This is a genomic window from Ruegeria arenilitoris (assembly GCF_013032445.1).
In the GTDB taxonomy this organism is placed as follows: Bacteria; Pseudomonadota; Alphaproteobacteria; order Rhodobacterales; family Rhodobacteraceae; genus Ruegeria; species Ruegeria arenilitoris_F.
The window spans coordinates 1-55,705 of sequence record NZ_WQCA01000019.1 but is presented as its reverse complement, the minus strand read 5'-3'; the positions used below and the strand labels follow the sequence as shown (position 1 = coordinate 55,705).

54 protein-coding genes and 3 tRNA genes (1 of these 57 cut by a window edge) are annotated in these 55,705 nt (G+C 59.1%); 24 read left to right on the top strand and 33 right to left on the bottom strand.

Annotation, left to right across the window (positions count from 1 at the left end; all coding sequences use genetic code 11):
- Positions 1-545 carry the 5' portion of an MBL fold metallo-hydrolase gene (locus GOW98_RS21170; RefSeq protein WP_170335783.1) on the bottom strand. The gene continues 370 nt to the left of window position 1, outside the view, so the window shows 545 of its 915 coding nt (coding positions 1-545); it begins with the start codon at positions 543-545; its stop codon lies beyond the left edge, outside the window.
- Between the two features lie 44 nt (positions 546-589).
- Between GOW98_RS21170 and GOW98_RS21165 the strand changes: the two genes are divergently transcribed.
- Positions 590-1,909 (top strand): ATP-binding protein, encoded by a 1,320-nt coding sequence (locus GOW98_RS21165; protein ID WP_170335781.1) that lies wholly within the window; start codon positions 590-592, stop codon positions 1,907-1,909.
- Between the two features lie 11 nt (positions 1,910-1,920).
- On the opposite strand, the gene GOW98_RS21160 is transcribed toward GOW98_RS21165, so the two are convergent.
- The 8 genes from GOW98_RS21160 to GOW98_RS21125 all read right to left on the bottom strand — a co-directional run bounded on the left by GOW98_RS21160 (position 1,921) and on the right by GOW98_RS21125 (position 9,832).
- Entirely contained in the window at positions 1,921-2,847 is a 927-nt protein-coding gene (locus GOW98_RS21160) for a 3-hydroxyacyl-CoA dehydrogenase NAD-binding domain-containing protein (protein ID WP_170335780.1), read from the bottom strand.
- On the bottom strand, positions 2,847-3,587 hold the full coding sequence (locus GOW98_RS21155; RefSeq protein ID WP_170335778.1) for an SDR family NAD(P)-dependent oxidoreductase: 741 nt from the start codon (positions 3,585-3,587) through the stop codon (positions 2,847-2,849). The genes GOW98_RS21160 and GOW98_RS21155 overlap by 1 nt, the downstream gene beginning before the upstream one ends.
- Positions 3,587-5,005 (bottom strand): gamma-aminobutyraldehyde dehydrogenase, encoded by a 1,419-nt coding sequence (locus GOW98_RS21150; RefSeq protein WP_170335775.1) that lies wholly within the window; start codon positions 5,003-5,005, stop codon positions 3,587-3,589. The genes GOW98_RS21155 and GOW98_RS21150 overlap by 1 nt, the downstream gene beginning before the upstream one ends.
- Positions 5,006-5,030: 25 nt before the next feature.
- A complete protein-coding gene (locus GOW98_RS21145) occupies positions 5,031-5,819 on the bottom strand; it encodes an SDR family NAD(P)-dependent oxidoreductase (RefSeq protein WP_254438102.1) in 789 nt (262 codons plus the stop codon).
- Positions 5,819-7,354, bottom strand: coding sequence for a choline-sulfatase (gene betC, locus GOW98_RS21140; protein WP_170335771.1), 1,536 nt, complete (start codon positions 7,352-7,354; stop codon positions 5,819-5,821). Before betC ends, GOW98_RS21145 begins: the two co-directional genes overlap by 1 nt.
- Positions 7,351-8,490 carry an aromatic ring-hydroxylating oxygenase subunit alpha gene (locus tag GOW98_RS21135; RefSeq protein ID WP_170335769.1) on the bottom strand — a complete coding sequence of 380 codons (1,140 nt, stop codon included), beginning with the start codon at positions 8,488-8,490 and terminating at the stop codon, positions 7,351-7,353. The genes betC and GOW98_RS21135 overlap by 4 nt, the downstream gene beginning before the upstream one ends.
- A gap of 131 nt (positions 8,491-8,621) precedes the next feature.
- The gene (locus GOW98_RS21130) at positions 8,622-9,638 is read right to left on the bottom strand and encodes a GlxA family transcriptional regulator (protein ID WP_170335766.1); all 1,017 of its coding nucleotides are present in this window, start codon (positions 9,636-9,638) and stop codon (positions 8,622-8,624) included.
- A gap of 117 nt (positions 9,639-9,755) precedes the next feature.
- Positions 9,756-9,832, bottom strand: a tRNA-Ile gene (locus GOW98_RS21125).
- A 107-nt stretch (positions 9,833-9,939) separates the two neighbouring features.
- Here GOW98_RS21125 and purM point away from each other — a divergent pair.
- The 3 genes from purM (at position 9,940) to rnd (ending at position 12,848) form a co-directional block, all read left to right on the top strand.
- On the top strand, positions 9,940-10,986 hold the full coding sequence (gene purM / locus GOW98_RS21120) for a phosphoribosylformylglycinamidine cyclo-ligase (RefSeq protein WP_170335764.1): 1,047 nt from the start codon (positions 9,940-9,942) through the stop codon (positions 10,984-10,986).
- Positions 10,983-11,579 (top strand): phosphoribosylglycinamide formyltransferase, encoded by a 597-nt coding sequence (purN, locus tag GOW98_RS21115; protein WP_170335762.1) that lies wholly within the window; start codon positions 10,983-10,985, stop codon positions 11,577-11,579. Before purM ends, purN begins: the two co-directional genes overlap by 4 nt.
- A 111-nt stretch (positions 11,580-11,690) precedes the next feature.
- A complete protein-coding gene (gene rnd, locus GOW98_RS21110; RefSeq protein WP_170335760.1) occupies positions 11,691-12,848 on the top strand; it encodes a ribonuclease D in 1,158 nt (385 codons plus the stop codon).
- Positions 12,849-12,854: 6 nt separating this feature from the next.
- On the opposite strand, the gene GOW98_RS21105 is transcribed toward rnd, so the two are convergent.
- Positions 12,855-13,382 (bottom strand): hypothetical protein, encoded by a 528-nt coding sequence (locus GOW98_RS21105; protein ID WP_170335758.1) that lies wholly within the window; start codon positions 13,380-13,382, stop codon positions 12,855-12,857.
- A 139-nt stretch (positions 13,383-13,521) separates the two neighbouring features.
- On the opposite strand from GOW98_RS21105, the gene GOW98_RS21100 reads away from it, so the two are divergent.
- Complete coding sequence (locus tag GOW98_RS21100) at positions 13,522-13,932, top strand: SufE family protein (protein WP_170335756.1); 411 nt, start codon at positions 13,522-13,524, stop codon at positions 13,930-13,932.
- Between the two features lie 6 nt (positions 13,933-13,938).
- On the opposite strand, the gene GOW98_RS21095 is transcribed toward GOW98_RS21100, so the two are convergent.
- Both GOW98_RS21095 and GOW98_RS21090 read right to left on the bottom strand, forming a co-directional pair.
- Positions 13,939-14,604, bottom strand: coding sequence for a DUF1638 domain-containing protein (locus GOW98_RS21095; RefSeq protein WP_170335754.1), 666 nt, complete (start codon positions 14,602-14,604; stop codon positions 13,939-13,941).
- 101 nt (positions 14,605-14,705) lie between these two features.
- On the bottom strand, positions 14,706-15,404 hold the full coding sequence (locus GOW98_RS21090) for a corrinoid protein (RefSeq protein WP_170335752.1): 699 nt from the start codon (positions 15,402-15,404) through the stop codon (positions 14,706-14,708).
- Between the two features lie 301 nt (positions 15,405-15,705).
- On the opposite strand from GOW98_RS21090, the gene GOW98_RS21085 reads away from it, so the two are divergent.
- On the top strand, positions 15,706-16,770 hold the full coding sequence (locus GOW98_RS21085; RefSeq protein ID WP_170335750.1) for a PA0069 family radical SAM protein: 1,065 nt from the start codon (positions 15,706-15,708) through the stop codon (positions 16,768-16,770).
- A 50-nt stretch (positions 16,771-16,820) separates the two neighbouring features.
- Here the strand turns inward: GOW98_RS21085 and gltA are convergent, their stop codons facing one another.
- Complete coding sequence (gene gltA / locus GOW98_RS21080) at positions 16,821-18,113, bottom strand: citrate synthase (protein ID WP_170335748.1); 1,293 nt, start codon at positions 18,111-18,113, stop codon at positions 16,821-16,823.
- Positions 18,114-18,234: 121 nt separating this feature from the next.
- A complete protein-coding gene (gene gltX / locus GOW98_RS21075; protein ID WP_170335745.1) occupies positions 18,235-19,635 on the bottom strand; it encodes a glutamate--tRNA ligase in 1,401 nt (466 codons plus the stop codon).
- A gap of 78 nt (positions 19,636-19,713) precedes the next feature.
- Between gltX and GOW98_RS21070 the strand changes: the two genes are divergently transcribed.
- Entirely contained in the window at positions 19,714-21,765 is a 2,052-nt protein-coding gene (locus GOW98_RS21070; protein ID WP_170335743.1) for a ComEC/Rec2 family competence protein, read from the top strand.
- Here the strand turns inward: GOW98_RS21070 and lexA are convergent.
- The 6 genes from lexA to GOW98_RS21040 form a co-directional block, all read right to left on the bottom strand.
- The gene (gene lexA, locus GOW98_RS21065; protein ID WP_170335740.1) at positions 21,759-22,457 is read right to left on the bottom strand and encodes a transcriptional repressor LexA; all 699 of its coding nucleotides are present in this window, start codon (positions 22,455-22,457) and stop codon (positions 21,759-21,761) included. The genes GOW98_RS21070 and lexA overlap by 7 nt on opposite strands.
- A gap of 78 nt (positions 22,458-22,535) precedes the next feature.
- On the bottom strand, positions 22,536-23,708 hold the full coding sequence (locus GOW98_RS21060; RefSeq protein WP_170335738.1) for a molybdopterin molybdotransferase MoeA: 1,173 nt from the start codon (positions 23,706-23,708) through the stop codon (positions 22,536-22,538).
- Positions 23,705-24,178: a cyclic pyranopterin monophosphate synthase MoaC gene (gene moaC / locus GOW98_RS21055; protein ID WP_170335736.1), complete on the bottom strand. Its 474-nt coding sequence runs from the start codon at positions 24,176-24,178 to the stop codon at positions 23,705-23,707. Before moaC ends, GOW98_RS21060 begins: the two co-directional genes overlap by 4 nt.
- On the bottom strand, positions 24,178-24,990 hold the full coding sequence (gene trpC / locus GOW98_RS21050) for an indole-3-glycerol phosphate synthase TrpC (protein WP_170335734.1): 813 nt from the start codon (positions 24,988-24,990) through the stop codon (positions 24,178-24,180). Before trpC ends, moaC begins: the two co-directional genes overlap by 1 nt.
- Positions 24,987-26,006: an anthranilate phosphoribosyltransferase gene (trpD, locus tag GOW98_RS21045; protein WP_170335731.1), complete on the bottom strand. Its 1,020-nt coding sequence runs from the start codon at positions 26,004-26,006 to the stop codon at positions 24,987-24,989. Before trpD ends, trpC begins: the two co-directional genes overlap by 4 nt.
- The gene (locus GOW98_RS21040) at positions 26,003-26,584 is read right to left on the bottom strand and encodes an anthranilate synthase component II (protein ID WP_170335729.1); all 582 of its coding nucleotides are present in this window, start codon (positions 26,582-26,584) and stop codon (positions 26,003-26,005) included. The genes trpD and GOW98_RS21040 overlap by 4 nt, the downstream gene beginning before the upstream one ends.
- 159 nt (positions 26,585-26,743) lie before the next feature.
- Between GOW98_RS21040 and GOW98_RS21035 the strand changes: the two genes are divergently transcribed.
- Entirely contained in the window at positions 26,744-28,234 is a 1,491-nt protein-coding gene (locus tag GOW98_RS21035; RefSeq protein WP_367646879.1) for a divergent polysaccharide deacetylase family protein, read from the top strand.
- A 46-nt stretch (positions 28,235-28,280) separates the two neighbouring features.
- Here GOW98_RS21035 and trpE read toward each other — a convergent pair whose 3' ends face one another.
- From trpE to fabI, 5 genes are all read right to left on the bottom strand, one after another.
- Positions 28,281-29,792, bottom strand: a complete 1,512-nt coding sequence (gene trpE / locus GOW98_RS21030; protein WP_170335727.1) for an anthranilate synthase component I — start codon at positions 29,790-29,792, stop codon at positions 28,281-28,283.
- A 12-nt stretch (positions 29,793-29,804) separates the two neighbouring features.
- The gene (locus tag GOW98_RS21025; RefSeq protein WP_170335725.1) at positions 29,805-31,646 is read right to left on the bottom strand and encodes a peptidyl-prolyl cis-trans isomerase; all 1,842 of its coding nucleotides are present in this window, start codon (positions 31,644-31,646) and stop codon (positions 29,805-29,807) included.
- Between the two features lie 80 nt (positions 31,647-31,726).
- Complete coding sequence (locus tag GOW98_RS21020) at positions 31,727-32,902, bottom strand: aminotransferase (RefSeq protein WP_170335723.1); 1,176 nt, start codon at positions 32,900-32,902, stop codon at positions 31,727-31,729.
- A 27-nt stretch (positions 32,903-32,929) separates the two neighbouring features.
- On the bottom strand, positions 32,930-33,439 hold the full coding sequence (gpt, locus tag GOW98_RS21015; protein WP_170335721.1) for a xanthine phosphoribosyltransferase: 510 nt from the start codon (positions 33,437-33,439) through the stop codon (positions 32,930-32,932).
- A 4-nt stretch (positions 33,440-33,443) separates the two neighbouring features.
- Positions 33,444-34,250, bottom strand: coding sequence for an enoyl-ACP reductase FabI (fabI, locus tag GOW98_RS21010; protein WP_170325040.1), 807 nt, complete (start codon positions 34,248-34,250; stop codon positions 33,444-33,446).
- A gap of 135 nt (positions 34,251-34,385) precedes the next feature.
- On the opposite strand from fabI, the gene pdxH reads away from it, so the two are divergent.
- The 4 genes from pdxH to GOW98_RS20990 all read left to right on the top strand — a co-directional run bounded on the left by pdxH (position 34,386) and on the right by GOW98_RS20990 (position 36,234).
- The gene (gene pdxH, locus GOW98_RS21005; RefSeq protein ID WP_170335787.1) at positions 34,386-34,991 is read left to right on the top strand and encodes a pyridoxamine 5'-phosphate oxidase; all 606 of its coding nucleotides are present in this window, start codon (positions 34,386-34,388) and stop codon (positions 34,989-34,991) included.
- A gap of 142 nt (positions 34,992-35,133) precedes the next feature.
- Positions 35,134-35,640: a cold-shock protein gene (locus GOW98_RS21000; protein ID WP_217359677.1), complete on the top strand. Its 507-nt coding sequence runs from the start codon at positions 35,134-35,136 to the stop codon at positions 35,638-35,640.
- A 6-nt stretch (positions 35,641-35,646) separates the two neighbouring features.
- Positions 35,647-36,114: a DUF192 domain-containing protein gene (locus GOW98_RS20995; RefSeq protein ID WP_170335717.1), complete on the top strand. Its 468-nt coding sequence runs from the start codon at positions 35,647-35,649 to the stop codon at positions 36,112-36,114.
- Positions 36,115-36,157: 43 nt separating this feature from the next.
- A tRNA-Pro gene (locus GOW98_RS20990) sits at positions 36,158-36,234 on the top strand.
- A gap of 10 nt (positions 36,235-36,244) precedes the next feature.
- Here GOW98_RS20990 and GOW98_RS20985 read toward each other — a convergent pair.
- On the bottom strand, positions 36,245-36,679 hold the full coding sequence (locus GOW98_RS20985) for a hypothetical protein (RefSeq protein ID WP_170335715.1): 435 nt from the start codon (positions 36,677-36,679) through the stop codon (positions 36,245-36,247).
- A 532-nt stretch (positions 36,680-37,211) separates the two neighbouring features.
- Between GOW98_RS20985 and GOW98_RS20980 the strand changes: the two genes are divergently transcribed.
- Both GOW98_RS20980 and GOW98_RS20975 read left to right on the top strand, forming a co-directional pair.
- The gene (locus GOW98_RS20980; RefSeq protein ID WP_170335712.1) at positions 37,212-40,832 is read left to right on the top strand and encodes a vitamin B12-dependent ribonucleotide reductase; all 3,621 of its coding nucleotides are present in this window, start codon (positions 37,212-37,214) and stop codon (positions 40,830-40,832) included.
- A gap of 544 nt (positions 40,833-41,376) precedes the next feature.
- Positions 41,377-41,622: a hypothetical protein gene (locus GOW98_RS20975; RefSeq protein WP_170335710.1), complete on the top strand. Its 246-nt coding sequence runs from the start codon at positions 41,377-41,379 to the stop codon at positions 41,620-41,622.
- Between the two features lie 49 nt (positions 41,623-41,671).
- On the opposite strand, the gene GOW98_RS20970 is transcribed toward GOW98_RS20975, so the two are convergent.
- A complete protein-coding gene (locus GOW98_RS20970) occupies positions 41,672-43,216 on the bottom strand; it encodes a trimethylamine methyltransferase family protein (protein ID WP_170335708.1) in 1,545 nt (514 codons plus the stop codon).
- 416 nt (positions 43,217-43,632) lie between these two features.
- On the opposite strand from GOW98_RS20970, the gene GOW98_RS20965 reads away from it, so the two are divergent.
- Positions 43,633-44,151 carry an outer membrane protein gene (locus GOW98_RS20965; protein WP_170335706.1) on the top strand — a complete coding sequence of 173 codons (519 nt, stop codon included), beginning with the start codon at positions 43,633-43,635 and terminating at the stop codon, positions 44,149-44,151.
- Between the two features lie 6 nt (positions 44,152-44,157).
- Here the strand turns inward: GOW98_RS20965 and GOW98_RS20960 are convergent, their stop codons facing one another.
- Positions 44,158-45,348 (bottom strand): pyridoxal phosphate-dependent aminotransferase, encoded by a 1,191-nt coding sequence (locus tag GOW98_RS20960; protein ID WP_170335704.1) that lies wholly within the window; start codon positions 45,346-45,348, stop codon positions 44,158-44,160.
- A 61-nt stretch (positions 45,349-45,409) separates the two neighbouring features.
- Between GOW98_RS20960 and GOW98_RS25585 the strand changes: the two genes are divergently transcribed.
- Genes GOW98_RS25585 through GOW98_RS20945 form a run of 4 tightly spaced genes read left to right on the top strand, consistent with a single transcriptional unit; the run spans position 45,410 to position 49,423 of the window.
- Positions 45,410-45,616, top strand: coding sequence for a hypothetical protein (locus GOW98_RS25585; RefSeq protein ID WP_217359673.1), 207 nt, complete (start codon positions 45,410-45,412; stop codon positions 45,614-45,616).
- The gene (gene cysS / locus GOW98_RS20955; protein WP_170335702.1) at positions 45,613-47,010 is read left to right on the top strand and encodes a cysteine--tRNA ligase; all 1,398 of its coding nucleotides are present in this window, start codon (positions 45,613-45,615) and stop codon (positions 47,008-47,010) included. Before GOW98_RS25585 ends, cysS begins: the two co-directional genes overlap by 4 nt.
- On the top strand, positions 47,010-48,644 hold the full coding sequence (gene cimA, locus GOW98_RS20950) for a citramalate synthase (RefSeq protein ID WP_170335700.1): 1,635 nt from the start codon (positions 47,010-47,012) through the stop codon (positions 48,642-48,644). The genes cysS and cimA overlap by 1 nt, the downstream gene beginning before the upstream one ends.
- Positions 48,641-49,423 carry a squalene/phytoene synthase family protein gene (locus tag GOW98_RS20945; RefSeq protein WP_170335699.1) on the top strand — a complete coding sequence of 261 codons (783 nt, stop codon included), beginning with the start codon at positions 48,641-48,643 and terminating at the stop codon, positions 49,421-49,423. The genes cimA and GOW98_RS20945 overlap by 4 nt, the downstream gene beginning before the upstream one ends.
- Positions 49,424-49,426: 3 nt before the next feature.
- Here the strand turns inward: GOW98_RS20945 and GOW98_RS20940 are convergent, their stop codons facing one another.
- A complete protein-coding gene (locus GOW98_RS20940; RefSeq protein ID WP_170335696.1) occupies positions 49,427-50,653 on the bottom strand; it encodes an MFS transporter in 1,227 nt (408 codons plus the stop codon).
- Between the two features lie 96 nt (positions 50,654-50,749).
- Here GOW98_RS20940 and GOW98_RS20935 point away from each other — a divergent pair, with 96 nt between their 5' ends.
- From GOW98_RS20935 to GOW98_RS20925, 3 genes are read left to right on the top strand one after another with little or no spacing between them, the layout of a single operon-like run.
- Entirely contained in the window at positions 50,750-51,382 is a 633-nt protein-coding gene (locus GOW98_RS20935; RefSeq protein WP_170335694.1) for a DNA-3-methyladenine glycosylase family protein, read from the top strand.
- The gene (locus tag GOW98_RS20930; protein WP_170335692.1) at positions 51,379-52,044 is read left to right on the top strand and encodes an alpha/beta hydrolase; all 666 of its coding nucleotides are present in this window, start codon (positions 51,379-51,381) and stop codon (positions 52,042-52,044) included. The genes GOW98_RS20935 and GOW98_RS20930 overlap by 4 nt, the downstream gene beginning before the upstream one ends.
- 2 nt (positions 52,045-52,046) lie before the next feature.
- Positions 52,047-52,550 carry a GNAT family N-acetyltransferase gene (locus tag GOW98_RS20925; RefSeq protein ID WP_170335690.1) on the top strand — a complete coding sequence of 168 codons (504 nt, stop codon included), beginning with the start codon at positions 52,047-52,049 and terminating at the stop codon, positions 52,548-52,550.
- 23 nt (positions 52,551-52,573) lie between these two features.
- Here GOW98_RS20925 and GOW98_RS20920 read toward each other — a convergent pair whose 3' ends face one another.
- Both GOW98_RS20920 and GOW98_RS20915 read right to left on the bottom strand, forming a co-directional pair.
- Complete coding sequence (locus GOW98_RS20920; protein ID WP_170335687.1) at positions 52,574-52,999, bottom strand: VOC family protein; 426 nt, start codon at positions 52,997-52,999, stop codon at positions 52,574-52,576.
- 31 nt (positions 53,000-53,030) lie between these two features.
- Positions 53,031-53,636, bottom strand: a complete 606-nt coding sequence (locus GOW98_RS20915) for an rRNA large subunit pseudouridine synthase E (protein ID WP_170335685.1) — start codon at positions 53,634-53,636, stop codon at positions 53,031-53,033.
- 213 nt (positions 53,637-53,849) lie between these two features.
- On the opposite strand from GOW98_RS20915, the gene GOW98_RS20910 reads away from it, so the two are divergent.
- Entirely contained in the window at positions 53,850-54,437 is a 588-nt protein-coding gene (locus GOW98_RS20910) for an HNH endonuclease (protein ID WP_170335684.1), read from the top strand.
- Here GOW98_RS20910 and GOW98_RS20905 read toward each other — a convergent pair.
- The gene (locus tag GOW98_RS20905) at positions 54,434-54,901 is read right to left on the bottom strand and encodes a disulfide bond formation protein B (RefSeq protein WP_170335682.1); all 468 of its coding nucleotides are present in this window, start codon (positions 54,899-54,901) and stop codon (positions 54,434-54,436) included. The genes GOW98_RS20910 and GOW98_RS20905 overlap by 4 nt on opposite strands.
- Positions 54,898-55,476 carry a YqaA family protein gene (locus tag GOW98_RS20900; RefSeq protein ID WP_170335680.1) on the bottom strand — a complete coding sequence of 193 codons (579 nt, stop codon included), beginning with the start codon at positions 55,474-55,476 and terminating at the stop codon, positions 54,898-54,900. The genes GOW98_RS20905 and GOW98_RS20900 overlap by 4 nt, the downstream gene beginning before the upstream one ends.
- Positions 55,477-55,621: 145 nt before the next feature.
- On the opposite strand from GOW98_RS20900, the gene GOW98_RS20895 reads away from it, so the two are divergent.
- Positions 55,622-55,704: transfer RNA gene (locus tag GOW98_RS20895), tRNA-Leu, on the top strand.
- Position 55,705: the final 1 nt, after the last annotated feature.

The window sequence follows — 55,705 nt, the reverse complement described above, 5'->3', positions numbered from 1 at the left end:
CATCCCATGACGTGATCGCCGGTGAAACAAACCTCGCCCCAGCCCAAAGCGATGTGATTGCCAAGATGTCCGGGGGTGTGAATCACTTCAAGCTGCCAGCTACCGCCGTCAATTATCGCACCGTCGGGTAGTTCAATATCCGGACGAAATGCGGTGTCGATGCCTTCGCCACCACCCACCAATCCGCCTTGCGCCAGTTCGGTCATCACCGCGCTGCGCCCCGCTTCGGGGCCACCAAAAGCCAAGACAGGTGCGCCTGTACGCTCGGCTAGAGGGCGCGCTAAAGGAGAATGGTCCAGATGGCTGTGCGTGACGATAATATGACTGATGCGCTGGTTTGGTTGGACTGCGTCCAGAATCGCCTCCAGATGCACGCCATTAAGCGGCCCTGGATCAATGACAGCCAGATCATCGGTTCCCAACAGGTAAGTATTTGTGCCGCGATATGTCATGGGCGAAGGATTCGGGGCCAGAATACGACGCAGATCCGGTTGTAGCTCAATGGCGGGACCGGCGGGCGGGTTGAAATCGTCAGGAGCCTGCATTCTGTGCTCTTTCTCTTGTCGTAACAGCCCGTTAGGTTTAGCGCATGTCGACGCAATGGCTCAAACCCTATATGCCGCGCAGCCTTTATGCCCGTGCTGCGCTGATACTGGTTCTACCAGTCGTCGTCCTGTTGTTGGTGGTTGGTGTCGCGTTCCTGCAGAAACATTTGGAGGACGTTACCGCGCAAATGACGCGGGCGGCGTCACGCGAAGTAATGCTTGTGGTTGATGCTGTGAACGCAACTGAAACGCAACAACAGGCGCTGACGGCGGTTCAACCTGATTTGCAGGCACTGGAAATGACGGCGCGGTTTCTCGGTGTACACGAAGAGCCCGTGATCGGGCACCGCCGCTGGTACGATTTCATCGCGCCGCAGGTCGAAAACGATCTGCAGGCTCAGTTACCGGACTTGGAAACAGTGGCATTACCCAGCGGACAAGAGGCCCGTGTTTACATGCAGACTGACCTGGGCATGTTGCAGTTGACATTTGATCGCCGCCGACTGTCGCCGGTAGCTCCGCATCAGTTGATCGTGACGATGCTTTTTTTCGCGGTCATAATGACCACTATTTCGTTTCTCTACATGCGCAATCAATTGCGTCCGATCACCCGTTTGGCCGAGGCGGCGCAGGCCTTTGGGCGGGGCCGGGTAGTGCCGTATTCGCCGGGCGGGGCCATTGAGGTGCGTGCGGCGGGTAGCGCCTTTCTGGACATGCGCGCCCGGATTGAGCGCCAGATGGAGCAGCGCACAATGATGTTGTCGGGGGTGAGCCACGATCTCAGAACCCCTTTGACGCGCCTGAAGTTGGGCCTTTCGATGCTGCCCGAGGATGAAGCCGCGCCCCTGCAACAAGACGTTGACGAGATGCAGTTGCTGTTGGACGCTTTCCTTGAATTCTCGCGAGGTGCGGCCGAAGGAGCCCCGGAAACCGTTGAGCCTAAGGCTTTGCTGCAACAGATAGTCAAGGATGCGCGTCGAGCCGGGTATGAGGCCGATTTGATCTCGGTTGAAGGCGAGGGGACGGCCATGCTTCGGCCCACCGCCATTCGGCGCGCGGTGGAGAATCTGATCGGAAACGCGGTGCGATACGGCAAGCGTGCTGATGTCAGCCTGTCGATCACGCCCAAATCCGTTCGTTTTCGGGTCGAGGATGACGGGCCGGGCATTCCACCGGAACAACGATCCGAGGCGGTGAAACCCTTTTCGCGCCTCGATCCGGCGCGCAATCAGAATCAGGGCACCGGTGTCGGGCTGGGCCTTGCCATCGTTTCGGATATCGCGCGCGCGCACGGCGGTGTGCTGCGACTGAGCAAGAGCGAGCGTCTGGGTGGGCTCTGCGCGGATATCATCATCGGGCGCTGATGCTGCGGCGATTACCGCAATCCTGCAACCGACTTTTGCATGGCGACAATCAGGGCGTCCCGCGACCGGGCCAGTTCGGCCGGGGATTTTCCTGCGGCTTCGGCCTCGACCCCCTGCGTAAGAACGCGGGTGACCTCGTCGGTCAGATGAACCTGGCCCAGATCGTCCCACCAGCCGTTGAATGTGTCCGTAAAATGGTCGCAGAAAGCCTGCAGCCCGCCTTCACCTGCGCCAAGGTTAAACAGCATGGTCGGTCCCATGGCCGCCCAGCGCAGGCCGGGTCCGGCCCAGACGGCCTTGTCCACATCCTCGACTGAGGCGACGCCCGAAACAACGAGGCTGATCGCCTCGCGCCAGATCGCGGCCTGAAGGCGGTTGGCGACATGGCCCGGGACCTCTTTGTGCAGGCGGATCGTTGTTTTGCCAACCGCCTGATAGAAACGTTCAGCCGCGTCAACTACGCCATCGGCGGTGCGCGCGTTGCCCAGAACCTCGACCAGAGGGATCAGGTGCGGAGGGTTGAACGGGTGGCCCAGAACGAACCGCGCAGGGTCGTTCCACCCCGGCTGCATCTGGCTGAGGGTCAGCCCCGAGGCAGAGCTGGCAACAATGGCATCGGGGGCTAAAGCTGGCTCAATCTCGGCAAAGGTGGCGTGTTTGATCGGCAGGCGTTCGGGGACGTTTTCCTGCACGAAGGCCGCTCCTTCGACCGCTTGGGCCGCGCTGCTGTGAAACGTGATGGCGTCGGGGGCGCCCTGCGCGGTCAGCCCGAGCTCGGTCATCGTGGGCCAAGCGGTTTCGATATAAGCCCGCACCTTACCTTCAACGTCCGGGTCTGGATCGAACACTGCCACCGAACGCCCCGAGGCGAGAAACAGTGCTGCCCAACTGGCACCAATGGTGCCGCCGCCTAGGCAGGCGGTGTGTGAGAACTCCATCAGAATAACCCCGGACTGAGAGGAGAGGCCGCCGTCAGGCCGCCATCCACGGTGAACAATTGACCGGTGGCAAATCCGGCCTCGTCCGAAGCCAGCCAGACCGCCATGCTGGCGATATCCTCGGGTCTTCCAAAGCGGCGCGTGGCGTGGCGGGCCAGAGCGTCCTGCCGCGCGGCCTTGGGGTCGGTTGCCAGATCGAAACCGGCGTCCAGCATTCCCGTTTCGATCCAGCCGGGGCAGATCGCGTTGCAGCGAATTTGTGGGCCATGATCCACCGCAATCGACCGGGTCAACCCATGTAAAAACGCCTTTGACGCGTTGTACAACGCCATCGAAGGGTCGGCGACCTGACCCGAGATTGAGCCGATATTGATGATTGATCCGCCTTCGGGCATCCTTGGGATGTAGGCGCGGCACATGTTGAAAACGCCCCGGCAATTGGTGCCGATCACCGCGTCCCAATCGGCGTCGGTGCTGTCGGCCACCGTCTTTTCAACCTGAACGCCTGCGTTGTTAACCAGAATGTCTGTCCCGTCGGTCGCAATCGCCAGTTCCTCGACAGCGGCGGCGTCGGTGACATCCAGCGGAAACCAAATCACGCTGTCCGTCAGCCCATCCGGGCGTGGGCCCCGCCCGCAGGTCGTGACGGTTGCACCTTCGCGCAGGAAGGCCTCGGCAATACCGCGCCCGATACCTTGGCGGCCACCGGTCACCAGTGCTCGTTTCCCAGCCAATCGCATCAGTGTGCCACCATCACATGCCGCACTGAGGTATAGGCATCCAGCGCATAGACCGACATGTCACAGCCGGTGCCGGAACCCTTCATTGCGGCCCAAGGCATTTCCGCTGCAGGCATCCCATGCGTGTTCACCCAGGTCATCCCATACCGTAGCTGAGCGGTCATTTTCATCGCGGTCGAGATGTCTTTTGTCCAGACCGACGAGGCCAGACCATAGCGTCCGGCATTGGCGATCCTCAGGGCGTCTTCGGCTTCGGAGAAACGCGACAAGGTGACGACCGGGCCAAAGATTTCACTGCACGCGATCTCGGCATCGTTGTCGACATTGGCCACAACGGTCGGCTGGTAGAAAAATCCTGGACCATCTTCGATCTGTCCGCCTACGGCGATCTCACAACTGATACGTGCGCGGTCGACGAAGCCTGAGACGCGATCCCTTTGGGGGGCCGATACGATAGGGCCCATTTCGGCGCCCTCGGCCCTGGGCGCGCCGATCCTGATCTGGCTGACCTGATCCGAGACGGCGGTAACAAGCTTGTCGTACACACCGTCTTGCACCATCACCCGGCAGGGCTGGGCGCAGTCCTGACCCGCATTGAAAAATGATCCGTAGCGGATTGTTTCCGCCACCGCCTCGATGTCTGCATCGTTGAAAACGATAACCGGGGCTTTGCCTCCAAGCTCCAGATGCACGTGGCGAATCTGGTTCGAGGCCGCCCGCATCGCTGCCATCCCGGTGGCGGGCGAGCCGGTGATCGAAATCCCCTCGATCCGCGGGTCGTTGATCAGTGTGTCGCCAACCGAGGCACCTTGGCCATGCACCACATTCAGCACGCCCTTGGGCAGCACATCGGCCAGCAGTTCCGCCAGCCGCAACGTCGCCAGAGGTGTGATCTCGGAAGGTTTCATCACGATGGTGCAGCCCGCCGCCAACGGGGCTGCGATCTTCCATGCCGCCATCATCAGCGGATAGTTCCACGGTGCAATTGAGGCGACAGGCCCAATTGGATCTTTGCGGATCATCGAGGTATGGCCCGCCGCGTATTCCCCGGCGACCGATCCGGTCATGGTACGCGCGGCACCAGCCATGAAACGGAACGTGTCGATGGTCAGCGGCATTTCCTCATCCTGGGCCATGGGCCAGGGTTTGCCGACGTCCAGCGTCTCCAGTTCGGCCAGTTCCTCGATGTTGTCTTCGATCACTTCGGCAATTGCGTTGAGATACACGGCCCGTTCAGAGGGCGTGCTCAGGCGATAGGTTTCAAACGCCTCATGCGCCGCGCGCGTCGCAGCCTCGACCTGTTCAGGCGTGGCTTCGGGCATCTGCGCTACGGTTTCACCCGTGGCCGGGTCCAAAACCGGCAGTGCCTCGCCATTGCCGGCGACCATCTCTCCTTTGATCAGCATCTTTGTCTGCATGTCTTCCCCCGTCGGCCCGGAATTCTCACAGCTTCATCTGCTGAACCTGCGCGCTCAGCCCGCCGTCCAGAACCCATAGCTGCCCGCTGGCATACCGCGCCTCGTCCGAGGCTAGCCAGTTGACCAGATTGGCGATGTCGTCCGGCGTTCCATAGGTGCGCATCGGGTGCACATCGCGCACGGCCTGCTGCAACTGATCGATAGTTTTACCGCCACCGCCTGAGCCATCACCGGTGAAAAAGCTCTGCAACATAGGGGTGTCGACATAGCCGGGGCAGATGGCGTTCACGCGGATACCTTCGGGACCATGATCGCAGGCCATCGCTTTGGTCAGCGCATGAACCGCGCCTTTTGTGGCGCAATAAGTGGCGAGACCGGGATCTGCGATAAACCCGTCATAGCTGCCGAAATTGATGATCGACGCCGTGCTGTTGTTCGCTGCCTTCCGCATCAGCGGCAGCGCATGTTTCGAGGTCAGAAAGGTGCCGGTGACGTTGACCGCGAAGCACAGGTTCCATTCCTCTAGTGTTGTTTCCTCGATGGTCTTTTCGATCTCTATCCCTGCGGCGTTGACCAGAATGTCCAACCGGCCCGTGTCCTGTGCGACTTGTTCCATAGCCGCAATGGCGTCCGCTTCCTGTGTCACGTTCAGTTTGACAAAGATGCTGCCGTCGTCGTCATGCGCGGCCAGAGACCCTTCGGGGGTCAGGTCGGCGGCATAGACCCGCGCTCCCTCGCGCAGAAACCGGGCCACGATAGCGCGCCCAATCCCTCCTCGCCCGCCGGTTACAAGCGCGGTTTTGCCTTTCAGCATCATTCGTTGACTTCCTTCAATGGTGGATAGCGATAGCGTTTGGCCGCAACAGTCCAGTCCACGTGATTGCGCACATAGTCCTGAGAGGCATCACGTGGCGGGTTGTAGTCCCAGCTTTCCCCCGGATTGGCCTCCATTGCGACATGCAGGGCGCGGCGGGATTTTTGCGTCGCGATGATGTCCGAGCGTAGCTTCTCACTGTCCCAGCGCTGTGAAACGCGGGTCGCGAAGTGTGAGGCATGATCCGCGTAGTCTGGGTCCGTCGCGCGGTTCCTTTTTTCCAGTGGATCAATGGACAGATCATACAGCTGGGGCGGGTCAGGGTCGCAGTGGATGTATTTCAATGGCCCGCTGCGGATCATGAAGACAGGGTAGGGTGTCATCTCAGCGCAATACTCGCCAATGGCTTCGTCCACAGGATCAACCTCTCCGCGCGCCAACGGCATCAGAGAGCGGCCGTCCACGGGTTCTCCGAACATCGCCTTGCTGCCCCCAGCGATTTCCACGAATGTCGGCAACAGATCGAGCAGTGAGCAGGCGTTTGATGCGGCGCCGTGTGCGACGCCAGGTCCAGTCATGATCAGCGGCACGCGGGCGGAGTGCTCAAAGAAGTTCATCTTGTACCACAGCCCACGCTCGCCTAGCATGTCGCCATGATCGGCGGTGACGATGACGATGGTGTTGTCCAGCTCTCCGATCTCATCAAGGGTTTTGACCATCGCGCCCAGTTTTCTGTCGAAGTAACTGACATTGGCCAGATAGGCGCGGCGGGCGCGGCGGACCTCCTGTTCGGTCAGAGGGACATAACTTGCCTCGATCCCGTCCATCACGCGGCGCGAGAACGGGTCCTGTTCCTCGGGCGTCAGGGTGAATTCTGGCATCGGAACGTCGTCGTCCGAATAAAGGTTCCACCATTCCGGTTTGGCGACATACGGATCATGCGGGTGAATGAAACTGGCGACCAGACAGAACGGAGCCTCATCGCCCGCAGCCCGGTCGCGCCCACGGTCAATCAGCCAGCGGCGGGTAGCAAATTCGACCTCATCATCGTAATCGGTCTGGAAGGTGGCGATGGCCTCGCCGCTTTCCTTGACCGTCTGCATGTTGTGATACCACTTGTCGATGCGCTCGTCCGGGGCCTCCCAATCTGGGGTCCAGGCGAAGTCCGAAGGGTAGATGTCTGTGGTCACCCGGTCCTGAAACCCGTGTTTCTGGTCGGGGCCGATGAAATGCATCTTGCCCGACAGGCAGGTGCGGTAACCCAAGGCCTGCAGGTAATGCGCAAAAGTGGGCACCGAGGCGCGAAACTCGCTTGCATTGTCATAGGCTGCGATCCGACTGATCAATTGCCCGGACATGAAGGCAAAGCGCGAGGGTGCGCAGAGCGGCGAATTGCAATACGCTGCATCAAACCGCATCCCGCGCGCGGCCAGTGCGTCCATGTGGGGCGTTTTCACCGTTGGATGGCCGTAAGCACCGCAGAAATGCGGCGCCAGTTGGTCAGCCATGACCACAACGATATTCGGCCGCCTCACGGCGCTGCCTGCGCGTAGGCGTCCAGCACCAGCCCGTGGAAGTGATGCACCGCGTGTTCGGATTTGCCCGAGCCGTTCGGGTCATGCACGATGCGGCCTTGCGTAAAAGCAGGTGTACTCATGCCACGCTGCACGCTTTCGACGATGTCGATATCCTCGCGCTGCAGCACCTCGTCGAGATAGCGGATCGCTTCCAGTTCTGCCTCGTCCGGTTCAGGGGTTTCTAGGAAGAAATCATAAGTCTCCAGAGTCCGGTCTGGTCCAATTGGGATGATGTTCAGCACGATCATCGACGACCGCCCCGGATAACGCATCAGGCAGGTTGTGGGCCACAGCCACCACACGGCATGGGTTCGCACGGTCGCGTTCGACACGTCATAGGCGGTGTTCGCGCCTTTGCCTGCCTCGGCCATGTGGCTGGAATAGATGCCATAGGTGGTCACTTTGTAGGTATCCATGTCGACCAGATCGCAGAAGTCCTTATGGGCGGTCGGGCAGTGGTAGCATTCGAGGAAATTGTCGACGACGTTCTTCCAGTTCGACTTGATGTCATAGGTCAAGCGGTGGCCAAAGGTCAGGTTTTCGATGTCTGGTGCCCAGTGGCGAATCTCAGTCTCCAGATTGCCGGAAAGTTCTCGCAGAGGCCGCGCGTCCGGATCAAGATTGACATAAATGAAGCCCGCGAACTCCTCCACCTGCACCTGATCCAGGCAGATCTCCTTGGTGCTGAAGTTGGTCAGGCTTTCAGTCTCCGGCGCGCGAACCAACTGGCCGTCCAGCTTGTAGACCCAGGCGTGGTAGGGGCACATGATGCGAGTTGTTTCGCCCTCGCCAGACAACAGGTGATGGGCGCGGTGTTTGCAGACGTTGTAGAAGGCGCGCAGCGCGCCTTCGCGGTCGCGCACCACTGCAATCGGGCGGTTGGCAATCTCTACCGTCACATAAGACCCGGGCGCGCGGAGCTTTTCGACATGGCACACCCATTGCCACGTTTTGGCGAGTATTCCGTTCAAATCCACCTGATGCCACGCCGGATCTACATAGGCCTCGGCCTTCAGGGATTGGGTGTTGGACGGGTCAGGGCTGAACCCGTCGGAAATCCGGTCGAATTGCTCTTTGGAGGGTAGCGCGCTCATTTCGGGGCTCCACATGACGCGTCCGGGTTTGGCCCGGAGTGTTGGCTTGCTGGAGGTATGATCCCCGGAAACGTGCTGAGACGCTAAACTTTTTACGCCAGCAGTTTAACTATTTGCGCCATGCAGTAGGCTCACGTTTTTGGTTTCCGATGCATTGGCCAGGCGCGGTATTCGAACGGCACGCGGCCCTCTGTCCGGTCCTGACTAGGCGGTAATCCGAAGCGATCCTTGTAGGACCGGCTGAAATGAACCTGACTGGCAAACCCCGACGCGATAGCGACCTCAGCAATTGGTAGATCGGTCTGCGTGACTAAACCACGGGCGCGATCTAGCCGGATGTCGCGATAATAGAGAGCAGGGGTTTTCTTGATGTAAATTGCGAATAGCCGGTCGAGTTGACGATGTGAGATCCCGACGTGTTGGCAGATTTCAGGGATGGGCAAGGGGTTTTCCAGATGGGCTTCCATTACCTGAATGGCCGTTTTCAAAGTGGCCGGTACCAAAGTTCCCAGCGGTTCACTGCCTTCGGGTTGCTGCATTGAGACGGGCCCGCGGAGGCGGTCATGGAAGATATACCGCGCTGCCGCATTGGCCAGCGCGCTGCCATGTATTCCCTGCAATATCTGCAGCGCAAAATCTACCGAGGCCTCGCCACCGCAACAGGTGATTCGGTTGCCATCCAGCGCATAGAGGTTCTCGACCACTTCGATATCCGGATAAAGCTCCTGAAAGGCGTCGATATGTTCATAGTGAACAGTCGCGCGCCGACCTTTCAGCAATCCAGCCTGCGCCAGTACAAACGCGCCTGTGTCCAAGGCACCTAATGTCGCGCCTGATCGTGCCCATTGGCGCAACGTACCGCCCAGCCTGTCGGTCAGGTGTTTTTCGGGATTCCAACTGGTCGAGACGATTGCGATGTCGGGCCGCTCGGGGCTGAGGTCAGTCAGCGCCTTGGTCTCAATTCCTGCACCGTTGCTGGATATACAGAGACCACCAGATTCAGATACGAACTCCCATTTGAAATAGGCGCGGCCATCCAAGTAGTTGGCGGCCCGAAACGGATCGATAAAGCCCATAGTAGCCGACATGTTGAAGCTGGGCGCAACGATCACGGCTATGCGGGTTGTGGGCCGGATCGTCTCAACCATGTCCTGTTGCCCTTGTTTGCATTTCCTTCAGATCAAAAAGGAAAGCGATTTGGGGAGATGACGCAAGCACCGAAGCGATTTCGCGGATCGGTAAGACCGTCACAAAAGGCGAGGATTTGGTAGGCCCGGCAGGACTTGAACCCGCAACCAAAGCGTTATGAGCGCTCTGCTCTAACCAATTGAGCTACAGGCCCGCCTGAGCGCTTTGAGTACCACGGTGAACGCCCGCGTCAAGCCTGACCGTTGCAACAAGGCGCACAATCGACTAACCCGCGCGGGAACCATTCATGAGGGGCTGGCCATGACGACGGGCAAGAACGGAATCACCTATGCCGATGCGGGTGTTGATATTGATGCGGGAAACGCTCTGGTCGACCGGATCAAGCCTGCGGCCAAGCGAACCAACCGCTCGGGCGTGATGAGCGGGCTGGGCGGATTTGGTGCCCTGTTCGATCTGAAAGATGCCGGGTATCAGGATCCGATTCTGGTGGGCGCGACTGATGGCGTGGGCACCAAACTGCGGATCGCCATTGATACCGGTGTAGTGGACGGTGTGGGCATTGATCTGGTGGCGATGTGTGTCAATGACCTGATCTGTCAGGGCGCCGAACCGCTGTTCTTTTTGGATTATTTTGCCACCGGCAAGCTGGATACCGACACCGCAGCGCGGATCATCGAAGGCATTGCCGAGGGCTGTGTGCAGTCCGGCTGCGCCCTGATCGGTGGTGAAACCGCCGAGATGCCCGGCATGTACCCCGATGGTGATTTTGATCTGGCCGGGTTCTCTGTTGGCGCAATGGAACGTGGCGCGCATCTGCCTGCAGACGTCCAGCAGGGTGATGTTCTGCTGGGGCTGGCTTCGAACGGGGTGCATTCCAACGGCTATTCGCTGGTGCGCAAACTGGTTGAGATTTCGGGTCTTGGCTGGGATGCGGCGTCTCCGTTTAGCGACGGTTCTTTGGGCGAGGCGTTGCTGACCCCGACTCGGTTGTACGTCAAACCTGCACTGCAGGCGATCCGGGCAGGGGGCGTGCATGCGCTGGCCCACATCACTGGCGGCGGCTTGACGGAAAACCTGCCGCGCGTACTGCCCGAGGGGCTGGGCGCCGAGATCGACCTGAATGCCTGGGACCTGCCGCCCGTATTCCGCTGGATGGCTGAAACCGGTGGGATTGCCGAGGCCGAGATGTTGAAGACTTTCAACTGTGGCATCGGCATGATTGTTGTCTGCGCCGAAGACCGCGCCGACGAACTGGGCGCACTGCTGTCTGAGGCTGGTGAGACGGTTTCACGTCTTGGTACCGTCACTGACGCCCCCGTTATGGCCTATTCGGGCCAGCTGCTGTGAGCCACAAGCGCGTCGCGATTTTGATTTCGGGCGGTGGGTCCAACATGGTGTCGCTGGTCGACAGCATGGTCGGAGACCACCCGGCGCGTCCCTGCTTGGTTCTGTCGAATGACGCTGAGGCGGGTGGGTTAAAAAAGGCCGCCGCGCGCGGCATTCCGACGGCCTCGGTGGACCATCGCCCGTTTAAGGGCGACCGTGCGGCGTTTGAAGCTGAATTGCTGAAACCACTGGAACGGGCGCAACCGGATATCGTCTGCCTTGCCGGATTCATGCGGGTTCTGACCGGCGAGTTCGTTTCACATTTTCAGGGGCGGATGCTGAACATCCACCCTTCGCTTTTACCGAAATACAAAGGCCTCAACACCCACGCCCGCGCTATCGAGGCCGGGGATGCGGAACACGGATGTTCTGTTCATGAGGTGACGGCGGCGCTGGATGATGGCCCGATCCTTGGACAGGCGCGCGTGAACATCGAACCCGGTGATACGCCGGAAGAACTGGCCGCGCGCGTATTGGTGTGGGAGCATAAACTATACCCCGCAGTGTTGCGCCGTTACGCCAATGGTGATCGGACTCCAGTGCTGCTGCCCTGATCCTCGCAGGGTGATTTACACACGCGTCATATTCGGCCTATGGTCCGCATTACGGCTAGGTACGGAACCTACGAACAGCCGAAGAAAACAAGAGCAAGAATAGCACCGCGCATGAAAACCCTGACAACGACGCAAGAGCTGGCCGATTTCTGCAAGGCCGCGGCGGAATACGACTATGTCACCGTAGATACTGAGTTTCTGCGTGAACGAACTTATTATTCTAAGCTTTGCCTGGTGCAACTTGCAGTTCCGTCCGAAGGTGAAGACAGCGCGGTTTTAGTCGATCCTCTGGCCGATGGCTTGTCTTTGGACCCTTTGTATGAGTTGTTCGGCAACGAAAACGTGGTCAAAGTGTTCCACGCCGCCCGTCAGGATTTAGAGATTTTCTGGGTCGAGGCAGGTGTATTTCCTAATCCGCTGTTCGACACACAAGTCGCTGCGATGGTTTGTGGGTTTGGCGAACAAGTGGGGTATGAAACGCTGGTGCGCAAAATTTGTAAGCAGGGTGTCGACAAGACCTCGCGCTTTACCGACTGGTCCCGGCGGCCATTATCCGACGCGCAAAAGACCTATGCGTTGGCCGATGTGACCCATCTGCGCCAGATCTACGAACATCTTGCTGCACAGCTGAAAAAGTCACAGCGCAGCCATTGGGTCGCTGAAGAACTGCAGATTCTGACCCAACCGACGACGTATGACGTTCGCCCCGAGGATGCGTGGAAGCGGGTAAAGACCCGGACGAATTCCGCCAAATTCCTGGCCGTGGTGCGCGAACTGGCGCAGTTCCGCGAGGCCTATGCGCAGGAAAACAATGTCCCGCGAAGCCGGGTGTTCAAGGATGACGCGCTGATCGAATTGGCCTCGACCAAGCCCAAATCGCCGTCCGATCTGGGTGGCTCGCGCCTGCTTTTGCGCGAGGCGCGGAAGGGCGCGATTGCTGAGGGCATTCTGACCGCCGTGAAGAAAGGCGTGAACTGCCCGGCGGACCAGTTGCCGCGCGTTGATAACAGTCGTGACAAGCTGAAGGTAAATCCAGCGTTGGCGGATTTGTTGCGCGTGCTGCTTAAATCTAAAACCGAAAGCTCGGGCGTCGCGGCAAAGTTGATCGCCACAAGTTCGGAACTGGATCAAATCGCTGCGGGTGAGCGGGAACTTCCTGCAATGTCGGGTTGGCGCTTTGAGGTGTTCGGCGAGGACGCACTGAAACTGTGCGAAGGTAAAATTGCACTGGCCGCTAAGGGTCAGAGCGTCAAGGTTGTATCCCTATAAGCGCGGTTAGCGGCGCCGGGATTCCAGTGCGTTCTGTTGCCCCACGACCCGAACCAGTCGGGTGTTCTTCAGATCTTTCCGGCTGACGTTGATGGCATCAGAAACCATGCGTGAACGCTCGGTTCCCTGATTGGTTGGCTTTTCGGGATAGTCTACGCGGAACGTGAATTCCAGAACGCCGTTTTTTTGGTTCTCTTCGCTGTCCACTCGTACGAGCCGAGCGTTATAGGCCCCTTGCCGGGCGGCCGTACCGGCGGCGTAGACTATCGCCCCGTTGGCGGTCGGATCGATCCTCAGCTCATCAATTTTCGCGATTGGAACGCTTATATCCTCGGGCTCTGGGCGAGAGAACAGCCCGCCGCCTTCTCTCCTGTCCGGTACCAGAGCATCCGCATCATTTATCGCCGTTTCAGCCGGATCAACCGACGTGCTTGACCCGAACCAGTTGGACGGGTTCGCCCGAGAGTCCCTCCAACTGCTGCAGGCAGAGAGGGTCAGGGCGGCGACCAGAAGAACAGTAAACGATTTTTGCATGATGCAGACGTCCAGAGCAGTAATTCCTGCAATGGGTTATCGCAAAATCCTCTGTTTGAAAAGCCACGCTTGGGGGTGGACAGGCGCAGGTTGGAGGCATAGGTCACAGATGTGATCGCAACAAAAGGACCGCCGCAACATGGCCACGCCTGCCTTTGAAGAAATCGTCGAGGATTTCGAGTTTCTGGAGGACTGGGAAGACCGGTACCGCCACGTCATTGATCAGGGCAAGGCGATGGAGCCGCTAGATGACGCGCTCAAGGTACCAGCCACCAAGGTTCATGGCTGCGCCAGTCAAGTCTGGCTGCACCCGATCATCGAAGGCGGTGTCTTTCGTTTCGATGGTGACAGCGACGCATTGATCGTGCGGGGGCTGATCGCGGTTTTGCGGTCGCTGTATAACGGCCTGCCGGTCGCCGAGGTTCCCACGGTGGACGCAGGGGGTGAACTGGCGCGGTTGGGCCTGAACGATCACTTTTCGGCGCAGCGCTCGAACGGGTTGCGGGCGATGATCGAACGCATCCGAGACGTCGCGCAGGAAAACGCCTGACGCGGATCAATCCGCCGGTTTGCGGGTTGCCCAATCAGTCAGGGTGGATTCCAGATCGCCATAACCGGTAAAGCGGCGTTCGAACTCCAACCCCATCCGCTCGGCGCATTCACGAGCGCGTTCGGTCAGGTCCGGATCGTCGATCTGTGCCTGATAGACCAGCTTGGTGTAATTGCCAAAATACATGTCACGCAGTTCAGGGTGCCGGTCGAGTCCCAAGGGTTTCCAGACAAAGGCATCGAACTGCCGTGCCAGAAAATCGGTCAGGTAAAAGGCGGTGGTCTCATCCTCGCCCCGGGCCTCAAAGGCCTGATTTCCTTCGAAGAAGGAATAGCAGTGGGGACCTTTGACCATCTCGACGCCCAATTCCGCGCAGGCTTTTTCCAGCAGACCGCCGGTGCCGCAGTCGGCGTAAACGACAAAAATCTGGTCGTACTGATCGCGATGCTTGGCGACCGCGTCCTGAACCGCTTGAGTAATCCTTTCCGGGTGCACATGCAGAATCGCCGGCAGGCAGGTCAGGGCTATGTGATCCCAGCCGTTTCGTCGCTTCAGATCCAGAATCTCACGCGCAAGCGCGCCGCAGGCCAACAGCAGAATCTGCCCCTGCGTGTCAGAAGCGTAGCCCTTGGTCGTCAGGCTGGCATCGTCCGGCAATTTGTCCTGCTGCATTGGGTGCCCCTCGGAAGATATGCGACAGATAGTGTGGCTTGCAGAAACAAAAAAGGGCCGCCCGATAACCGGACGGCCCCTGAACAGTCTAACGTGTCCGATCAGCCGGCCAGTTGGTTGTGTTTGCGCGAAACGAAGTCCTTGGCCATTTCCACGGCCACGGCTGCGTCACGGCAGTAACCGTCTGCACCGATCGCTTTGCCGAACTCTTCGTTCAGCGGCGCGCCGCCAACCAGAACGATGTACTCTTCGCGCAGGCCTTGCTCGACCAGGGTGTCGATCACGACCTTCATGTAGGGCATGGTCGTGGTCAGCAAGGCCGACATGCCCAGAATGTCGGGCTTTTCGGTTTCCAGCGCTTCCAGATAGTTTTCGACGGGGTTGTTGATGCCGATGTCGACAACCTCGAAACCGGCGCCTTCCATCATCATCGAAACAAGGTTCTTGCCGATGTCGTGGATGTCGCCCTTCACGGTGCCAATGACCATCTTACCAACGCGCGGTGCGCCGGTTTCGGCCAGCAGCGGCTTGAGGATAGCCATGCCGCCCTTCATTGCGTTCGCGGCCAGCAGAACTTCGGGGACGAACAGGATGCCGTCGCGGAAGTCGTGGCCAACAACGGTCATACCGCCAACCAGAGCTTTGGTCAGGATGTCATAGGGGGTCCATCCGCGCTCCAGCAGGATGTTCACACCTTCTTCGATTTCTTCTTTCAGACCGTCGTAAAGATCGTCGAACATCTGTTCGACAAGTTCTTCGTCGTTGAGTTCGGACAGGACGATGTCTTCTTCGTCGGACATGGGGCGCTTCCCTGAGCTGTGCGGACCATCGGCCCGTGGTGGCATTTTTGCCGTTTTGGCCAAATCGCCGCAGTTTGACTGTGACGATTGCGACCTCAGTGGTTTCGAGACCGACCTATACGTCAGATTTTTGCACGGCTCGACAGAATTTTCTGCAAGATCATCCTGCATCCTGTTCATTTTCCGTTGCCGCCTGTCTTGCCGGGACCAAGTGGCTGAATTCTACGCGAAACTGTAAGGCCTGCTTGTCGGATCACGCAATGGTATGTATATCTTGAGCGAGAACATAACGGGAACGAGCATGTCTGCACCGCATATCCGGGGCCGGGGGGCCGTCACAAACACAGCAGGCCGGTTCGAGCAATTCGACACCGTGCCCTGCGATGACGGTTGGGAGATTGAAGAGGATACCCCGCCATTGCGAACCGATGTCAGGGATGAGGTCGCACGCAGCCTGATCACCTATAACCGCTCGCCGGCCCTGCCATTTGATCGATCCATCAACCCGTATCGCGGGTGCGAACATGGTTGCGTGTATTGCTTTGCGCGCCCGACTCACGCCTACCTCGGACTGTCGCCGGGTTTAGATTTCGAAACCCGCCTGATCGCTCGCCCGAACGCGGCTGATATCCTGCGCAGAGAGCTTTCGTCCAAAGGCTACAAAGTGGCGACTATCGCTTTAGGAACCAATACGGACCCTTATCAGCCGGTTGAGAAAAACCGCAAGATAACAAGAGATTGCCTTTCGATTTTACAAGAGTTCCGACATCCGGTCGGCATTGTTACCAAGGGAGCTTTGATCGAGCGGGATCTGGATATTCTGGCACCTATGGCGGCCGAAGGATTGGTCCGAGTGGGGATTTCACTGACCACGCTGGATGCGGATCTGTCCCGCCGGATGGAGCCACGCGCGCCGTCGCCTCGACGGCGGTTGGGCGTCATTCGCCGCCTGACCGAAGCGGGAGTGCCGGTGCGGGTCATGACTTCCCCCGTGATCCCGGGGCTCACGGATCATGAACTGGAGCATCTGCTAGAGGCGGGCAGGGACGCAGGCGCCGATGCCGCCAGTTGGATCATGTTGCGTCTGCCGCGCGAAGTGTCGGACCTGTGGCAGGACTGGCTGAAGGATCACGAGCCCGCGCGAGCCGAAAAGATCATGTCCAAGCTGCGCGAAATGCACGGCGGCCGCGACTATGATCCGCGCTGGGGTCACCGGATGCGCGGCGAAGGTGAGTATGCGGGGCTGATTGCCAAGCGGTTCGCGCTGGCGGTCAAACGTCTGGGATTGGCGACGCGCACACCGCCATTGCAATGCGATCTGTTTGCCCGCCCAGCCCAAATTGGCGATCAGTTGAGCCTGCTGTAACAAAAAAGCCCCGGACGTAGGTCCGGGGCTTTGGCATTCAATCGCAGCGATCAGCGGTTTTCGATGTCCACATAGTCGCGCATGGTCTCGCCCAGATACAGCTGACGCGGACGACCGATCTTGTTCTGAGGATCGGCAATCATTTCTTTCCACTGGCTGACCCAGCCAACAGTGCGCGACAGGGCAAAGATCGGGGTGAACATCGAGGTCGGGAAGCCCATCGCCTCGAGGATGATGCCCGAGTAGAAGTCCACGTTCGGGAACAGTTTCTTTTCGGCGAAATACGGATCTTCCAGCGCTTCACGCTCAAGTTCCTTGGCGACCTGCAGTTTCGGGTTGTCTTCGACGCCCAGCAGATCCAGCACTTCGTCGGCCGATTGCTTCATTACCTTGGCGCGCGGGTCGAAGTTCTTGTAGACGCGGTGGCCAAAGCCCATCAGGCGGAACGGATCGTCCTTGTCCTTGGCGCGGGCGATGTATTCGGGGATACGATCCACCGAGCCGATTTCCTCCAGCATTTCCAGACATGCCTGGTTAGCGCCACCGTGCGCCGGTCCCCACAGACAGGCGATGCCAGCTGCGATGCAAGCGAACGGGTTTGCACCCGAGGACGACGCCAGACGCACGGTTGAGGTCGAGGCGTTCTGCTCGTGATCGGCGTGCAGGGTAAAGATGCGGTCCATTGCACGGCTGAGGATCGGGTTGACCTCATATTCTTCAGCCGGAACGCTGAAGCACATGCGCAGGAAGTTCGACGCATAGTCCAGGTCGTTGCGCGGATACACGAAGGGCTGACCGGTGTGATACTTGTAGGCCCAAGCCGCAATGGTCGGCATCTTGGCGATCAGACGGTGCGAGGCGATCTCGCGCTGGCGCGGGTCTGAAATATCGGTCGAGTCGTGGTAGAAGGCCGACATCGCGCCGACAACACCCACCATGATTGCCATCGGGTGCGCGTCACGACGGAAGCCGCGATAGAAATACTGCATCTGCTCGTGCAGCATGGTGTGCTTGGTGATCGTGGTTTCGAACTTTTCCAGATCCTTGGCGACAGGCAGCTCTCCGTACAGCAGCAGGTAGCAAACCTCGAGGAAGTGAGATTTCTCGGCCAGTTGGTCGATCGGATAGCCGCGGTGCAGCAGCTCGCCTTTTTCACCGTCGATATAGGTGATGGTGCTGTCGCAGCTGGCGGTCGAAGTGAAACCGGGGTCATAGGTAAACACACCAGCCTGACCATAGAGCTTTCGGATGTCGATTACGTCGGGCCCTGCGGTCGGCGAATGAACCGGCAACTCGTATGTTTCACCATTAACTGTCAGAGTGGCTGTTTTGTTGTCGGTCATTATTGTCCCTTCCTCGTTCATGCGCGTGCCGAAACAGTAATCGGCTGTGCGGTCGGCGGTCGTGCACGGATGTGCTGACCGGGTCGTAGCGGAGCAGCGTTACCTGAATATGAACCCAGGATCAGTTTGCTGCGTCTGAAAGCCGCGCCAGGGTTTCGTCGCGCCCCAGCACAAGCATCATGTCAAAAACCGAAGGTGTTACTGCGCGACCTGCCAGTGCCGCCCTGAGTGGGCCGGCCAGCTTGCCAAACTTGATCCCCTGCGCCTCAGCAAAGGCGTTGAGGGCCTCCTCCAGTTCGTTCCGCGACCAGCTAACATTTTGCACGTGCGGCGTCAATTCTTTCAGTATACCGTCGGATACAGATTGTAGCGCCTTGGCCGCTTTCTCGTCCGGTTCAATGGGGCGAGAAATCAACGCAAAGTGAGCTTTTTCAAGGAGTTCCGGGAATGTACGGGCGCGGTCCTTAAGACAATACATCGCACGTTCCAGATCACCGGATTGTGTCGCGGTCAAAGGCGGGAGTACCGCTGCTTTCAGATAAGCTTCGATTTCTTGCTGCAGTGCAGCGTCGTCTGAAATCGCAATATGTTGCCCGCAGAGATTTTCAAGCTTTTTCAAATCGAAACGAGCCGGACTTTTACCAATTCCGTCCAGATCGAACCACTCTTTCGCCTGTGCATCGGTAAAGAATTCGTCGTCGCCGTGGCTCCAGCCGAGACGGGCCAGATAGTTGCGCATACCTGCCGCGGGGTAACCCATCGCCTGATATTCCTGTGCGCCCAATGCGCCGTGACGTTTCGACAGTTTCTTGCCGTCCGGCCCGTGAATCAGCGGGATATGCGCCCAGACTGGCACGTCCCAGCCCATCGCTTCATAGATCATCATCTGGCGCGCGGCGTTGTTCAGGTGGTCATCTCCTCGGATCACATGGGTCACTCCCATGTCGTGATCGTCCACCACAACCGCCAGCATATAAACCGGAGTGCCGTCCGAACGCAGCAAGATCATGTCGTCCAATTGGTCGTTGCGGATGGTCACGTCGCCCTGCACCTGATCGCGGATCACGGTCGAACCATCTTGCGGGGCCTTGATGCGGATCACAAAAGGCGCGTCCGGATGGGTTGCCGGGTCGGCGTCGCGCCAGGGGCTGCGGAACAGTGTCGATTTACCCTCGGCCCGGGCCTGTTCGCGGAAGTCGGAGATCTCGTCTTGCGACGAAAAGCACTTGTAGGCTTTACCCTCGGCCAGCAGGTGATGGGCCACTTCGGCGTGGCGGGCGGCACCCTCGAACTGGCTGATCATGTCGCCATCATGGTCCAGACCAAGCCATTCCATGCCCTGCAGGATCGCCGCAGTCGCCTCGGGGGTTGAGCGTTCACGGTCAGTGTCTTCGATCCGCAAAAGGAACTTGCCGCCACGCCCACGGGCATAGAGCCAGTTGAACAGCGCGGTGCGGGCACCGCCGATGTGCAGAAAGCCGGTGGGCGAAGGGGCGAAACGGGTGACGACCTGATCGGACATTGTGTGGATTAACCTTTTGGTAACCGTGTCTGGCATAGTTTGGCGTCTGTCTAACGAGCCCGAAGGACGGGGGCAACCATGCGTGTTCTGGCACGGGTCGAGGCCGCATTGACGAACCAGACGGGGTATTTGTTCCAGTGGTCTCCGGTCTGTCTTGCGGTTGGTATTGGTCTGTACTTCAGTCTCCGGTTTGAACCGGGCTGGCAGGTGTATTCGTGCCTGCTGGCGCTGATGTTGGGTCTTGTCTGGACCAGTCGCAAGATGCGAACCGGTTGGGCCGCGTTGGCAATGGGAGGCGCGTTGATCGCGGCAGGCTTTGGACTGGCCGGCGCGCGGGCCCATTCGGTTGCAGAGCCGGTTCTGTCCTGGCGATTTTACGGCCCGATCGAGGGGCGTGTCGTAGCCATGGACCGCTCTGCCTCGGACGCGTTGCGGGTGACGCTGGACCAGGTGCGCATAGGGGATGTGCCCAAGGACCGCCGACCGCAGCGCGTCCGACTTTCCTTGCATGGCGAACCGGTCTCACTTTCGCCGGGCCAAAGAATCATGACCACAGGCCACCTGTCGCCGCCACAAGGCCCGGTCGAGCCTGGAGGGTTCGATTTCCGCCGTCATGCCTGGTTTCAGCGTCTCGGTGCAGTCGGTTACACCCGCGTTCCGGTGATGACGGTCGCGCGCCCAGAAGCGGCGACCGAAGGGGTACGCGTTCCGGCGTTGCGGATGGCGATTTCCGAGCGGGTTCGTTCGATTCTTCCCGGTGAGATCGGCGGGTTCGCAGCCGCTGTCACAACCGGCGACCGCAGTGGCATGGGGCAGGAGACGCTAAAATCACTGCGCGCATCGAACCTTGCACATTTGCTGGCCATATCCGGTCTACACATGGGGCTGCTGACCGGGTTTGTGTTTCTGATCTGCCGATTGGCCTTGTCCGCCATTCCGACCTTGGCTTTGCGCATGCCCGTGCGCAAACTGGCGGCGCTCTGCGCGCTTGTCGCGGCCGTCATCTATTTGATGCTGTCCGGCGGTAACGTCGCCACCGAGCGCGCCTTTGTCATGGCCAGCGTGATGCTGGGGGCTATCCTGATCGGCCGTCGCGCAATTTCCCTGCGAGTTGTTGCGGTGGCTGCTTTGATCGTTTTGGTGCTGCGCCCCGAATCTTTGCTGAGCCCCGGGTTCCAGATGTCGTTTGCTGCAACAACTGCGCTTGTCGCCGTGTTTGGGCAATTGCGGGACTATGGGCCGATGCCGGGGGCGAAATGGACGAAACCTGTGCTGGGGTTGTTATTGTCGTCAGCCATTGCCGGTCTGGCAACAGCGCCGATCGGGGCGGCGCATTTCAACACGATGTCTCACTACGGACTGCTGGCCAACATGCTCTCGGTTCCGGTGATGGGAACGGTTGTTGTACCGGCAGCCTTTGTCGCGGCGTTGTTGACCCCGTTCGGGTTGGAGGCCCTTGCGTTGCATGTCATGGGATTGGGGTTGCGGTGGATATTGAGCGTTTCGGACAAGGTCTCGGGTTTGGAGGGCGCGCAAGGATTTGTCGTCAGTCCACCGCATTATGTTTTGCCGATGTTTGCCCTCGGTGCTTTGTGGCTGGCGCTGTGGCGCGGGCGGGCGAAATGGATCGGAGTCGCCCCGGTAGCGGCGGCCTTTTTGTTGTGGGGGCAGGGACAGCGGCCCGATGTTCTGATCGCGGATTCTGGTGGATTGGTGGGCGTCATGACTGAAAACGGTCGCGCGCTCAGCAAGGAAAAAGGCAGCGGGTTTATTGCGACCGTTTGGTTGGAAAATGACGGTGATGGCGCAGATCAGGCTAGTGCCGCCCGACGCTGGCCCGACACGTCGGGCGCGACTCAGCGTTATGTCTGGAAGGGCAAGGAACTGGTCCACGTGACCGGAAAACGTGCGGCACAAGGGTTTCAGGAATGCCGAAAGAATCAGATCGTTGTCTCGGCAGTTCCTTTGGATTTGGCCGGAGATTGTGGCCTCTTCGACCCGGAGCGCCTGAAAGAAACCGGAAGCCTTGCTTTGTCCGGTGGCGATATAGAAACCAGCCGAGAGACCATCGGTCACCGATTATGGTCCCCGGAAAAGGCTGGGAACCATCGTTCCAAACAAGCTCAGTAGCTGCGGATCAGTCCGACCAACCGGCCCTGAACCTTGACCTTGTCCTCGGGCAGAACGCGTGCCTCATAGGCGGGGTTCGCGGCCTCGAGCGCGATGGCGTTGCCGCGGCGGAAGAACCGTTTCAGCGTGGCTTCCTGATCCTCGACCAGCGCCACAACGATGTCGCCGTTGTCCGCCACTCTGGTTTCGCGGATGACCACAACGTCGCCGTCATTGATACCCGCGTCGATCATCGAATCTCCGCGAACTTCCAGCGCGTAATGCTCACCTTTGCCCGAGACCATGCTGCCCGGAACGGCAACACGGTGTGATACGTGGCTGATCGCCTCAATCGGGACACCTGCCGCGATGCGCCCCATCACAGGCAATTCCATGGCGTCCACGGTGACCGGTTCGAAATTCGCTGGGCGGGGTCCTTCGGGCCTGTCGCCCTCGATAACACGCGGCTTGAACGCGGCGGTGGGTTCACCGCCCAGGCTTTCGGGCAGTTTGACAATCTCAATCGCGCGGGCGCGGTGGGCGAGGCGGCGGATAAAGCCGCGTTCTTCCAGCGCGGTAATCAGGCGATGGATACCGGACTTGGACCGCAGGTCCAGTGCAGCCTTCATTTCGTCGAAACTGGGCGGAACGCCGTCCGCCTGAACGCGTTTGTGGATGAATTCCAACAAATCCAACTGTTTCTTGGTCAGCATTGCTCACACCTCGTCGGTCATGCGTTTTCTTTTGTTCTACGCATGTTCACGTTTTGTGTCAACGGATTTGAACGCTGCTTAGATCGGCAGGTACAGCACCTCATCCCCGGCGGGGCGCGCGGGATCGTGCGGTTCGCGCACCAACAGAGCATTGGCCTGCGCCAAAACACTCAGCAGAGAACTGTCCTGATCGGCACAAGCGCGAATGCCCGTGTGGTCCAATATCGCGCGCATATAGTGTTCGCGCGGGCCGTTTTCGCCAATTGGTTCAGCCAGACGGGCCCGCTGAAATGGGGTCAGAGCCTGCTCAACACCCAACATGCGGCGCACCATAGGGATCAGGAAGAGATAGCCGCAAACCATTGCACTCACAGGATTTCCCGGCAGGCCAACCATTGCGGCATCGCCCATCCGACCGGCCATCAGAGGTTTACCCGGGCGCATCCGTATTTTGTAGAACGACCGTTCCATCCCCAGCGATTGCGAGACTTCGGCGACCAGATCATATTCACCAACTGAGGCACCGCCGATAGTAACAACCAGATCGGCGCCCTTTGCCAGCCCAAAGGCGGTTTCAAGCGAGGCGACGGTGTCCCGCGCAATCGGCAGAATTCGCACCTGCGCGCCTGCGTTTTCCAACAGGGCTTTCAGGCCAAAGGTGTTCGAGGCGATGATCTGATCGGGGCCGGGGGTTTCGCCTGGCATCACCAGTTCGTCCCCGGTCGAGATCAGCGCAACAACGGGTTTGCGCGTGACCGGCACGGCCGGAATGTTCATGGCCGCCATCAGCGCCACGTCCTCGGGGCGCAGAACGCGCGGCGCCGAGATCTTCGTCCCGGTTTGAAAATCGATACCGGCTGGGCGGATATTGGTCTTCGATCCGGGCGCATCGGTGATTGTCAGCAGATCGCCACGACGGTCGGTATCTTCCTGAATAACAACAAAATCGGCACCTTCAGGCACTGGTGCGCCTGTAAAGATGCGCACAGCTTGACCTGGCCCGACAGTGCCTTGGAACCGACGACCAGCAGCGGATTCTCCGATGACCTTAAACATTGCGTGCTGTTCGACTTCGGTCGACTTCAGCGCATAGCCATCCATCGAAGACGCGGCAAAAGGCGGTTGATCGCGGGTGGCGCTGACGTCCTGCGCCAGCACGCGCCCAGCAGCGTTAGCAGGCGGAACCGATTCAACGTTCAGCGGAGAAACAAGATCAAATAGCAGCGCCCGGGCGTCTTCGACTGTAATCATTTCGCCTCATAACGTCCTGATTTGCCTCCATCTTTCAGCAATACCCGGATGCCGCCGATCTCCATGGCCTTATCGACCGCCTTGGTCATGTCATAGACGGTCAGCGCAGCGGTTGAGGCAGCGGTCAGCGCCTCCATCTCAACCCCGGTTTGCCCCGAGGTTTTGACGGTTGCCTCAATCTGAACGCCGGGCAGGTCGGGGTCCAGCGTCAGCTCAACGGCAACCTTGGTCACCGGAAGCGGATGGCACAGCGGGATCAGATCGGGCGTCTTTTTTGCCCCCATGATTCCCGCCAGGCGCGCAACGCCCAGAACGTCACCTTTCTTGGCGCGGCCTTCGGAAATCAAATCAAAGGTTTCCTGCGCCATTTTGATATGGGCGGCGGCAACCGCCACCCGGTCGGTGACGGCCTTGTCCGACACATCAACCATGTGCGCCTGTCCCTGAGCATCAAAGTGGGTCAGTGGCATCACATCACTCCGGGGATCAGCGGGTTTGCCAGCAATTGACGTGTTGCGGTCGAGACATCGTCCTGACGCATCAGGCTTTCCCCAATCAGAAAGCAACGCGCGCCATAGCGGGCGATATCGGCCAGATCTTCGGGCGTGCTCAGACCGCTTTCACATACGATGGTCCGGTCACCCGGAACCAGCTTCGACAACCGGCGCGTGGTATCAAGCGAGGTCTCGAAGGTCTTGAGATTGCGGTTATTTATCCCGATCAGAGGGCTTTTCAACTGCGTTGCCCGCGCCAATTCAGCCTCGTCATGTACTTCGATAAGAACGTCCATGCCCCAATCAAATGCAGTTTGCTCCAACTCAGCCGCCTGTCCATCTTCGACCGAGGCCATGATGATCAGAATGCAGTCCGCACCCAAAGCACGCGCCTCGATCACCTGATAAGGGTCGTACATAAAATCCTTGCGCAGTGCGGGCAGGGATGTGGCTGCACGGGCTTCGGTCAGGTATTCCTTGGCACCCTGAAAACTAGGCGTGTCTGTCAGAACCGAAAGGCAGGCCGCGCCGCCGTCTTCATAGGCTTTGGCCAGTGTGGGCGGGTCGAAATCCGGGCGGATCAATCCTTTGGAGGGGCTGGCTTTTTTGACTTCGGCGATCAGACCATAGCCCTTGCGCGTGGCAGTTTGCAGGGCGGCAGCAAAGCCGCGGACCTCAGGGGCAAACCTTGCCTCACCTTCCAGAACGTCCAGAGGTTTTTCTGCCTTGTCGGCGGCAACCTCCTCCAGTTTGTAGGCTTTGATTTTGTCCAGTACCGTCTCTGTCATGCGGCCTCCTGAGTCATTCGGGCCAGTGCGGCGATTTTTTCTTTGGCTTTTCCGCTGTCTATGCTTTCGACGGCTTTGGCAACCCCGTCCTTAAGGTCAGTGGCCGCGTCCGCAACCACCAGAGCGGCGGCGGAATTCAGAAGAACGGCGTCACGATAGGCCGAGGGCTGCCCGTCCAGCAGCGCGCGGAAGGCAACGGCGTTTTCTTCCGGCGTGCCGCCGAGGATATCCTCGAACGGGTGAACCGGCAGGCCCGCGTCTTCGGGGTGAAGTTCAACCTCTTTAACAACCCCGTCTTCAAGAGCGGCAACCCAACTGATTCCGGTGATGGTCAATTCATCCGTGCCATCGGATCCGTGCACCAGCCATGCGCGATCAGAACCGAGCAGACCCAGCGTTTCGGCCATGGGCCGGATCAACTCGCGGCTGAACGCTCCGGTCAGTTGGCGTTTTACACCGGCGGGGTTGGTGAGCGGTCCGAGGATGTTGAAAATCGTGCGGGTCCCAAGCTCTTGCCGGGACGGCATGACATGGGCGATAGCCGGGTGGTGCATCGGCGCCATCATGAACCCGATACCGACCTCTTCCAAAGCGTTTTCAACCACGTCGGGGCCAACCATCACGTTGATTCCCAGCTGACCCAACGCGTCCGCAGCACCGGATTTCGAGCTGAGATTGCGGTTGCCGTGTTTGGCCACGGTCACACCGGCCCCGGCCACGACAAAGGCCGTGGCGGTCGAGATGTTCAGCGTTCCCTTGCCGTCACCACCGGTGCCGACAATGTCCATCGCACCGGCAGGCGCGGTGACTGCGTTGCATTTCGCGCGCATCACTGCAGCGGCAGCGGCGTATTCGTCGACCGTTTCACCGCGCGTGCGCATTGCCATCAACAACCCGCCGATCTGGCTGGGCGTGGCTTCGCCGTCAAACAGGATGCCAAAGGCCTGTTCGGCCTCGTCGCGGGTCAGAGGCCGGTCGGCGGCGGCTCCGATCAGCGGTTTCAGAGCGTCGCTCATGCGGGTACTTTCATCTCGGACAGGAAATTCTTGAGCAGGGCGTGGCCGTGCTCGGAGGCGATGGATTCCGGGTGGAACTGAACACCATGAATGGGCAGCTCTTTGTGCTGCAGACCCATGATAGTGCCGTCTTCCAGCTCAGCCGTGATCTCAAGGCAATCGGGCAGGGTGGCGCGATCAACGATCAGCGAATGATAACGGGTCGCTTCGAACGGCGTGGGTAGACCTTCAAACAGGCCTTTCCCGGTGTGATGCATGGTGCCCATCTTGCCATGCACGATTTCATGGCAGCGGATGACGTCGCCGCCAAAGGCCTGCCCGATGGTCTGGTGACCCAGACACACACCCATCAGCGGCGTCTTGGTCTCTGCCGCAGCCTCGGTCAGAGCCAGACAGATTCCCGCCTGATCGGGATCACAGGGGCCGGGGCTTAGCAGGATGCCTGCCGGGTTCATGGCCATGGCTTCCTGAACATCTAAGGCATCATTCCGCCGAATGACCATTTCGGCGCCAAGTTCGCCTAAATAATGTACCAGGTTGTAGGTAAACGAGTCGTAGTTGTCGATCAGCAGCAGCATTTGGGCACTTGTCTCGGCTTGGGCATTTCGGGCTGGCGATACAACCCCGGGCCACGGTATAATGTCGGGACATACATGCTCAGGCTTGCGCGGCAGCGTCAAGGGGACATCCCGTTCTTGGCGCTGCGGTAAGCAAATGCCGCAGCAGACGGCGGACATGTGATCGAAGCAGGACCAGAACGAGAGGCAATTGTTATGGGCGGATTTGTCGGTGGAATGATCGTGGGAACGGTCGTTGTGCTCGTGTTGGGGGCTGTGTTGTCTCTGAACACGCCTCTGACGAACAAAACGGAAGTGGCTGTGACCGCTCCGGAACCCGAAACAGCAGAGGTTCCCGACACCACTGTAGATGCAACTGATACGGTCGGGGATGCCGATCTGTTGGACCTGCCGCCAACCGCTCCCGATTCCACCATCGAACAGAACGATACCTTGGCCGAATTGTCCGGTGTTGAGATTGAACCAGAAGCCCAACCCAAGGTGAAAGAGCCTGCGGCACAGGTCGACGAACCGACTGCGGCCCCTTCAGTTCCGGTCGCCGTTTCAACAGAGGCTCCTGTCGCGCCTCAGGCACCACCGACGGCACAAGGAGCTCCTGATGCCGAGGTCCTGCCCGAAGTTTCGCTGAACGTACCAGCCCCTCTGCCAGAGCCGGTTGTCGAGGAAGAAGCGCAATCGGAACTTGCCAAAGTTGAACCTCAACCTGTCCCTCAGGGCGCGGAAGCCGAAACGCAACCCGAACCTCAAGCGGCTGAAGTGGAAGCGAATGAAAACCCCTTCGTGGACAGCCCGATTGCCGTTGAAGGAGACGAGGACACAGCGCCGCGAAATCTGCCACGGATTGCGTCGGTTCCCCAAATCGGAGGGGAGGAGGCCGCGTCCGCTTCTCCGACCGTCGGCACGCGTGTCGTACCACTAACCGAACGAGACAACGCTGCTCCGGTCACTGAAACCGACACGGAAGAGGTTGCCCCCGGCAAACCGATCGAGGCCTATGCGGCTTCCTTCGAAAACCCAGAAGCCAAGCCCTTGATGTCGATTATCCTGATCGACGATGAGGGTGCCTATGGGGCTGAGGCATTGCAAGATTTCCCGTACCCGCTGAGCTTCGCGGTCAGCCCCTCTGATCCGGAGGCCGTAGAAAAGATGAACAGGCATCGCGAGGCCGGTTTTGAAGTTCTTGCTCTGGCCGATCTACCCGAAGCTGCAAGCGCGCAGGATGCCGAAGTATCGTTGGCCGTATGGCTGGACACGCTGCCGGAAACGGTTGGTATTCTCGAAGGTGTAGATTCGGGCATTCATGGCAACCGTAAACTGGCCGATCAGGTGGCCGCGATTGCGGGCGGCACCGGGCGAGGCCTGATCACGCAAGATAACGGGCTGAATACCGTGCAAAAGCTGGCAGCGCGGAATGGCGTGCCATCCGGCGTGATCTTCCGAGATATCGATGGAGCGCGTCAGGATCCCAAGATTATGCGCCGCTTTCTGGATCAGGCCGCGTTCCGCGCCGGACAGGAGGGCGCGGTGGTAATGCTAGGCCGTCTGCGTCCGGACACGATCTCGGCCCTATTGCTGTGGGGTCTCGAAGATCGTGGTAACCGAGTCGCGATGGCGCCAATTTCCGCAGTGATGATGACGGAAGTTCGGTAAGCTGAGACACTATTATACGGCTGGCCAATAAGGTCAGCCGCTAATTTTAGCTGTTGCCAGAATCCGTAAATCGGGCGGCATCCGCGGCGGCCCGTCGGATAGCGTTCGATTTGTGGACGGTCTCCATATATTCGTATTCTGGGTCACTGTCGTAAACGACACCGCCACCAGCCTGAATATACAGTTTGTGATCCTTCACGATGGCCGTTCGCAGCGCTATGCACATATCCATGTCGCCACCAGCACTGAAGTAACCAACGCCGCCGCCATAGACGCCGCGTTTTTCCGGCTCCAGCTCATCGATGATCTCCATCGCACGCACTTTGGGCGCGCCCGAGACGGTGCCCGCAGGCATCCCGGCAAAGAACGCGTCCAGCGCGTCTTTGTCCTCGGCCAGCTCTCCGATCACGTTGGACACGATGTGCATCACGTGGCTGTAGCGTTCGATGATGAACTCTTCGGTCGGGCGGACTGTCCCGATTTTGGCTACGCGACCGGTGTCGTTGCGACCCAGATCCAGCAGCATCAGGTGCTCGGCCAGTTCTTTCTTGTCGGCGAGCAGATCGGCCTCGTTGGCCTTGTCTTCTTCGGGCGTCGCACCACGCGGGCGGGTGCCAGCGATCGGGCGGATTGTAACCTCATCACCGAAGACACGCACCAGAATCTCGGGGCTGGCGCCCACGACCTGAAATCCGCCAAAGTTGAAATAGAACATGAAGGGCGACGGGTTGGTGCGCCGCAGAGACCGGTACAGGGCAAAAGGCGGCAGCGGGAAATCCTGCGTCCAGCGCTGCGCCGGGACCACCTGAAAGATGTCGCCCGCGCGGATATATTCCTTGGCCTTTTCAACCGCTTCCATATAGCCGGACTTTGTGAAGTTCGACACCGGCGGCGCGACTTCGGAGGCATCACCCAGATCGCGAGTCTCGGCGGGCATGGCGCGTTCCAGATCGCGCACGGCGTCCATTACACGCTCAGCCGCCTGTGCGTAGGCGGCTTTGGCTGATTGCCCTTCGGCGACCCAGGCCGGAGAGACGACAGTAACTTCGCCTTTGACACCGTCCAGAACAGCGATCACCGACGGGCGCAGCATGATCGCATCGGGTAAGCCCAGCGGGTCGGGGTTCACGTCCGGCAGGTATTCAACCAGTCGAACCATGTCATAGCCCAAATAGCCAAACAGCCCGGCCGCGGCTTGCGGCAGGTCGTCGGGCAGTTCAATCCGGCTTTCGGCCAGCAGCGCGCGCAGGTTGTCCATAGGGTCGCCGTCCTGCGCGTCGAATGCCTCGGCATCAAAACGGGCAGTGCGGTTCAATTCTGATGTTTCCCCGCGGCACCGCCAGATCAGGTCGGGTTTCATGCCGATGATCGAATAACGCCCGCGGATTTCTCCGCCGGTCACCGATTCCAGCATGAACGCGTCTTTCTGCGCGCCCGTCAGCTTGAGCATCAGGGACACGGGTGTATCCAGATCAGCAGCCAAACGGGTGTAGACGACCTGATTTTCGCCAGCCTCATAGGCGCGGGCGAAGCTGTCAAACTCGGGTGTCAGGGCCATATTCGGTCTCTTTTAGTAGCTTGACTGCACGGCGTTCAGCGCGCGCTGATCAACCACCGGGCGGGCGCGTGTCTGTGCGTCGCGCACATAGGCGTCGAAAATGTTCTGGGCCAGTGCCTGATTCAGCTGCGCCTCAAGCGCGGTCTGAGCTTGACGCAGTTCGTCCGTCTCAGCAGGCGGCAACAATTCTTCCAGACGGACGACAAATGCGGAACCGTCGCCCGGGACAACGCGCAGTTCGCCGGGTTCCATTTCGAACACCTGCACCATGAAGTCCGTGGGCACATCGTCCAAAAACGCAGTGCGGGTCAGGGCGTTTTCCACGCGGAAGGGCAAGCCTGTGGTGGTGAAATCACCATCCGCTTTCAATTGCTCCAGAACGGCATTGGCCTGTTCCTCCAGCGCCCTGTTTGTCTCGGTCTGGGTCCATGCAGCCACCACGCGTTCGCGGGCGCCATCCAACGGCTCGGGTCGCTGAGGCAGAACTTCGTTCAGGCGTAACGCAAAGATCGAACCGTCTTCGAGGAACGCAACCTCGGGGAAATCGCCTTCGTTTATGGCTTCGGCAGCGGTGCGGAACCCGTCATAGGCAGCAACGCCATCATCGCTTTGGCGTGTCCAGTCGATCTGGCCCAGTTCCATCTCGGTCTCAGAGGTCAGCTCTTCCAAAGTGGCCCCACCAGCGAGCATGTCATTGATGTCTTCGGCCTGCGCCTCGATCTGACGGCGGGCACGGTCCGAGGCGAGTTCCTCGCGCAGGGCCGGGGCGGCGTCCTCGAAAGAGGTGTTGTTTTCGGCCAGCGACCCGTTGATGCGGAACAGCGCGGGACCGAAGGTCGAGGGCAGCGGGCCAACCACGGCATCTATGTCGGCGGCAAAGACAGCATCGGCCGCCTCGCCAAGATCTTCGCGGGTGACGTCACCAAGGTCGATATCGCTCAGTTCCAACTGGCGATCTTGCACCAGCTGTTCAAACGTGGTGCCACCGACCTCAAGCTGAGCCTTGGCGCTTTGCGCGGCTTCCTCGTTCGGATAGGTGAGACGCTCAACCAGACGGCGTTCGGGCTGGTGGAATTCCGAGGCGCGTTGATCATAGAGGCGACGCACCGAGTCCTCGTCGACATCGACAGTGTCCAGCAGCATTTCGGGCGACAGGATCGCGTAGGTCAGTTGCTTAGTGCGGGGCAGGGTGAACTGGTCCGTGTTCTCGTCATAGTAGGCCTGCACCTGTTCGTCCGTTGGTGCTGCGACAGGGACGGCCAAGGCATCCGGTCCAAGCGTGGCTACGGTAAAGCTGCGGCGCGCGCCGACATAATCGGTCAGCACTTGCGTCAGGACCGAAGGCATCTCAACCCCACTAACCACCGCGTTTTGCACGATGGTGCGCGAGGATTCCTTGCGCAGGTCCGATTCGAACTCGGTATCCGTCATCCCGACTTGGTCCAGTTGGAACTGATAGGCGTCTCGGTCGAAAGTCCCATCGACGCCCTGAAAGGCTGGAATGGCGACGATCTCTTGTTGCAGGTTCTCGTCGCCAATCGAAATGCCCAGCTCGCCAACTTCGTTGTCCAGCGCGGCCAGAGCGGTCAGGCGCGAAAGGGCCAACTGATCCAGACCGAACTCATGCGCCTGCGACATTTGCAGGGGCTGCCCGGTTTGGCTTTCGACCGCGCGGATTTCACGCTGCAGTTCGCGGACATATTCGTTGATCGAAACCTCTTCGTTCCCCACCTGCGCAACGGTGCGCACGGTGCCGGTCAGGCTGGTTGCGCCAAAGCCCGCAAGGCCCAGCATCAATAGGCCCATGAGAATCCAGACAAAGGTCTTCGATAGGTTTTTCATGCCTGCGGCCATGGTGCCCTCTTATTGATGTAGCAAGTTACTGCCCTGTCGGTTGCGGCCCTGAATACGATGCACGCCGCCGGGGGGCAAGCTCAGAAGGACAGGGCCTGCAGCCGGTCGAACAATTGAGCGATTCCGGCGCGGTCGAGATTGGCAAACGCAATGCGAACCTGACGTTTTCCGGCCGGGTCATCCGCGGGCATGAACATCGTTCCAGGCAGCAGCAGGATACCGGCCTCGGGCACCAGACGGAGGGCCAGTTCGTCCGAAGGGATGTCGAACGGATGCTCGAAATAGGCGAAATAGGCGCCCAGCCCCAACAGGCGCCAGCCCTTGTCGGTCAGCCGGGGCAATTCTTCTTGAATAGCGGCGCGGCGGTCGAGGATTTCAGCGCGCTCTCCGGCCACCCATTGCGATAGGTTTTTCATCCCCCAGAGTGCTGCGAACTGACCGATTTGGCTAGGACAGATCGCTACTGTGTCCAGAAACTTCTCAATCTCGGCCAGAAGGTCCGCACCGGTTGCGATTGCGCCGACGCGGTGGCCGGTCAAGCGATAAGCCTTCGAGAAGGAATAGAGGTGGACCAGCGTATCCTGCCAATTTGGCTGGCTGAACAGATCATGTGGCGGGCCGCTGCGGCTGTCGAAATCGCGATAGGTTTCATCGACCAGCAGCCGAATACCCGCCTCGTGCGCCAGATCATAGAAGGCGCACACCAATTCCGCCGGGTATTCCACACCGCCCGGATTGTTCGGAGTGACCAAAGCGATGGTGCGGGTCTTGTCGGTGATCAAAGAGCGAGCCACTTCGGGGTCGGGCAGCAGATCATCACCGGTTGCCAATGCGACCGCGCGAACTCCCTCCATATCCAACCACATTTTGTGATTGAAATACCAAGGGGTTGGCAGGATGACCTCGTCCCCTTCATCGGTGATTGCCGTGATCGCCGCCGCAAAAGCCTGATTACAGCCAGAGGTGATCGCAACCTGATCAACCGCAACCTCAGCTTCGTAATGCTTGTTGATTTGCGTCGCCAGCTCCGCGCGCAGGTCCGGATTGCCCAAAACCGGCCCGTACAAATGCGCGCTGTCCTCGGTCACCGCAAACTCGGCCATGGCCTGCCGCAGCGCCAAGGGGGGCGGATCAACCGGCGCGGCCTGACTGACATTGATCAGAGGCCGGTCTTCAGGAAAGGCCACGCCTTCCAGCCAGCGCCGCGCCTCCATCACCGGAGGGGCAAAGGTGGCGGCGGTGCGTGTTCGGTTCATGCGTGGTCCTGGTTGTTCAGAAAGGTGTCAGTCGGTGCCGCGATAGGGCTCAACATATTGCAGGGCCATATCCCACGGGAAGAAGATCCACGTATCCTGGCTGACCTCGGTGATGAATGTGTCCACCATCGGGCGGCCTTTAGGCTTGGCGTAGACGGTGGCGAAATGCGCCTTGGGGTACATCGCGCGTACAAGTTCCAGCGTTTTGCCGCTGTCGACCAGATCGTCGATGATCAGAACGCCTTCACCATCGCCCATCAGATCGGCGTCGGGAGCTTTCAGCACCTCGGCTTCACCCTGCGACTGATGGTGATAGGATCGCACGCTGATCGTATCCACGGTGCGGATGTCCAACTCGCGGCTGACAATCATCGCGGGGGCCATGCCGCCACGCGTGATGGCGACAACGGCGCGCCATGCGCCGTCATCGGGGCCTTGCCCGTCCAAGCGCCACGCCAAAGCGCGCGAGTCGCGGTGAATCTGGTCCCAGCTGATGTGAAAGCCTTTTTCGTGGGGCAGGCGGTCTTTGGCGCTCATTGAATCAACCCTTTTCAACGTCCGGGGCATCGACGGCCTTCATGCCGACGATGTGATAGCCCGAATCCACGTGCAGATTCTCACCGGTGACGCCGCTGCTGAGATCAGACAGCAGATACAGCGCCGACTTGCCCACATCGTCGATGGTCACGTTGCGGCGCAGGGGCGAGTTATACTCGTTCCACTTCATGATATAGCGGAAGTCGCCAATGCCGCTGGCGGCGAGGGTCTTAATCGGGCCAGCCGAGATAGAGTTTACGCGGATACCATCCTTGCCCAGATCCTCAGCCAGATATTTGACCGAAGCTTCCAGCGCGGCTTTGGCAACGCCCATCACGTTGTAGTGCGGCATCACCTGTTCGGCGCCGTAATAGGTCAGGGTAACGGCGCTGCTGCCTTCGGACATCATCTTTTCGGCGCGCTGCATTACAGCGGTGAAGGAATAGACCGACACGTCCATGGTCAGCTTGAAATTCGCGCGGCTGGTGTCGACATAGCGACCGCGCAGCTCGTTCTTGTCGGAAAAGCCGATCGCGTGAACGATGAAGTCCAGCTTGCCCCATTTCTCTTCCAGTGAAGAGAACAGCGCATCAATCGACGCTTCGTCGCTTACATCGCAGGGCAAAACGATTTCGCTGCCCAGTTGTGCCGCCAACGGATCGACACGTTTTTTCAGAGCATCGCCCTGATAGGAAAAGGCAAGTTCGGCTCCGGCTTCGGATAAAGCGCGGGCAATTCCCCATGCGATCGATTTATCATTGGCCAGTCCCATGATGAGGCCGCGCTTTCCGGCCATCAACTGATTTGACATGTTCGGTTCTCCGCCTGTCTTCGCGTCATGTTGAGTTGGTTTATGCCATTGGATGCGCTGCTTCAAGGCCACGAACTCTTGCCCACAGCGGGTTCTCGCCCTAGGGTAGTTAACAAAAGTTTCCGGGGGATGGAAATGATCGAGCGAGGTGGCATTTTTGCCGGCTCTGATCCGTTTGAAATTTCGGGTCGGTGGTTGGCCGAGGCCAAAGACAGCGAATTGAATGATCCCAACGCAATAGCGTTGGCTACCGTGGACCCGGACGGCATGCCGAATGTACGCATGGTGCTGTTGAAAGAGATCGAGCCCGATGCCTTTGTGTTTTACACCAACTACGAAAGCACCAAAGCGGTCGAGCTCGACTCGGCTGGTAAGGCGGCTTTTGTCATGCATTGGAAATCATTGCGGCGGCAAATCCGAGTTCGTGGTACAATAACTCGGGAAAACGGGCCGCAGGCTGATGAATACTATGCGTCCCGCTCGTTAAAAAGCCGTCTGGGGGCTTGGGCTTCAAGGCAATCCCAGCCTCTCAGCAGCCGGTCCGCATTGATGGCGGAAGTTGCAAAGGTGACCGCGAAATTAGGGCCGAATCCACCGCGGCCGCCGTTCTGGGGTGGATACAGGCTTGTGCCGACTGAAATTGAGTTTTGGGCCGACGGTGCGTTTCGACTGCACGACAGGTTTCAGTGGCGTAGGGATCAGGTAGGTTCGGCGTGGGAAGTGCAGAGGTTGAATCCATGACGTTCGCGTATCGTGAAATGCAACACGCAGAAAACAAAGGTTTTTTTCAGCTTGAATTTGCGTGTCAATCCCATACACATCGGACCCTTAACGAACTGTTAAAATTCGCGATGGGAAAACCGTGCCAGAAGATCTGAACAACATGTACCGCGTCCGTGGACACGTAAAATGGTTCGACCCTGCCAAAGGGTACGGGTTCGTTGTGTCTGACGAAGGCGGCCCGGATATTCTGTTGCATGTGAACGTGTTGCGCAATTTCGGTCAAAGCTCTGTCGCGGACGGAGCTGGGATTGAGATCATGACGCACCGCACCGATCGCGGTGTTCAGGCGGTTGAAGTCATCAGCGTTGACCCACCCGTACGGACCGACTCGATGATGCTGGCGGATTTTGCCGAGCTTGATCCGGTTGTGATCGCCGAGGCACCGCTGGAAGCGGCTCGGGTAAAATGGTTCGATAAAGGCAAGGGATTTGGTTTTGCCAACGTTTTTGGGCGCGGCGAGGATGTGTTTCTGCATATCGAAGTGTTGCGCCAGTCCGGTCTTGCGGACTTGCAACCGGGTGAGGCGTTGGCGATGCGCGTTATCGACGGGAAACGCGGGCGTATGGCCGCTCAGGTCATGGCCTGGGAAGCGGCATTGGACGACTGATAACTTATGACCAGACTTTTCGCGGTTCTTGCAGTTTTTTCAGCGCTTTGGACCGGGGATGCACAGGCGGCCTGCCGAGATGAGCGTGTTGGGCTGCGCAACGACAAGACGCAGATTTCCTTCAATGTTGAGCTAGCGATTAGCCCGCAGGAGCGTGCGCGCGGATTGATGTTCCGCGAGTCGTTGTCACAACGTTCTGGAATGCTGTTTGTGTTCGATCCGCCTCAACGGGTCGCGTTCTGGATGAAAAATACGCTGATTCCCTTAGACATCATTTTCCTGGATCGCACGGGTTTGGTGACACATGTCCACGAGAATGCAGTTCCGGGCGAGGAAACCCCGATTGATGGTGGCGATTCGGTGTTTGCAGTACTGGAAATCAACGCGGGGCTGGCGGCTCGCTATCTGATCACTCCGGGAACCCAGATGCAGCACAATATTTTTTCGCAAGGTCCCGCAATTTGGCCCTGTTAGGGCTTTTCAAATCAGATCGGCATCGTTAGGAAGGCGCACGGTCCGGGGCGTGGCGCAGTCTGGTAGCGCACCTGTTTTGGGTACAGGGGGTCGTAGGTTCGAATCCTGCCGCCCCGACCACTTCTTTCCTTTATGTCGGTGAACCACCCATCTTCTGGAACAGCTCGCCGAGCGCCTGATCCAGCGCTTTGCTTTCCACCGGCACCTTCACCGCGGGGCCTGCCTTCTGCGGTACGTTGAAGAACAACTCAGCATCCACACGGTAGCCCGATGTATTTTTGGTCGACGTCATACGCATGACGCTTTTGGGCAGGTCCTGCGGATAACCGTCGTAGTTGAGAATCAGAAATGCCGTAGTGTCGGGTGGCAGTAACTCGGTGCATTCGAACACCCGATTCCCGACTTTCTCGAACTGCTCGCCAGGCCCCGTGCATTGGGTTTCGAATGTACTAAAGAGACGATCAGGGTATCTTTCAAACTGAGCGCTGCGCGTTGGATGGGGCAAATCTTGTGGTGTACAGGCCACGGTCAGCGCCATTATGGGAAGAAAGCGATATACCAACATTGGACCTGACCCCTTCAAGAACTCGTTTTGAACATTAAACTACTTATCCACCTCACCGAGGGATGGCGTCCCGATTCTAGCTCGGTCTACCCACCTTACATCGAGATTATCAAATGCCGATAACTGTGCTGATAAAAACAGTTAATCTGGATGAAACGTTCTCAATTCAACTGCTCGGGGAAGTGGATGACCCTGTGGAGGAATCGCGCCTCGACAATTGGCGGAAGCCCGGAACTCTCAGGTCAATATAAAAGATTTTGAAATTGACTGAAAAATGACGTTGACGATCTATGGCTGAATACGCCAAGTTGTATGGGCCGAAAGAAGTGCCACTAAATCTGGTAGAAAACTAGGACAAGGCACAGGGCGAGGGTCGGAAAGCACATCTATTATACGTGCAACCGTTTGGTCGGTTCTGCGCTGTTAAACTCAGCGCCCGGCTGTTTGCGTCCAATTTTTCTGGCACGGCTGAAGGTTTGGTGAAACGCCCCTGATGCCAACGGACAAGTTGATTGAATCTAGGGCTGCGGACATGAAGATTGACAGGAAATTCACCAAATCGGGGCAGGACGCTTACGCAGATCTGGACTTTGTGTCTGCGACTTCGGAAATCCGGAACCCGGACGGTACAATTGTGTTTCGCCTCGACGAAATTGAAGTTCCCGCCAGGTGGAGCCAGGTGGCAAGTGACGTCATCGCGCAGAAATACTTCCGCAAGGCTGGTATCCCGTCCGCTCTGAAAAAGGTCAAAGAGAAGGACGTTCCCGAATTCCTGTGGCGCTCGGTTCCCGCAGAAGGCGCTGAGTTCGGGGGGGAAACATCATCGAAGCAGGTGTTTGATCGTCTGGCAGGTGCCTGGGCGTACTGGGGCTGGAAAGGCGGCTATTTCTCGACCGAGGAAGACGCGCGCGCTTACTTTGACGAGATGCGCTATATGCTAGCGACCCAGCGCGCTGCTCCGAACAGCCCGCAGTGGTTCAACACGGGTCTGCATTGGGCTTATGGCATCGACGGTCCTGCGCAGGGACACCACTATGTCGACTACAAGACCGGCAAGCTCACCAAATCGAAATCCGCTTACGAACATCCGCAGCCGCATGCGTGCTTCATCCAGTCGGTCGATGATGATCTGGTGAACGAAGGCGGCATCATGGATCTGTGGGTGCGCGAGGCGCGCCTGTTCAAATACGGCTCGGGTACCGGGACCAACTTCAGCCATCTGCGTGCAGAAGGCGAAGCGCTGTCGGGTGGCGGCAAGTCCTCGGGCCTCATGGGCTTTCTCAAGATCGGCGACCGCGCCGCTGGCGCGATCAAATCAGGCGGGACAACCCGTCGAGCAGCAAAGATGGTGATCGTCGATGCAGATCACCCGGACATCGAGCAATTCATCGAATGGAAGGTGATCGAAGAGCAGAAGGTGGCCTCGATCGTTGCCGGATCCAAGATGCACGAGAAGATGTTGAACGGCATTTTCGAGGCCATCCGCAGCTGGGACGGTGCGCAGGACGAAGCGTATGATCCCAACAAGAATGACAGCCTGAAAAAGGCGGTTCGTGAGGCGAAAAAAGTTGCGATCCCCGAAACTTACATCAAGCGCGTTCTGGATTACGCCAAGCAAGGCCACGACAGCATCAAATTCCCCACCTACGACACGGACTGGGATTCGGAAGCCTACAGCTCGGTCTCGGGGCAGAACTCGAACAACTCGATCCGCGTGACCAACGCGTTCCTGACGGCTGTGGAAAAGGACGCTGATTGGGAACTGATCAACCGCACCGACGGCAAGGTCGCCAAGACCGTCAAGGCGCGCGATCTGTGGGAAAAGGTTGGCCACGCCGCATGGGCCTGCGCCGATCCCGGCATCCAGTTCCACGACACGGTCAACGAATGGCACACTTGCCCCGAAGATGGTGAGATTCGCGGCTCGAACCCATGTTCGGAATACATGTTCCTTGATGACACGGCCTGTAACCTGGCATCGATGAACCTGCTGACCTTCCTCAAGGATGGTGAGTTCCAGGCCGCGGACTACATGCACGCTTCGCGTCTGTGGACCCTGACACTGGAAATCTCGGTGACGATGGCGCAGTTCCCGTCGAAGGAAATCGCGCAGCTGTCGTATGACTTCCGTACGCTTGGTCTGGGTTACGCGAACATCGGCGGCCTGCTGATGAACATGGGCTATAGCTACGACTCGGACGAGGGCCGGGCGATCTGTGGCGCGCTGACCGCGATCATGACCGGTGTGGCCTATGCGACCTCGGCTGAGATCGCTGGTGAGCTGGGGCCGTTCAAGGGGTACGAACGGAATGCGGATCACATGCTGCGCGTCATCCGCAACCATCGCCGCGCCTCGCAGGGTGTGACCGAAGGCTATGAGAAACTGGCCGTCAAGCCGGTGCCTTTGGACCACGGCAACTGCCCGGACAAGCGTCTGATCGATCTGGCCATGTCGGCTTGGGATGAGGCGCTGAGCCTTGGTGAGAAGAACGGCTACCGCAACGCACAGGCGACTGTAATCGCGCCCACCGGCACCATCGGCCTGGTGATGGATTGCGACACAACGGGGATTGAGCCGGACTTTGCGCTGGTCAAGTTCAAGAAGTTGGCCGGTGGCGGTTACTTCAAGATCATCAACCGCTCGGTGCCGTCGGCGCTGGAGAAGTTGGGGTATTCTTCGTCTCAGATCGAAGAGATCGTGGGTTACGCCGTTGGTCACGGCACCATCGGCAACGCACCGGGGATCAACCACACCTCGCTGACCGGTCATGGCTTTGGCCCCAACGAGCTGGCCAAGGTGGATGCCGCGCTGGAAAGCGCCTTCGACATCCGGTTCGTCTTCAACCAGTGGACCCTGGGCGAGGATTTCTGCACCGGCGTACTGGGCATTCCGGCGACCAAGCTGAATGACCCGACCTTCGACCTGCTGCGCCATTTGGGCTTTACCCGCGCGGATATCGACGCGGCCAACGACCACGTTTGCGGAACCATGACGCTGGAAGGCGCGCCGCATCTGAAGGAAGAGCACTATTCGATCTTCGACTGCGCCAACCCATGCGGTAAAAAAGGCAAGCGTTTCCTTGGGGTTGATAGCCACATCACCATGATGGCGGCGGCGCAGAGCTTCATCTCGGGCGCGATCTCGAAGACGATCAACATGCCGAACGATGCGACCATCGAGGATTGCCAGAAGGCATACGAACTCAGCTGGTCGCTGGGTGTGAAGGCCAACGCGCTCTATCGTGACGGCTCGAAACTGTCGCAGCCTTTGGCAGCAGCGCTAGTCGAGGATGATGACGAAGCGGCAGAAGTGTTGGAAAGCGGATCGGCGCAAGAAAAAGCCGTCGTTCTGGCCGAGAAGGTGATCGAAAAGGTTGTGGTCAAGGAAATCATCCGCAGCCATCGCGAGAAACTGCCGCATCGTCGCAAGGGGTATACCCAGAAGGCGATCGTGGGTGGGCACAAGGTCTATCTGCGCACGGGTGAGTTCGAAGACGGCAAGCTGGGCGAGATTTTCATCGACATGCACAAGGAAGGCGCTGGCTTCCGGGCGATGATGAACAACTTTGCCATCGCGGTGTCGGTTGGCCTGCAATACGGCGTGCCGCTGGAAGAATTCGTGGATGCCTTCACCTTCACCAAGTTCGAACCGGCTGGAATGGTGCAAGGCAACGACTCGATCAAGAATGCGACGTCGATCCTGGATTACATCTTCCGCGAGCTGGCCGTGTCCTATCTGGACCGCACCGATCTGGCCCATGTGAAGCCCGAAGGCGCAACCTTCGACGATCTGGGCCGCGGGGAGGAAGACGGTCTGTCCAATGTCTCGGAAATCAGTGACAGCGCGGCGACCAAGTCCTTGGAAGTGCTGAAACAAATCAGCTCGACCGGATATCTTCGCAAGCGTTTGCCGCAGGACCTGATGGTCTTCAATGGCGGTCAGGCCGAGGTGAACGGCATGGCCGAAACCGCGCCCACCTTTGAAGCGCCTGTTGCTGAAACAGCGGTTGCTACCGGAATGGACGCGCGGACCAAGGCCAAGATGCAGGGCTATGAGGGTGATCCTTGTGGCGAATGCGGAAACTACACGCTGGTGCGCAACGGCACCTGCATGAAATGCAACACCTGCGGCGCGACCAGCGGATGTAGCTAAAACTAACGCCCCGGCAACCCGGGGCGTAGGGGTCGGAACGCTGCCTAAGTAACCGACCCCGACGAATACGGAGCAAGGTGCTGAGACTTACCATCGATGCCTCGCTCCACTCGGTCGACATGCCCGTGTCGGCCGGGAACAGGGTGGGGCGGAATATATGCTCTTTCCCACTCTTTCACGGGGCGGGTGCGCTCGTCCCATGCGCAGTCCAGGCCGCAGGCAAAAAAACACCGGGCGGTCAACGAAATGAGCCTGGAAGGCGAAACTGACAGGGGGCTTCGGCCCCCTTTCTTTTTGCGAAAGCTTCATCGGGAATTTGAGCAGAGCTTTGCCGGATTTTGCATCTCGCGTCGGGCAAGACTTGCCGAGATGCGACAGGGGCGTTTTTTCCGGCGGGCGCCCGCAGACACGACTCTTTAAAACACGCGGAGATTGGCGCGAAAACGCTGAAAACACTTAAAACGGGTGACAGCGGATCAGGCTCGGGTGTTTCTAATGCTGTCCGGACGACAACACGCAAAAAGCTCAATCAGGAGGCATCACAATGAAACCGCAAACTCTGGCCGTTATCTCTGCCATTGCACTTGGATTTCCGACGCTGGTCGTCGCACAATCCTCGGCTGATGCAAATGGCGATGGTGTACTGACAATCGAAGAAGTTCAGGCCGTTCTGCCCGACGTTGACGCAGATGGTTTCTCGGCGATGGACGCAAATGGTGACGGTGCGCTGGATGAGGCCGAAATTGCCGTGGCACAGGAAGCAGGTTTGCTGCCGGCGACCGACGGCTAACCCCGAAATAGAAAGCGGCCAGATGTTTTCTGGCCGCTTTTACAATGCTTTATTGGCTGAGGTGAATGTTGAACTTTTCACGAAGTTCGGCATCCAGCAGCGGATCGAACCGGGCCGGGGACGGGGTCGACAGGATCTCTTCCTTCCGCTTAATTGCCTTTTCAATCAGGTCGGGTTTGCCCAGTTCTGCCCACTCCTTGGGTGAGGTGCGGTCACCAAAGGTTGGATAGACATAATCCGCCTGCATCCGGCTCAGCGTTGCATCGGTGCCAAGATAATGACCCGGCCCGCCCATGCAGACTTCTGCGATCTGGTCGAGCGCCAGAGTTTCGTCGGTCACTTCAATTCCACGTACGCAGCGCTGCGCCTGACCAATCAGGTCGTCGCTGAGGATGAGGCTTTCCAGACAGAACCCCAGCAACGAGGCGTGCATACCGGCCGCTTCGTATACCATGTTCACACCCGACAGCCCGGCCATGACGTTCGAGCACATCTGCTCCCATCCCGCCTGCATGTCGGGCATCTTCGAATCGGATGCACCAGCGGCTGAACCGCCCGGCAAGTCGTAGAACCGGTGCATTTGGGCACAGCCTGCGGTCAGCAAGGCCTGTTCGCCGGACCCGATCGACATGGCGCCGGTACGCAGGTCCAGGCCAAAGGGCCATGTGCCAAAAATCGCAGGAGCACCGGGACTTACGGCGTTTACATAAACCAATCCCGCCAGGCATTCTGCCGTGGCTTGGGTGATCGCTCCGGCGATTGTTGAGGGCGCGGTCGCACCCGCCATCCCGGCCGACAGCAACAGAACCGGCATCCCGGCCTTGATGCACAGTTCCATAACCTCGCAGCTTTCCGTTGCGAATTTCATCGGCGGCACGACAAAACAGTTCGAGTTCGATACGAACGGACGCTCTCGGTATTTATCTTCACCACCGGCGATCATGTAGATCATCTCCATCGCCGGGGCCACGTGGTGAGGTTCGGTGAAGGATGTGCCGATATGTTTGAATGTGCCCGAACATGCGGCGTAAATCGTGTTCAGATCCATTTCCAGGTTGTCGGGAATGTCTCGGCAAACCATCGGACGCTGGACAAAGTGAATGTTTTCAAGCTGCTCGCAGATTCTGGATGCGTCATGCAGGTCTTGAACCGTGGAATCGCGATATTCATTCCCATGAACGTCAACCATGCTGACGGCCGCACCTGCAGTACCGTAGTGGACCTTGGTACCAGACAGGTCCAGGTCGGTTTTTCCGTCACGGCTGTACAGGGTGACCGAGCGGTTTGCTTTCGCGATCGTGTCCTCGACCAGGGCGCGGGGAAAGCGAATTCGTCCATCGTCGCCCAACGTGCAACCGGCACCGACAAGGTAATCGATACCGCTTTGCGGTGCGTCGGCCAGACCGATGGTCTCCAACGCGGTCAACGCGGCCTCGTGAATGCGTTCGATCTGTGCCTGGGTCAGAACATTGAGGACACCTCCCTCCATGCCGGGGCGGATGGGGCGCAAATGTTCAGGAAGGGCGGTGGCACGGGCAGCACGACGCGCGGCGCGTCCGCCGCTGCGGGAAGAGGTACGGGTTTGATCGTTCATGGGTCAGAATCCAATAGAAAAGGCGTCAGGAGTGAGGGGTATTCACGCCTTTGTTGGTCGCCCTCGTGCTGCACGACCACGATCCGCACCGATGGTGCGGCTGATCAGCCGAATTTTCCAAACGTCGCTTTGCATCTGTCCTCGCGTTTTGACGATCAGTATTCCGATGTGCACAGCTGCTTTCTGTCCTGTTTGCGACCTGAGAGTTCAAAAGCGAAACTGTTGTGCGGGTGTCACGGCGTTTTCTCTGGTTCCAAAGTTTTTTCCCGCTAAGGCAGAAATCTGTTATAGTTCCTTCACTTATTTAAGAGTGGTTCGTGATCTCAATTGAATCTTAATGATCGTGAGCCAGGTTTCTAAGTTAAGGTAACCCGATCGACCAACTGCTTTGGCAAAAGGTCCGGTAGGAGAAATTTATGAAAGCCCTTAAGGCCCTCAGTTTTGTTTTGGTGGCGAGCATCGCAACCCCGGCAATGGCTGAGGATTGGACCGGGGCTTATGCCGGATTTAGCTTTGGGTATGCGGAAGCCGATGGCCCGAACGGGTCGAGCGGTAACGATACGGCCTTTGGCCCTCATATCGGGTATGACCGAGATTTCGGCAACTTTGTTCTGGGCGGTGAGCTTGAATATAATCGCCTTTCATTCGACCTCAGTGATGGCGAAGGCAGCGTAGACAGCATGACCCGTCTGAAACTGCGTGGTGGTTACGACTTCGGTGGAGCTTTGGGGTACGTAATCGTTGGCGCAGCCAGATTGGATGCCTCGGTCGACAACGACACTGCTGCGGTTTACGGAATCGGTGTTGCCTATCCCATAAATGATCGCTTGGTGATCAGCGGCGAAGCGTTGCGTCAGAATTTTGACGATGTCACCCGCACGGAAGGCGGTTTGGGGTCGAATGTGTTCAACCTTCGTACCTCTTTCCGGTTCTGAAGCCGGTCAACTGACGACGGCGTGATGTTCAGCTAATTCAGCCGCAAAGGTACAGATTGTGGAAAGAGCGCTTGCGAACCTTTCGTCATCGATGGTCATAGCCACGCGGATATGACCCGCGGCGGCTGACCCGAAACTTTCACCCGGCATCACTGCGATCGCGTGGGAATCGAGCAGGGCGTTGGCGAATTCATCCCCGCTGAGCCCGGTGGCTCGGATATCCAACATCAGGTACATCGCTCCCTGCGCCGGAACCATCTCGATGGTGTTCTGCGCGTCGAGAATACCAACCGCAAGCGCGCGGCGTCGGCGGAAGGGTTCGGCGATCTGCTCCTCCAGATCATTGCCCGCGTTCAGTGCGAAACTGGCCGCGTCCTGAATAAATCCCGGTACGCCATAGGTTGTGTTTGTGGCGAGGTTGATCAGATGCGAGATTACCTCTTCCGGGCCGACAATCCAGCCGCAGCGGGACCCGGTCATCGCGTGGGATTTCGACATCGAACCGACAACCAGCGTTCGTTCGGCCATGTCGGGCAGGGTACGGGGTGAGATATGTTCGCCTTCCCAGACTTGCGTGTCATAGACCTCGTCGGAAATCAGCCAGAGATCGCGCTGGCGGCACACCTCGGCGATCCCTTCGAGGGTCTGCCGGGAATACACCACGCCTGTAGGATTGTTCGGCGTGTTGACCAGCAAGGACACTGCGCCATCGGCAGCGGCCTCGATCTGCTCGGCGCGGGGCTGGAACGCGTTTTCGGCGGTGGTCTGGATCGATCGAGCCACGGCTCCGGCGCCCCGGATTGTGCCGGGATAGGTGGCGTAATAGGGGTCGAGATACAGCCCCACATCACCGGGATCACACACCGCGACATGGGCTGCAAACAGCGCCGATTGCCCGCCGGGCGTTATCAATACGTTGTTGCGCGTGGTGGGGATACCGGTGCGAGCTCGCAACCGGGCGGCGACTGTGTCGCGCAGCAGATCGGTGCCGGGAACCATGGCATAACCGGTGTGACCCTGCCGGGCAGACAAGTCCATCGCCTCAAGGATCGATGCATCGGTGCGGATGTCATGTTCGCCGATGGTCAGTTCGGTCACTGCATAGCCGTCGCTGATCATCTGGCGGGCGCGATAGAACACATCCCAACCGTCACTGCCGCCTTCGGTCAGATGCGTGATGCGCTGTGACAATTTCATGGTCCGTCTCCGTCTGATGTCTTGCGCAGACTGGGCCAGAGGCGTTCGGGAATGTCAATCGGTGACCGTGGGCTCGGAACTGGGGGCTTGGCGCAAAGCGATCCGCGTGGTACTGGAACGGTATGAACCGGAAGTCCTGCATCATTATCTGCTGCATTACCTGCTGATTTATCAAGCGGGCCGGTTTCTTTCGTTTTCATCCCTGAGACAAGTTGCTAAGCCCGCGCCAACGCGAGAAGCCACGCTGTTTTTAGGAGCCGACCGATGACGAAGATCAAACTGCACAACACCCGGACGCGGACGAAAGAGGATTTCGTTCCGATCAGCGCCGAAAATGTGCGGATGTATGTCTGCGGGCCCACCGTCTACGATCGTGCTCATTTGGGTAACGCTCGGCCGGTGGTGGTGTTTGATGTGCTCTATCGCTTGCTGCGGCACACCTACGGCGCAGATCACGTGACTTATGTGCGCAATTTCACCGACGTGGATGACAAGATCAACGCGACTGCTCTGGCGCGTCAGCAGGCCGGGGCCGTGGGCACATTGGAGCAATTGGTGCAGGAGCGCTCGGACGAGACAATCGGATGGTATCTGCATGACATGGGCGCGCTTGGGGCTTTGGAGCCGAATGAGATGCCGCGCGCCACGCAATATATCGATCAGATGATCGCGATGATCGAAGGTTTGATCGAGAAGGAACACGCGTACGCAGCCGAAGGCCATGTTCTGTTCGCCGTGGACAGTTGGAAGGAGAAATACGGCGCTTTGTCCGGTCGGTCTGTCGATGACATGATCGCAGGCGCGCGGGTTGAGGTTGCGCCCTACAAAAAGAACCCGATGGATTTCGTGCTGTGGAAACCCTCGACTGATAATCTCCCCGGATGGGACAGCCCTTGGGGAAGGGGGCGTCCGGGGTGGCACATTGAATGCTCGGCCATGAGCTATGAGCTGTTGGGCGACAGCTTTGACATTCACGGCGGCGGCAACGATCTGATGTTCCCGCATCATGAAAACGAGATCGCCCAAAGCTGCTGCGCCCATCCCGAAGGGGAGTTCGCACGCGTCTGGTTGCACAATGAGATGCTGCAGGTCGAAGGCAAGAAGATGTCAAAATCGCTTGGCAATTTCTTCACCGTTCACGATCTGCTGGAGCAGGGTGTTCCGGGGGAGGTGATCCGCTTTGTCTTCCTGCAGACCCATTATCGCAAGCCGATGGACTGGACTGAGAAGAAGGCACGCGAGGCCGAGGTGACGCTGCGCAAGTGGCGGGCGATGACAGCGGGCATAGAGCCCGCCGCCAGCGCGGCGCCCACAGTTGTCGCTGCGCTGAGTGACGACCTGAACACGGCGGGCGCTTTGACCGAGCTTTACCGTCTGGCTGCGGATGGAGATGCGGCGGGGCTGCTGGCGAGTGCGCAGTTGTTGGGTCTCTTGTCTGACGAGATGGGCGCTTGGGCGGATACAGCTTCGGTGGACTTGTCCGCTCATGCGGACCGGCTGGCGGATGCGCGGGTCACTGCGATGCAGAGCAAGGATTTTTCCGAAGTGGACCGCCTGAAAGCGGCGTATCTGGCTGCCGGGTTGGAAGTTCGTATGAGCAAGGATGGGGTCGAACTGGTGCCAAGCGCCGGGTTCGACGCGGCCAAGCTGGAGGAGGTTTGATGTCAAAGGAACGTCTCTACCTCTACGACACGACCTTGAGGGACGGGCAGCAGACGCAGGGCGTTCAGTTCTCGACCGCTGAGAAAGTGCAGATCGCGCAGGCCCTGGACGAGTTGGGCGTGGACTATATTGAGGGTGGCTGGCCCGGGGCGAACCCGACGGACAGCGCGTTTTTTGAGGTTGCACCAAAGACGTCCGCCCGTCTGACCGCGTTTGGGATGACCAAGCGATCGGGCCGGTCTGCCGAGAATGATGACGTTTTGGCCGCGGTGATGAATGCGGGGACGCAGGCCGTATGTCTGGTCGGCAAATCGCATGATTATCACGTCACCCATGCGCTGGGGATCTCGCTGGAGGAGAATGTCGAGAACGTCCGCGCTTCGGTCGCGCATATCGTGGCGCAGGGGCGCGAGGCTCTGTTCGATGCCGAGCATTTCTTTGACGGCTACAAGGACAATCCCGGTTATGCGGTTGAGGTGTGTCGGGCCGCTCTGGACGCAGGCGCGCGCTGGGTCGTGCTGTGCGATACCAATGGTGGCGCTCTGCCGGCTGAGGTGTCGCGGATCGTTTCAGAGGTGATTGCCGCCGGGCTGCCCGGGGATCGGTTGGGCATTCATACCCATAACGACACCGAGAATGCAGTCGCCTGTTCTTTGGCGGCTGTCGATGCCGGTGCGCGGCAGATTCAGGGCACGCTGAACGGGTTGGGAGAACGTTGCGGCAACGCCAACCTGACCGCTCTGATCCCGACATTGCTGTTAAAAGAGCCCTATGCTTCGTGTTTTGAGACCGGCGTCAACTTGCAGGCTTTGGGTGGTCTGACGCGCATCAGCCGAATGTTGGACGATATCCTGAACCGGGTGCCCAGCAAGCAATCGGCCTATGTCGGAGCCTCGGCCTTTGCCCATAAGGCGGGGCTGCACGCCAGCGCGATCCTCAAGGACCCATCGACCTATGAACATGTTGATCCGGGTTCGGTCGGGAACGCGCGGATCATTCCGATGTCGAACCAGGCAGGGCAGTCGAACCTGCGCAAACGTCTGACCGAGGCCGGTTTGGTCGTCGAGAAAAACGACCCGGCGCTGGGGCGTATTCTGGACCGGATCAAGCAGCGTGAGGCCGAGGGGTATTCGTATGACACTGCTCAGGCCAGCTTCGAGTTGCTGGCGCGGGATGAACTTGGTCAATTGCCTGAATTCTTTGAGGTCAAGCGCTACAAGGTGACCGTCGAGCGGCGCAAGAACAAGTACAATAAGATGGTCAGCCTGTCCGAGGCTGTGGTTGTTGTTAAGGTCGACGGGGAAAAGAAGCTGTCGGTCAGTGAGTCGCTGGATGAGGATGGCAGCGACCGGGGGCCGGTGAACGCGCTGGCCAAGGCACTGGCGAAGGATCTGGGACAGTACTCACAGGTTCTGGCCGATATGAAGCTGGTCGATTTCAAGGTGCGCATCACCCAGGGTGGGACCGAGGCGGTGACCCGCGTCATCATCGACAGCGAAGACGGGCAGGGGCGGCGCTGGTCGACCGTGGGCGTCAGCGCGAACATAGTCGATGCCTCGTTCGAGGCACTACTAGACGCGATCCAGTGGAAATTGGTGCGCGATTGCGGGCCAAAAGCGGCGGTGGCCGAGTGACCGTAGAATTCGACGACGACGTCAAAGCCTGCGCGGAACTGGTGCATCGCGCTGATCCCGATCGGTTCATGGCGGTGATGGCGGCTCCCGTTGCGGCGCGGCCGCTGTTGTTTCCACTGTACGCACTGAATGTCGAGGTCGCGCGCGCCCCTTGGGTCACGCAAGAGGTGATGATCGCCGAGATGCGGCTGCAATGGTGGCGCGATGCGCTGCAGGAGATTGCCGAGGGTAAGCCCGCACGCCGGCACGAGGTCGTGACGCCCTTGTCGCAAGTTCTGTCGCCGCATCTGGCTGCTATGCTCGATGAGTATGTCGCCGTCAGGCGTTGGGACATTTACCGCGATCCGTTTGAGGATGAGGCGCATTTCGACGCCTATATCAACCACTCGGCCGGGTCGCTGATGGTTGCGACGGCGCAGGTTTTGGGCGCTGCGGATGAGGGCGTTCTGCGCGACTTTGGCTATGGCGTCGGCGTGGCGAATTGGCTGCGGGCCATTCCTGGTCTTGAGGCGCGAGGCCGTATCCCCTTGCTGGTTGGCACATTCGAAGGTGTGCAGGCGCTGGCGCAAAAGGCGTTGGACCGGGTTCAGCAGGCGCGTTCCAACGCCTCCGGTGTTTCGGCAGATGCGCGGCCTGCGCTGTTTGCCGGGTGGCAGGCGGAATGGGTTTTGCGTCAGGCCGCGGCACGCCCGGATCGTGTGGCTGCTGGGGATTTAGCGCAGGGCGAAATTCGGCGCAGGCTGTCGTTGATGTTGAGGGTGGCCAGCGGGCGTTGGTAGGTCCTAGACCGTTTCCACCTCGGACGGTTTCAGGACCAGCCACAACAGTGCACCGCCCGCCAGTGTCAGCAGCGGGATCATGGCGAGGTTGACCGCCGTCCAGCCCTCGACCGCGGAACCGCCCGAGCAGTTCATCAACCCGCCTGATGCCAGCGACGCAAGCGTGACGCCGCCAAACACCAGCAGGTCGTTCAGGCCTTGCATCCGCCCGCGTTCGTTCACGTCGTGCGAAGCGGCCAGCATAGTGGTCGCGCCGATAAAGCCGAAGTTCCAGCCTATCCCCAACAGGATGAGGGCGACGAAGAAATTGCCCAACTCGACGCCTTGTAGGGCAACCACACCCGCGCCAGCCAATATGGCAAGGCCGAGGGCTACGATTTTCTCAACCCCAAAGCGCGCGATGAGCTGCCCGGTGAAAAAGCTGGGTACATACATTGCCAACACGTGGCTGGTGACCACGTCGGCGGCGTCATTGGCGCTGAACCCGCAGCCCACGACCGCCAGCGGGGTCGAGGTCATCACAAGGTTCATCAGCGCGTAAGACACCATAGCGCAGATGATGGCCACGGCGATACGCGGGGTCTTAAGCATTTCCAGACGGGTTCGCCCGTGGGGTGCGTCTGCCTTGGGGGCCTCGGGCGTGGGAATGTCGAGGAAAAAGAACAGTGCCGAGCCGAAAACATTCAGCGCAATCACCGCCATGTACGTGCCGAGAAACGGGATCACATAGGCGGTCGAGGTCAGCTTGACGATCTGCGGCCCGATGATCGCCGCAGCGAGACCGCCTGCCATGACATAAGAGATCGCCTTTGGGCGGAACGCGTCCGATGCGGTGTCTGCGGCGGCAAAGCGATAGAATCCGTGCGCGCTCATGTAGATGCCGGTCAGGAGGCTGCCCAGAAGGAAGATCGGGAATGAACCCAGATACAGCCCATACGCACCAACAAGACCGCCGCAAGCACCCGCCGTGGCACCAACCAGAAACCCGGTGCGTCTACCCCAGCGCTGCATGATCGCTGAAATCGGCGTGGCCGCCAGCATCGAGCCCAGAACGATCAACGAAATGGGCAGGGTGGCCAGACAGGGATTAGTTGCCAGTGACTGCCCCGCAAGCCCGCCAACAATGAAGATCATCGGCATCTGCGACCCCAGCACGGCCTGTGCTGCCACCAATACGGCGACGTTGCGTTTGGCCTGTCTGTTGTCCGGGGCGGTGGCGGTCTGTGTCATGGGCCCATGGGTATCCGCGAAAACGTAGCCGCACAAGCGGGTTGCATATGCGGCAAAGCAGCCTAACGTGCGTGTGAGCATCAGCCCGGAGCGCGCATGTCCGTCGGACGTATCATCGAAACCAACGAATGTGTGTCGGAAGGGGCGGCGTGGCTGGCCGAAACCTGCCCGCGCATGGCTTATGCGATGGAGCAAACCGGACCGTTGCCCTTGCGCCGCCGCCCGGACGGGTTTGCCCAGCTTCTCAGTGCGATTGTCAGCCAACAGGTCAGCGTGGCCTCGGCCAATGCGATCTGGAAGCGGCTGCAGGAGGCAAAACTGACCGGCCCACGCAAGATCATGTGGGCCACGGATGACGACTTGCGGGCCGTGGGACTGAGCCGCCAGAAAATCCGCTATGCTCGCGCACTGGCCGAAGCGCGCATTGATTACAAGACTTTACGTGATGCACCTAACGCTGACGTTATCGCCACATTGACCGAAGTGCCGGGCATTGGCGTCTGGACCGCTGAGATCTATGCAATGTTCTCACTGGGCCGCGCTGACGTAATCGCTCCGGGCGACCTTGCGCTGCAAGAGGCCGCGCGGATTCTCTATGACCTGCCCAAACGCCCGACCGATAAGGAACTACGGCAGATGGCCGAGGCCTGGTCGCCCTGGCGGTCGGTTGCGGCGCGGGTGCTGTGGGCCTATTACCGGGTGGCCAAAGAACGAGAAGGGATCAGATGACTCGAGTTTTGAATGCGCTCCGAAAAGAGCCGGTTTCGGGCGATACACGCTCGGTCGTGGTGTTCGTGCACGGCTATGGGGCCAATGGCGCTGATTTGTTGGGGCTGGCCGATCCGCTGGGGGAGCACCTGCCGGATACGTTGTTCGTCGCCCCCGACGCGCCCGAACAGATCCCAGGAATGCCCAACGGTTTCCAGTGGTTTCCAATCCCGTGGATCGACGGTTCCTCCGAGGAAGAAGCGCGCCGCGGCATGGAGATGGCTGCCGATGATTTCAACGCCTTCCTCGATGCGCTGATGGTGGACGAAGACGTGTTGCCCGAACAGGTGGTGCTGTTCGGCTTTTCGCAAGGCACGATGATGAGCTTGCACGTCGCCCCGCGTCGCGAAGACCCGGTTGCCGGGATCGTCGCGTTTTCGGGCCGGTTGCTTGAGCCCGATCTGCTGCCCGATGAAACCGTCAGCCGGATGCCGATCCTGTTAGTGCACGGTGACGCTGACGATGTTGTTCCGCCGCAATCCTTGCCCGAGGCGGCCGAAGCCCTGCAGGCGGCGGATTTCAAGGAAATCTACGCGCATGTGATGAAGGGCACCGGTCACGGCATCGCGCCCGACGGCCTGAGCGTCGCACTGGCGTTCATGCGCGACAAGCTGAGCCTATAGCCATGATCGCTGTCCGCCCCATGATGCCCGAAGATGTCAGCACTGCGTGCCGCATCCTGAATGATATCATCGAGATCGGGGGTACGACCGCGTTTGAAATCCCCTTTTCGGAGGCATTGTTCGCGCAGAGCTACTTAAATGGAACGGACATCATTTGCTGCCACGTCGCCTTAGACGATCAGGGCGAAGTGGCAGGTTTCCAATGGCTGGGAGCTCATGACGCTTTGCCCGAGGATTGTGCAGACATCGCCACATTCGCGCGTAGGGAGCCGCCCTTGAAAGGGGTGGGACGTGCGCTGTTCTCTGAGACCTCGAAATTCGCCGCCGGACTGGGTTTGAATGCGATCAACGCAACGATCAGAGCCGATAACAGGCAGGGGCTGAGTTACTATGACAAGATGGGATTTCAGGACTATTCGGTCGCCTATGGCGTGCCGCTGCGGAATGGCACACCGGTTGATCGGATCTCGAAACGGCTTGATCTACGAGCAAACACCGCCCTCTGACCGATAAGGGACGGTCAGATCTGTCAGTCCCAAAGATGTCCTTCGGCAAACTCGACCGAGTTACCCGATGGATCGCGAACGTAAAGCGAGCGTGCACCGTCCGGCCAGTCGAATTCGGCATCCACTGGAATGTTCCAATCCAAAAGGTGTTTACGCATCACGTCGATCTGCGCCCGCGTCAGGATAAGGCAGACGTGACCGGGGCCGCGTGCTCCGTGGGGTGGAACTGGAAGGTCGGGGTTGATCGGCGGTTTCTCAGTCTCCTCGGCATTGAACAGCAACAGGACCGAGGCACCTACACGGAAGAATACGTGCCGGTCCGCCACCCGCTGGATTTTCTCCAACGCCAGAACGTCGCCGTAGAATTGCTCTGCCGCGTCCAGGTCATCGACATAGAGCGCAGCTTCGAGGATACCGGCAGGTGAGGGTATGTCCGGAGTCACTTTCATACCCTAAACCTATCACAACACGCGGTTTTTGTCACCGGCGCGGTCGGCGGTCCCGTTTGCGTTGTGGTGCGGAGTTCAAGGCCGGTGCGGGTAGGCTGTCCCATTGACCGGGTTCCAGCCCCTCCAACGACCAGTCGCCAATCCGGGCGCGAATCAGGCGCAGGGTTGGGTGGCCCACGGCTGCCGTCATCCGCCGCACTTGACGGTTCTTCCCTTCCCGCAGTGTCAGTTCGATCCAGCAGTCGGCTACTGTCTGGCGCTCCCGGATCGGTGGATTGCGCGGCCACAGGCCTTCGGGCTCATCCATCAGCCGGGCTTTGGCGGGGCGCGTCTTTCCGTCTTTCAACTCAACCCCGTCACGAAGGGCTTTCAGGGCTGCGGCATCCGGCAGACCCTCGACCTGCACCCAATAGGTTTTGGGCATTTTGTGCTGGGGGTCGGATATCTGAGCTTGCAGTCGCCCGTTATCGGTCAGCAGCATCAACCCTTCGCTGTCCCGGTCCAGGCGCCCTGCCGGATAAACACCGGGCAGGTCGATGTAGTCTGATAAAGTGCTGCGCGGCGACTCCGCATTGGCGCGGTCGGTAAACTGCGGCAGCACGTCAAAGGGTTTGTTGAATCGGATGAACCAGCTCATGTCCCACGCCATAGCCCGCAGACCACACCGGTGCAACCTGTGGATAACTGTCACGCAAATGTTACGGATTCGCCTTACCCAATACCCGAGATATTGTGGAAACTCAGGGCTTGTCAGAGTTTTAACACGATATATAGTTAAGTTAAGGCCGGGGCGGGTGTTCCCCGCTCTGATGTCAAAAACGGGCAGAGCAGAGCGAGGAGCGATTCTGATATGGATGGAGACTTCAGGACCGAATTTGTCAGGGAACCCGGTGCGCTTAAGCATCATCCGGCATTGGTTTTGAACGCCGATTATCGCCCCTTGTCCTATTACCCGCTTTCCTTGTGGCCGTGGCAAGAGGCGATCAAGGCGGCCTGGCTAGACAGGGTGGACATTGTGGCCGAGTACGACGAGGTCGTCCGAAGCCCGAGTACCGAGATACGAATACCGTCGGTCGTTGTTCTAAAAGACTATGTAAAACCCAGAAAGCGCGTGGCCTTCACGCGCTTTAATTTATTCTTGAGGGACGAATTCCGGTGTCAGTACTGTGGCAGCAAGGGTGATCTGACCTTTGACCATGTGGTGCCGCGTGCCGCTGGCGGCGTGACAAGCTGGCAGAACGTGGTGGCGGCGTGCAGTCCCTGTAACCTGAAGAAGGGTTCGAAATCGCTGCGGCAGGCGGGGATGACGCTGCGCAAACCACCGCGCCAACCGGATGCTGAAGCTCTGCGTAATGTCGGGCGCAAGTTCCCGCCGAACCACCTACATGACAGCTGGATCGACTTTCTTTATTGGGATGCGGAACTGGACGAGTTCTAACGGCCCACCCGCCACGCGGCGATCCAGACCAGCACCAGAACGCCCGACAGGATGGCGTTCCAGCCAGCCATCGAAATGCCCATCATCTGCCAAGGAATGTCATCGCAACGCACCAGCGGCGCGGACATAATCTGGTCCATCAACTCCTGGGTCGACAGGCCGCCGATATCTCCGGATGTGCAGCTTGTGGGGCCTTCCCACCATTTTTGCTCGACCCCGGCGTGGTACACACCGATGACTGCTGTCGTCAGCGCAGCGAGCGCGCCCAGCAGGGGCAGCAGGTTCACACGCGGCAGCGCCAAAGCCACAGCGCCGATCAGGATGGCCGCGCCGTGCGGATACCGTTGCCAGATGCACATCTTGCAGGGCGCCATGCCACCGAGATGCTGAAAGCCCCATGCCCCAAGCAGCAACGCCAATGAACCGCAGCTCGCGATCAGGACCAAAATGTTTTTGCGTGTCATAGGTATTTCACCACCAAGAAACCGCCAAACAGCAGAATGACGAACAGAGTGAACATCAGGCCCAAACGTTTTTCAATGAAGTCACGGATCGGTTCACCAAATTTCCAAAGCAACCCGGCGACCAGGAAAAACCGTAGCGCGCGGGCGAGAATAGATGTTGCAATGAAGGTGCCCAGCGGCATGCCGGTCCATCCCGACATGATAGTGATGACCTTGTAGGGGAAGGGCGTGACACCGGCCCCCAGTACGGCCCAGAAACCGAAATCGTTAAAGCGGGTGTTGAACTCTTCCATGGCGTGCGCCTTACCCATAGATTCCAGAATCGGCTGGCCGATGCTTTCGTAAAAGAAGGCGCCGATGGCGTAGCCCAACAAGCCCCCCAGAACCGAGGCAGCCAAAGCAACCGTTGCAATCAACCACGCGCGCGACGGACGGGCCAGGATCATCGGAATCATCAGCACATCCGGTGGGATCGGAAAGACCGAACTTTCGATAAAGGCCACAAAAGCCAACGCCCATAGGGCATGCGGATGTTCGGCCAGACGAATGGTCCAGTCATAAAGCGATCGTAACATACGGTGTTAAAATCCTGTTCTAACGTTGCGCCAGCCAAACCACGCGCCTGTTGAGGCGTCAACCACCGCTGTGAAAACAAAACGGATTTGGGTTGGTTTTTGCCTCTGGACCTTCCCGGTCATGAACGCTAATCCAGTGTTCGTGGCCCAAGTGGCGGAATGGTAGACGCAGGGGATTCAAAATCCCCCGATGGCAACATCGTGAGAGTTCGAGTCTCTCCTTGGGCAC

What these genes read in the sequence shown, in the direction of transcription:
- GOW98_RS20925 (WP_170335690.1), top strand. Translation starts at nt 52,047, where the DNA reads ATGATCGCTGTCCGCCCCATGATGCCCGAAGATGTCAGCACTGCGTGC.
- GOW98_RS21105 (WP_170335758.1), bottom strand. Translation starts at nt 13,382, where the DNA reads ATGCAAAAATCGTTTACTGTTCTTCTGGTCGCCGCCCTGACCCTCTCT.
- GOW98_RS20985 (WP_170335715.1), bottom strand. Translation starts at nt 36,679, where the DNA reads ATGTTGGTATATCGCTTTCTTCCCATAATGGCGCTGACCGTGGCCTGT.
- gpt (WP_170335721.1), bottom strand. Translation starts at nt 33,439, where the DNA reads ATGAGCGCCAAAGACCGCCTGCCCCACGAAAAAGGCTTTCACATCAGC.
- GOW98_RS20930 (WP_170335692.1), top strand. Translation starts at nt 51,379, where the DNA reads ATGACTCGAGTTTTGAATGCGCTCCGAAAAGAGCCGGTTTCGGGCGAT.
- GOW98_RS21165 (WP_170335781.1), top strand. Translation starts at nt 590, where the DNA reads ATGTCGACGCAATGGCTCAAACCCTATATGCCGCGCAGCCTTTATGCC.
- GOW98_RS21085 (WP_170335750.1), top strand. Translation starts at nt 15,706, where the DNA reads ATGTCTGCACCGCATATCCGGGGCCGGGGGGCCGTCACAAACACAGCA.
- GOW98_RS21070 (WP_170335743.1), top strand. Translation starts at nt 19,714, where the DNA reads ATGCGTGTTCTGGCACGGGTCGAGGCCGCATTGACGAACCAGACGGGG.
- GOW98_RS20980 (WP_170335712.1), top strand. Translation starts at nt 37,212, where the DNA reads ATGAAGATTGACAGGAAATTCACCAAATCGGGGCAGGACGCTTACGCA.
- trpE (WP_170335727.1), bottom strand. Translation starts at nt 29,792, where the DNA reads ATGGCCCTGACACCCGAGTTTGACAGCTTCGCCCGCGCCTATGAGGCT.
- GOW98_RS21100 (WP_170335756.1), top strand. Translation starts at nt 13,522, where the DNA reads ATGGCCACGCCTGCCTTTGAAGAAATCGTCGAGGATTTCGAGTTTCTG.
- GOW98_RS21000 (WP_217359677.1), top strand. Translation starts at nt 35,134, where the DNA reads ATGTACCGCGTCCGTGGACACGTAAAATGGTTCGACCCTGCCAAAGGG.
- pdxH (WP_170335787.1), top strand. Translation starts at nt 34,386, where the DNA reads ATGATCGAGCGAGGTGGCATTTTTGCCGGCTCTGATCCGTTTGAAATT.
- lexA (WP_170335740.1), bottom strand. Translation starts at nt 22,457, where the DNA reads ATGCTGACCAAGAAACAGTTGGATTTGTTGGAATTCATCCACAAACGC.
- cysS (WP_170335702.1), top strand. Translation starts at nt 45,613, where the DNA reads ATGACGAAGATCAAACTGCACAACACCCGGACGCGGACGAAAGAGGAT.
- GOW98_RS21025 (WP_170335725.1), bottom strand. Translation starts at nt 31,646, where the DNA reads ATGGCCGCAGGCATGAAAAACCTATCGAAGACCTTTGTCTGGATTCTC.
- trpD (WP_170335731.1), bottom strand. Translation starts at nt 26,006, where the DNA reads ATGAGCGACGCTCTGAAACCGCTGATCGGAGCCGCCGCCGACCGGCCT.
- GOW98_RS21095 (WP_170335754.1), bottom strand. Translation starts at nt 14,604, where the DNA reads ATGCAGCAGGACAAATTGCCGGACGATGCCAGCCTGACGACCAAGGGC.
- gltA (WP_170335748.1), bottom strand. Translation starts at nt 18,113, where the DNA reads ATGACCGACAACAAAACAGCCACTCTGACAGTTAATGGTGAAACATAC.
- GOW98_RS21040 (WP_170335729.1), bottom strand. Translation starts at nt 26,584, where the DNA reads ATGCTGCTGCTGATCGACAACTACGACTCGTTTACCTACAACCTGGTA.
- GOW98_RS21090 (WP_170335752.1), bottom strand. Translation starts at nt 15,404, where the DNA reads ATGTCCGACGAAGAAGACATCGTCCTGTCCGAACTCAACGACGAAGAA.
- GOW98_RS20940 (WP_170335696.1), bottom strand. Translation starts at nt 50,653, where the DNA reads ATGACACAGACCGCCACCGCCCCGGACAACAGACAGGCCAAACGCAAC.
- cimA (WP_170335700.1), top strand. Translation starts at nt 47,010, where the DNA reads ATGTCAAAGGAACGTCTCTACCTCTACGACACGACCTTGAGGGACGGG.
- GOW98_RS20995 (WP_170335717.1), top strand. Translation starts at nt 35,647, where the DNA reads ATGACCAGACTTTTCGCGGTTCTTGCAGTTTTTTCAGCGCTTTGGACC.
- GOW98_RS21130 (WP_170335766.1), bottom strand. Translation starts at nt 9,638, where the DNA reads ATGGTTGAGACGATCCGGCCCACAACCCGCATAGCCGTGATCGTTGCG.
- GOW98_RS20910 (WP_170335684.1), top strand. Translation starts at nt 53,850, where the DNA reads ATGGATGGAGACTTCAGGACCGAATTTGTCAGGGAACCCGGTGCGCTT.
- GOW98_RS20920 (WP_170335687.1), bottom strand. Translation starts at nt 52,999, where the DNA reads ATGAAAGTGACTCCGGACATACCCTCACCTGCCGGTATCCTCGAAGCT.
- GOW98_RS21020 (WP_170335723.1), bottom strand. Translation starts at nt 32,902, where the DNA reads ATGAACCGAACACGCACCGCCGCCACCTTTGCCCCTCCGGTGATGGAG.
- GOW98_RS20900 (WP_170335680.1), bottom strand. Translation starts at nt 55,476, where the DNA reads ATGTTACGATCGCTTTATGACTGGACCATTCGTCTGGCCGAACATCCG.
- GOW98_RS20970 (WP_170335708.1), bottom strand. Translation starts at nt 43,216, where the DNA reads ATGAACGATCAAACCCGTACCTCTTCCCGCAGCGGCGGACGCGCCGCG.
- rnd (WP_170335760.1), top strand. Translation starts at nt 11,691, where the DNA reads ATGAAAACCCTGACAACGACGCAAGAGCTGGCCGATTTCTGCAAGGCC.
- gltX (WP_170335745.1), bottom strand. Translation starts at nt 19,635, where the DNA reads ATGTCCGATCAGGTCGTCACCCGTTTCGCCCCTTCGCCCACCGGCTTT.
- GOW98_RS20935 (WP_170335694.1), top strand. Translation starts at nt 50,750, where the DNA reads ATGTCCGTCGGACGTATCATCGAAACCAACGAATGTGTGTCGGAAGGG.
- GOW98_RS21155 (WP_170335778.1), bottom strand. Translation starts at nt 3,587, where the DNA reads ATGCGATTGGCTGGGAAACGAGCACTGGTGACCGGTGGCCGCCAAGGT.
- moaC (WP_170335736.1), bottom strand. Translation starts at nt 24,178, where the DNA reads ATGCCACTGACCCACTTTGATGCTCAGGGACAGGCGCACATGGTTGAT.
- GOW98_RS21060 (WP_170335738.1), bottom strand. Translation starts at nt 23,708, where the DNA reads ATGATTACAGTCGAAGACGCCCGGGCGCTGCTATTTGATCTTGTTTCT.
- GOW98_RS21145 (WP_254438102.1), bottom strand. Translation starts at nt 5,819, where the DNA reads ATGCTGAAAGGCAAAACCGCGCTTGTAACCGGCGGGCGAGGAGGGATT.
- trpC (WP_170335734.1), bottom strand. Translation starts at nt 24,990, where the DNA reads ATGACAGAGACGGTACTGGACAAAATCAAAGCCTACAAACTGGAGGAG.
- GOW98_RS21150 (WP_170335775.1), bottom strand. Translation starts at nt 5,005, where the DNA reads ATGCAGACAAAGATGCTGATCAAAGGAGAGATGGTCGCCGGCAATGGC.
- purM (WP_170335764.1), top strand. Translation starts at nt 9,940, where the DNA reads ATGACGACGGGCAAGAACGGAATCACCTATGCCGATGCGGGTGTTGAT.
- fabI (WP_170325040.1), bottom strand. Translation starts at nt 34,250, where the DNA reads ATGTCAAATCAGTTGATGGCCGGAAAGCGCGGCCTCATCATGGGACTG.
- GOW98_RS21160 (WP_170335780.1), bottom strand. Translation starts at nt 2,847, where the DNA reads ATGGAGTTCTCACACACCGCCTGCCTAGGCGGCGGCACCATTGGTGCC.
- GOW98_RS21135 (WP_170335769.1), bottom strand. Translation starts at nt 8,490, where the DNA reads ATGAGCGCGCTACCCTCCAAAGAGCAATTCGACCGGATTTCCGACGGG.
- GOW98_RS20965 (WP_170335706.1), top strand. Translation starts at nt 43,633, where the DNA reads ATGAAAGCCCTTAAGGCCCTCAGTTTTGTTTTGGTGGCGAGCATCGCA.
- GOW98_RS20915 (WP_170335685.1), bottom strand. Translation starts at nt 53,636, where the DNA reads ATGAGCTGGTTCATCCGATTCAACAAACCCTTTGACGTGCTGCCGCAG.
- GOW98_RS20960 (WP_170335704.1), bottom strand. Translation starts at nt 45,348, where the DNA reads ATGAAATTGTCACAGCGCATCACGCATCTGACCGAAGGCGGCAGTGAC.
- GOW98_RS20975 (WP_170335710.1), top strand. Translation starts at nt 41,377, where the DNA reads ATGAAACCGCAAACTCTGGCCGTTATCTCTGCCATTGCACTTGGATTT.
- GOW98_RS20905 (WP_170335682.1), bottom strand. Translation starts at nt 54,901, where the DNA reads ATGACACGCAAAAACATTTTGGTCCTGATCGCGAGCTGCGGTTCATTG.